We start from the raw sequence: 51828 nt of genomic DNA, 5'->3' as shown, positions 1-51828 counted from the left end.
TTACCCGCAGCTATGTAATCTCGCTGTTGGTCGCCGAAAGCGATATCGCTGCCTGCTTCACCTAATACTGTGTCGTCTCCGTTGAGGGAGATTAACAGTTGGTTAGCTTCGTTCCCTGTTAAGGAATCGTTTCCGGGAGTGCCTCTCATCGTGTTTTGGATGTCGATGAGTTGGGCGGCGTTGGAGTCGAAGTTGAGTATTTGTGAAGGCTGGGGTGGGATAAATCTGATCAGAGGCTGCTGGGGCAGTGGGTCGCAACCGCAACTGGTATCGGGTTCGGGTACTCGGTTGAATATCGGGCTTGGTTCTGGCGCTGGTGTTGGTGTTGGTCTTGCAGTTGGAGTTGCAATTGGTTCGGGTTGCGGGACTGGTTTTGGTTCCGGGGCTGGCGCGGGTGTTGCAGTTGGTGTTGGAGTTGGAGTTGGTTCCGGCGTCGGCGCGGGTATCGGCGTCGGGGCTGGTGTTGGTATCGGTATCGGGGCTGGTATCGGTATCGGCGCGGGTATCGGTATCGGCGCGGGTATCGGCGTCGGCGCGGGTATCGGTATCGGCGCGGGTATCGGTATCGGCGTCGGGGCTGGTGTTGGAGTTGGAGTTGGTGTCGCCGTCGGCACGGGTATCGGCGTCGGGGCTGGTGTTGGAGTTGGAGTTGGTATCGGCGTCGGCACGGGTATAGGCGTCGGCACGGGTATCGGCGTCGGCACGGGTATCGGCGCGGGTGTCGGTGTTGGTATCGATTCCTTAAGGGGAATGAGAGAGACAGTGGCAACTGCCGCACTGATGGCACCGAGGTTATCTGTAGCGCTGTAGGTGAAGTTTGCCCCTATGAAATTGCCCGATGCCTGGAAGAACAACTGGGTAATTTGCTCGGCTGTAAGGGTTTGACCTGCCGTGACCCGCACTCCTTGGCTGGGTTCGCCTAAGAACAGCGTGCCTTCATTGGCTGGCGGCAAGGTGTTTACGGTAAAGGAAACCACCGTCCCGTCTGGGTCGGTTCCTCCGAGTCCGGGGATGTTCACGGTTGTTTCCAGCAACAAAGCGACGCTGGAGTTGTTGGCGACGGGTGGCTGGTCGATGGGAGGTAATAGTGCTAGCAGGGAGGCTGTAGCGGGGGCTGGACTGATGGCGCCGCGGCGGTCTGTGGCGCTGTAGGTAAAGTTGGTGGCGGCGAATTCGCTGGTTGCTTGGAAGAATAACTGGCTGATTTGAGTTGTGCTAAGTCTTTGGCCTGCCGTGACCCGGATTCCCTGACTGGGGTCGCCCAAGAACAGGACGCCTTGATTGGTCGCCGGTAGGGTGTTGATAGTGAAGAATTCGATCGAGTCGTCGGGGTCTTTGGCCGTCAGCCCTGTGAGGTTGACGGTGCTGTCTGGCGCCAGGGTCTTGCTGAAGTTTGTGGGTACCGGCGGGTAGTTGAACGCCAGCGACAGCAGAGAAACTGTGGCGGCAGGACTGCTGCCACCGAGATTGTCCTGGCTGCTGTAGGTAAAATTAGCTCCTGTGAAATTGCCGGCCGACTGGAAGAATAACTGTGTCATTTGCTCGGCTGTCAGGATTTGACCTGCTGTGATAGCGATTCCCCCCGTTGCGGGGTCGCCCAAGAACAGGACGCCCTGATTTGTCGGTGGCAGGGTGCTGATGGTGAATGTAACCACTGTGCCGTCAGAGTCTCCGCCTCCGAGTCCGCTAATTTGGACAACGCTGTTTGGCGCTAGCGCAGCGTTGCTGCTGTTGGCTGATGGAGGTTGGTTGGGTGTGGGCTGGGCGAGTAAAATGGCGGTGGTGACGGTGGCTCTGGACTCGGAACCGTTGTTATTGCTGGGTTCGGGGTCAAAAGTGGTCGATCGACTCTGGGAAGTATTGCTAATAGTGCCCGTCGCTGGAACGACTAATGTTACCTCGCGGTTGATGTTGCTGCCGCTAGTCAAACTGGGAATTGTTGGGAAGGTGACAACCCCTGTCACCGGGTCGTAAGTGCCGTTATCGGATGCGCTGACTCCCGTTAAACCGGGAATGATGCTGTCTGTAATCACTACGTTTTCAGCAGCATTCGGCCCATTGTTGGCGGTATTTATAGTATAAGTCACGGAACTACCAGCAGGAGCAGATGTGAGACCGCTCTTGGACGTAACCAGGTCGGCCACAGGCTCGATCGAGGTAATGACTTGACCCCCCGCTTCACCCGGCACTGCGACTGTCGAGCCGTTGTTGTTTGTTAAGTCCGGGTCAAAAGTGGACGATCGACTTAATACAATGTTGGTGATGCTCGTCAGGGTAGGCGGGGGTACAAAAATTAGGCGGCGGGTGACACTGCTGCCGCTGGCTAAAGTCGCGATCGCTGGGAACTCGATCACTCCTGTGGCAGCATTGTAGGTTCCGCCATCGAACACGCTGACATTCGTTAAGCCGGGAATCAGGCTGTCGGTGATGACTACGTTGGTCGCAGGACTCGGCCCGTTGTTGGTAGTAGTGATTGTATAAAGGAGGGTGTCGCCCACCTTAATGCTGGGCAAAGCAGTTTTTTGGGTGACAACATCGGCCACAGCCTGGATCGAGGTAGTGACGGTGGCGTTGGGGTTTGTACCGTTGTTGTTGGCAGGAGTGGAGTCGGGAGTGATGGAGGTACTTCTTGCCGTGTTGCTGATGGAAGTTAGGGTGGGCGGTACTGTGAAGTCGATCGTCCGGGTGACAGTCTCCGCGTTGGCGATTGCCACGGGCGCGAAGGTGACAATGCCGGTTAGTGGATCGTAAACGCCGCCGTTCGATGCCGTGACTCCGGTTAACCCAGGAACTATGCTGTCGGTGATGGTTACAGCTTCTGCAGGACTCGGCCCTAAGTTGACTGTGGCGATCGTATAACTGACCGAACTACCAGCAGTAGCACTCGTAGAGCCCGTTTTTGTGGTTGCGAGGTCGGCGTTGGGCGCAATACTTGTCGTAACCGTAGAGTTAGTGGGAGTGCCGTCTTTGTTGGTTGTCGAACCGTTGTTGTTAGTGACGATCGGATCGAAAGTCGCCGCGCTACTCCGGGCCGTGTTGCTGATGGCAGTAACGGTGGCTGGGGCACTGAAACTGACAGTGCGGGTCGCAGTAGCCGCATTTGCCAGCGCCGTCAGTGCTGGAAAGGTGACAATGCCCGAAACACGGTCGTAAGTCCCGCCGTCCGATACGCTGACTCCTGTTAAACCCGGAATAATGCTGTCAGTGATGGTCACATCGGCAGCCGGGTCTGGGCCTATGTTAGTGGTAGTCAATGTGTAGGTGACGCTTGACCCGGCTGAGGTAGTCACAGGGCCACTTTTGGTAGTAACTAAATCCGCGACTGTATCAACAACTGTGGTAGAGACTACACCAGGCCCCTCGATTTGCCCTGGCGCAAGTACACCGCTGTTGTTACTGAGGTCGGGGTCGAAAGTCGAGCTAGTGCTGAATGCAACGTTGGCAAAACTGCTACCGCTGGTTAAACCGGGGGGCAAATCAATTGTCAGGGTGTAAGTCACAGTCTCGCCGGCATTGAGAACCGGAATTAACGGCCAGGTGACTGCCTTGGTTTGGTTCACGTAAGTGCCGTTGTTGGAGGCACTGAGAATTGGTGGCAATCCGCCCGGACGCAGCAGTTCTAAAGGTATTTCGTCTTGAATCAGAACATTTGTAGCAGGCGCTGGCCCCTTGTTTACTGTAGTAATCGTGTAGGTAATGCTGCCTTCGGATTTGACGAACTGCGGACCGGTCTTGATAGTGGCAACCTCAGCGGCGATACTCGGAGGATTGATAGTTTCAACTACCAGGTTTTGAAGTTCGTGAATGTTGTTGGCGGCTCCTGTGGAACTGCCAAAACCAAATTTGAAAATTGGCGGTACTGGGCCGTTTTCAGTTGCTAAGTTGCGGATGTCGATCAATGTAGTTTCGTAGATGTCGTCGAAATTTTCATCGAAGGCAACGGTGAGGCGAGAGGGTTCCACCGGATCGTTAGATGGATTCAGCGTAATTTGAACGGATCTTTTGGCTAAATTGCGATCGCTCGTGAACGTATTGCTGAAGTTAAAAGTGGTGCCGGGAGGGCCGATAAAGTTAATACTCGTAGGAATGTTATCGATGCCGAAGGGAACGATCGCATTTGTTAAAAACCGATAACCGTTTGCTTGATTTCCTCTAACAGTTACTGAATCAGGTCTGAAAGAACCAATAGAGGAGCCGGGAATCGGAGGTGGCTGTGGGCCAGAGCGCCCTTCTGTAGACGTTGAAAAATTGCCAAACTCGTCGAGCCCAATGCCTAAATAACCTCCCTCAATACCGGGTATACCCGTTCGTGGAGCGTAAGCCACAGAACCGCCATAACCCCCAGTCCTGGTTGGGCTAACAGTGCCGTCAATCAGGAAGAAACCCAGCCCGTCCCCAGGCTGAGGGGTAATAAATGGTTGCGGAGTATTAGATTGCTGGTTTGAACCGTAAGAATAAAAATCAAACTGAACTCTGATACCGTCGGTTGAAGGAATGGGGTTGTTGTAGATGACGAAGGCTTCTCGAAGGTTTACTGCTGGAGTTAATAGCAGAGCGCCATCGCCGGGACTTGCACCGCCCAAAGCCGGAAGTACGCCGGATACAGTGCCTCCGGTAATGCCGGGGATACGTTGATTGGCTGCTGCAACCCCGTTGCTGGGATCAAACAGTGCCCCGTCGTTTCCCCCGTAAATCCAAGGCCCCCTAACTGTGGAGTTTTTGAAAGTTTCGTTAACTAATGTGCCGAGGGCGTAAGGGTAGGCTGCGAGCACTTCTTTTTCAATGGCGATTCTCGCTTTTATTTCCCCGGTCGCAAATTTTAATTCCCAGTCGCCACCGAGTGCCGCACTCCCCGTCAAGTTGTCGGAAGCTGCAATATCTGCACCGACTATCAAGCTCAGCCGCCGCACGAAGGCCTCGCCGCTTTCCCCTGCTGCGACGCTGCACCCGAATAACAAAATACCTCCTCTCTCGCTGAGGGCTTTTCCCCACTGCTGTAGGAAATGGCTGTAAGTTTCTAAGTTGTCGCTGCAGAGTTCGATCGACCCTAGCTGCACCCCCGCTTCTCGACCGTGAGAAACTATCTGAAGGCTGTCTAAATCGCTGTAATTAGCCAAAACTCTAGTAATTTGCTCGACTCCATCCCCCGTCGAGTCCAATACAAATACCTCTGTATCGGCTGTTCCTCCTCTTGCCAAGCTGTCGCAGTTCTCTACTCTGGCATCGAGGAACAGTACATTTTTTAGAGTCTGGACACCCAGAGACTCGGTGGCTCGCAAAAATTCTCTGTGGGGATGCCCAATTCCCCTGTCGCCACGCAGTTTCTGGGACAGGAAATACTCCTCTGTTTTTACTTGTTTTATGTTTTTTTTCTGATGATAAGTTGCGGTTGTTCGGGATTTTGCGACCGCATTCCTTGCGGTGGAGTCACATATTTTGGGGGTGATAAAAATTGGTTTGTTGCAGATGCTGTGCATGGTCAAATTGGCTCACGAATTGTAGATGATGTACCCATTTCCAGATGATCATTATCACTTCTTGAAAAGGTTTAATTGCAGAGTAAGAGGCGGTGCAGCTTGACTTGAATCAAGAGCAAAAAGCGAATTTTACTCAGCACAAAGCCCTGCTATCTTGATATTTAATAGCATTGCCAAGATCGCCGGCAGAAGCGCTGAGGATTTGGGGTTTAAATCCCCAGAATCTCTGTACCGGGTGATATTTGGCTTTCGACTTTTTTCTTTTCTGTTAGCGAGTGTATCTGTTACACGCTTATCTCTTACATCGCGCAGTAGATAATAACACCAGTTCTCAAAAATTTACTTAATGAGGTTTTCTGTAAATCGTCTAATGCACTTTATTTGCAGATAAAATTCACTATTTCTAGACGTATAAACCTGGTTTGAGGGACGAAAAGACTTCTTTGCAGCCCTCGCTCCCGGTAAAAAAACTCGGTTTCTTTGCTTTTGGTGTGCAAGCCCTGTTCACAATAACAACCAGACATTGATTAGGGAGTGATAGCCGTCACATAATTATGCCGACCTTGCCCGAAGTGTCATTCAACTGATATCTTTTACCATTCTCAATAACCTTTCTATGGGTAGTTCTCCTGCCCAGCCCATAAGAAAATTCACTTATTGTGGAACAGGCCACAAAGCCTATTCTTGAAAATGGTGCAACATATGAGATTCAATTGAAATTGGCATACCCTGTATCGACGAAGCGTCTTAAAAATTCATGACTTGCAGTCTGGAGATAGCAATCTAGGTTTGAGATTGTTTCGCGACGATCGCAAAAACAGATTAGTGCTGCCCACAAGCAACTTCTCAAACTATCAACACGCTAGTCTTCGAGCTGGTTTCTGTTTAAAATAAAAGCTCGGAACAATGTTTCGTGCAGAATTTTTCATGATGTTTGGGAGAAACTGATTTAGAGACTGGCCCCTCAGCTACTTACGATTTTTGTTGGCTAATTTTTTTAACTGCAGGAGTTACGCGCAGGAGACTAGAAACCCAATTTATTTCTAGATTTCTCGCCACCCAACCAAAATTTATTATCTAAACTTCGTTTCTGATCGTAAATCCTCAACTAAAAAAACACCGATCGCAATTCCCCTGTTATGGCAACTTTAACCACCAACTGTAACCAAGCAATAATGCTCGAATAGGTTTTAACTGCTGAGTTTGGGCGGGGTTCGTCCAAAACAAGCTTCAACCATAATCCTTACACGTAAGTACATATTAACTCATTGATTATTACATCCGCAAATAGGCGTAGATACAAGCACCAATATAAGCTATATCTTTTCACCACGAGCGTCAAGAGCTCTGGCTTGGTAGTACCGACAATCTTGACAGGGCCCAGAAGGATTGACCGCGCAGCGAATGTAATTAGAGCGGGCGTTATACTCGCAAGTGATATCGCCGATCGCATAACCGAGGCTTTGTATGTAAGTGCGATCGGCAGTTTGTAGTTGAGTTCGCATGGATCTATTCGCTACCGCCTGTCTGGCCGCAGCAATTCTATCGCGGGCTTGGCTTTGGGCAGAGCGCATCACCCACAAAGACAGCACCGACGGAGCTAAACCTATGAAAATAATCAGGAGAGCAGTTAGCACTTTTTCAGAGCTTATGTGGAGAATATTTGTTTTAATTTAGGCGATCGGCAACAAAAAATCCTCCTCGACAAGACGGTTTTAAATAAGAAAAGTTCCCGATCAAGTCTCAAACTATGCCGCCCCTGGGTTAACCGTTAGGTGACGGCTGAGGAAGGCGAATTAAATAACTTACAATTTTAATTGTTATTGTGGGACGGGCGGGACGCCCATCCCACAAACTTTTTGAGAAACCGGGTTGCTCTTCAAAACCAAAACGGTTAAATCTTAGCAACATCCCCCGCTAAATCCATCAACGAACCCGCGCCTTCCACCTTAGCAACATCCAACAAAGTCTTCAAAACCGAATCGGGATTCAAACTAATCGAATCAATTCCCAACTCAACCAAGAAACGAGCAAACTCAGGATAATCGCTGGGCGCTTGACCGCAAATCCCAATTTTGCGATCGTACTTCTTGGCGGCTTTAATGGCAATTGCTACCATGCGCTTGACAGCTTCATTCCGTTCGTCAAAAATGTGTGCGACCAAAGCAGAATCCCGGTCTAATCCTAATGTTAACTGAGTTAAATCGTTAGAGCCGATCGAGAATCCGTCAAAAACTTGGGCAAATTCGTCAGCAAATATAACATTGCTCGGCAATTCGCACATCACATACACTTGCAAGCCGTTCTCGCCCTTAACTAAACCGTGTTTTGCCATCTCGGCTAACACTTTTCGCCCTTCCTCCGGGGTGCGACAAAATGGAATCATCGGAATCACATTTGTCAAGCCCATTTCGTCGCGAACTCGCTTTAATGCTTTGCATTCCAAAGCGTAAGCTTCGCGGTAATTTGGGTCGTAATAGCGAGAGGCGCCACGCCACCCGATCATCGGGTTTTCTTCCTTGGGTTCAAACTGCCGCCCTCCCAAAAGATTAGCATATTCGTTGCTCTTGAAATCGCTCATCCGCACGATAACTGGATTTGGATAAAATGCGGCGGCAATTGTGGCAATTCCGTGGGAGAGTTTGTCGGTGAAGAAATCGGGTTTGTGTTGGTAAAGTGCAGTCAGTTCTGCAATTTCTTCTTTGACTGATTCATCCACCAATTCGTCAAAGTGAATCAGTGCGAGCGGGTGTGCTTTAATGTGATTGGCAATGATGAATTCCAACCGCGCTAAGCCTACGCCGTCGCAAGGAATTGCGGATAAACCAAAGGCTTCTTCTGGGTTCCCGACATTCATTAAAATTTGAGTGCGGGTGCGGGGTAAATTCTCGATCGCAGTTTCTTGAATTTCAAAAGGAAGCAAACCGGCATAAACTTTGCCTTCGTCTCCTTCGGAACAAGAAACAGTGATTTCTTGCCCGTTTTTCAAGATTTGGGTGGCGTCGCCAGTGCCGACAATGGCGGGAATTCCCATTTCTCTGGCGATGATGGCGGCGTGACAAGTGCGACCACCGGAATTGGTGACGATCGCACTTGCTTTTTTCATAATCGGTTCCCAATCCGGGTCTGTTTTGTTGGTAACTAAAACTTCTCCTGATTGAAATTCAGCAATTCTGTGAACGTCTAAAATCACGCGGGCTTTGCCTTGCCCGATTGATTCGCCAACGGCGCGTCCTTTTGCTAAAACTGCACTGCTACCTTGCAATTTGTAGTTTCGCAAAACTTTAGCAGATTTTTGAGATTGTACTGTTTCGGGTCGTGCTTGGACAATAAACAATTCGCCCGTATTGCCGTCTTTTGCCCACTCAATGTCCATCGGGGTATAAGTCCCGCGCACTTTAGAGTAGTGTTCTTCGATGATGACGGCCCATTTTGCGAGTTGCATAATTTCATCATCTTGGATGGCAAATTTATTTTTTTCGGCTGCGATGACGGAGACGTTTTTGGTGTATTTAGAACCGCCGATATCGTACACCATTTTGAGGGTTTTGCTGCCGAGACGTTTGTCTAAAATCGGACGAAAACCTTGTTTTAAGGTTGGTTTAAAGACGAAGTATTCGTCGGGGTTGACGGTGCCTTGGACGACGTTTTCGCCTAATCCGTAGGCGGCGGTTACTAATACGGCGTTTTTGAATCCGGTTTCGGTGTCGATGCTGAACATGACGCCGGAGGATGCTAAGTCCGATCGCACCATTTTTTGGACGCCGACTGATAGGGCGACTTCAAAGTGGTCGAATCCCCGCTGTTGGCGGTAGGAAATCGCGCGATCTGTGAATATGGAAGCAAAGCATTTGTGACAGCATTCGAGCACGCCAGCGCAAGCTTGGACGTTGAGGTAGGTTTCTTGCTGTCCCGCGAAACTGGCGTCGGGTAAGTCTTCGGCGGTGGCGGAGGAACGGACTGCTACGTCTGTACTGTCGCCGTAGCGATCGCACAATTTTTCGTAAGCATCCGCGATCGCCGCTTGGAGTTCTCGCGGAAATGGTGTGTCGAGAATCAGTGCCCGCGCTTGCTTGCCTTTTTGCCGCAGGTTCTGCAGATCTTCTACATCTAAATCGGCAAAAATTTCGCGCAATTTAGCTTCTAAACCCGCTGACTGGATGAAGTACCGGTAAGCATATGCTGTAGTTGCAAATCCGTTGGGAACTCTAACTCCTTGGGGGCTTAACTGTTGAATCATTTCGCCCAAAGAAGCATTTTTTCCCCCTACTAATGGGATGTCGGCGATGCCGACTTCATCAAACAACAATACTAAGGCTTTTTCTTTGGGAATTAAACCGTTTTTTTTTTCAATTGCTAAATTGTCGAGCATTGCTTTTTTCCTCTCAACTTCAGCTCATTTCGGTCAAAGGACAGTAAACAAAAGACAGTTTATTGGGAATTGTAATTTTGTTACAAAAATTCTCAATTTTTCTCCTAGGCTGTATCAACCGAATTTTCGATTGCCTCTATTTAAAGACTATCACTTTTTGGCTAAATAGCAAGGCCTATGGAGATATTTTATTTGATTGCAAAAAGTAAAGAAATTGCAGTAATGAGTTTATGTAAGGTATTATAAAAGAAGGGGTAAAAATATGAATAGCGAAGATATTTCCCACGGCTTTTTTGGCGTTGAGCGCTCATGGGTGTGGGGAGATAGCTTGGATTGTGTTGGTAGCGGAATCCAATGGCAATAAAGGGTGGGGTTCGATCGCGCGATCGGCTGAACCCGCCAAAAAACCGATGCTTACTTTCCGATAGGAGTCGTGATCGGCCCAAAATTGGAGATTCTAGTTCCACATCCTCAATTCATCTCTGGACTGAATCTAAAATCTAAAATCGTGTCACAGAGGCGATCGCCCAAAAAAATACTAAGCAGCTTAGTTTCATCCTGAAACCCAGCTTCTAAAAACCTTAAAAAATTTCCCCCTGATTGCGTTTGCCTACTTAGAGGAAAAACACAATCGCATAGATATCAGATATTGTACCATTTTCAATAAGCCTTTTAAGGGCTAGTTAGAAGAAACTCTCCTAAGAAAATTTACTTTTTGTGCAATGGGGCGGAAAGCCCGTTCTTGAGAACCGTTCAACATCTGAGATAAAGCGCATTGTAATTGTTGAACCAAAGAGTTTTTAACTGGGAACAGCAGGATTTGTGGCTAGACAATTCTTTATATGCTATAATAGTTGGCTACACTGCCTTCTGACAAAAAATAAGGTATATGATATCAGTTTTGAGCCCACCCGCAAAGCGAAACGGCTTTAAAGTTCTTCTGGTCGAAGACAATCAAGCAGAAGCCGATCTGATCGAAGAATTATTATTAGAAACAAATGTCAGTAGAGCCGAACCCCAAAGGCTATCAGTAAGTTGTACAGACCGTCTCAGCAAAGCGCAGCAACTTTTGGTCAGCGAACATTTTGATGTGATTTTACTAGATCTTTCGCTGCCCGATAGCCAAGACTTAAATACAATTGTCAAAATACAAGAATATAGCCTAAATACTCCGATTGTCGTACTGACTGCCCGCAACGATGAAGAGCTTGCCGTGCAGTCAATCCAAGCCGGAGCTCAAGATTATCTAGTTAAGCGAAAAATCGACAGCGAAGTGTTAATTAGATCGCTTCGTTACGCAGTCGAGCGACAGCACAACCAAGAAGCTTTGCGAAAAAGTGAAGAAAAATATCGCTCGGTAGTCGAGAATTCTCTCGTCGGAATTGCGATTCTTGCTCCTCCGAATTCCCCCTCAGCACCAGAAAAATATGAGTGGTTAGAAGTGAACGATGCTTTGTGCGATTTGCTGGGATACGATCGCCAAGACTTTTTGCACGATAATTGCGAGATGTGGGGTTTTCCTGAAGACTTGCAGGCAAGTTTAGAGCAGTTAAATAAAATTTTGGCAGGGGAGAGTGAAGGCTATGTTTTAGACCAAAGGTGGCGCAGAAAAGACGGAAAAATAGTTTATACTAGAGTTTCCTTGCGCTGTATTCGCGCCCTAGACGGCTCGATCGACCACCTGATTAAAGTAGTCTTGGACGTGAGTGATCGCTACCGTTACGAAGCTCAATTAAAAGCATCAGAAGAGTTTTTAAATCACACAATTAATTCTACTCCTGACCCGATTTTTGTCAAAGATGAGCAGCACAGATGGATCGTATTAAACGATGCTTTTTGCAATTTGATAGGAAAAAGGCGATCGGAACTGATTGGTAAGTCAGGATACGATTTTTTACCCCCAGCACAAGCGGCTTTTTTTGGGCAACGAGACGAGCAAGTATTGCAAAGAAGTCTTGCTGAGGAAACAGAAGAATTGTTTACCAATTGCGGCGGTCAAGAACGCATTATATCTACTAAAAAAACAGTATTTAAAAAAGCCGACGGGACTAAAATGTTGGTCGGAACAATGCGAGATGTGACTGACTACAAACGCCAGCAAATAGCGTTGCAGGAAAGCGAAGCTCGATTTCAAATAATGACGGACAACGTGCCGGGAATGATTTATCAATATCGGCTTTATGGAAATGGTAAAACATCTTTTACTTACGTTTCCTCTGGCAGTTGGCAGCTCTACAATTTAAAGCCAGAACAAATAGAAGAAAATGCCACGTTGGCTTTTGCAACAGTTCACCCCGACGACATCTCAGACTTGCAGCGATCGATCGCAACTTCAGCGGCGACTCAGCAAGCTTGGCAACACCAGTGGCGGCAAGTTATGGGAGATCGAGTGAAATGGCTGCAAGGCGCGTCAAAGCCAGAAAAGCAAGCCAACGGCGATATAGTTTGGGACGGTTTGGTGATGGATGTTACGGAATTGAAACAAACCCAGCAAGATCGCGATCGATTTTTTAATCTCTCGCTGGATTTACTTTGCATTGCAGGTTTTGACGGCTATTTCAAACGATTAAACCCCGCTTGGTCAAATTTATTAGGTTATAGCAGTGATGAAATCTTAGCCAAACCTTTGATAAAATTCGTGCATCCAGAAGACATAGAAATTACTCTAGCGGAATTAGAAAAACTCAAAAAAAGCTACCCCGTTATTAGCTTAGAAAACCGCTATCTTTGCCAAGATGGTACTTATAAATGGCTGTCGTGGACAGCATCCCCGTTTGCAGAAGAAGGTTTGATTTATGCAGTGGCTCGCGACGTTACATTTAGCAAGCAAGCTGAAGCTGAATTGCGTAAGAGCGAAGCCACCAACCGCGCTCTTTTAAATGCGATACCAGACATGATATTTCGCTGTATGGCAGACGGCACTTTTGTAGACTTCAAACCAGCCAAATATTTCGAGAATATCCTACCACAACAAGCATTAATTGGCAAAAAAGCACAAGACATATTACCGCCTGCTTTTGCTGAAAAAATCTTGTCCGGCAATAAACAAGCGATCGACACTGGCGAGATTCAAGTTGTAGAATATCAAATGCCAGTTAATGATGAATTGTACGATTTTGAAGCGAGAATTGTTTTCTGCACGGATGACGAAATTATCGCGATCGTCCGCGACATCACCAATCGCAAACGTTTCGAGTCAAAACTCCACCGGCAAGCAGCAGCAATGGCTGCCGCTTCCGAAGGTATCGCCATATTCAGTGCCGACCAAGAGGTGATTTATTGCAACGCAGCCCGACTCAAAATCTACGGTTACGACTCTCTCGAAGAAATCTTAGGTAACAGTTGGAAAATATTCTACCAAGGTGCAGAGCTGCAAAGGTTCGAGCAAGAAGTCCTGCCGAATTTAGTGCAGAAAGGTTCTTACAGCACCGAAGCAGTAGGATGCCGTCGCGACCGCTCGGAAGTCCCTATAGATGTCTCGCTGACAATGCTGCCCGACGGGGAAATCATTTGCATTGTTCGCGATATTTCCCAAAGAAAAAAAACAGAAGCAGCACTGCGGGAAAGCCAGCGGTTAACTCAACAAATTGCTGGGGCAAGTCCTAATATGTTGTATGTTTATGACTTAATAGAACAAAAAAACATCTATGCGAACGCTTCTATATACCACATTCTCGGCTATACAGTAGAGGAGATTCAGGCAATCGGGCCGTGGATGATGTCAACTTTAATCCACCCCGAAGATTCAATCAAAATGCCTGATTATTTACTGCAAGTAGAAACAGGCAGCGAAGGGGATATCTTTGAAATTGAATACCGAATTAGGCACAAAGATGGTTCTTGGCGCTGGATGGTCAGCCGAGATACTGTATTTGCGAAAACAGGAGACGGTAAGTTAAAACAAATTCTCGGTACGGGAACTGATATTACAGAAAGCAAGCAAGCAGAAGATGAAATAAAGCTGTTGCTGGCAGCAACTCAAGCTATTAGTCAGTCGGCAGATTTTCACAGCGCTCTCCCAGATATTTTGCGGTTGCTGTGCAATGCGATCGGCTGGAATTTTGCGGAAGCTTGGATACCGAATGCTAATGGTACTTTTTTGGAACACAGCGAAACTTGGTACGCTAGCGATCGCGATTTAGATACGTTTGGCCGCGAAAGTAAAAAAATTAGATTCGCCGCCGGTGTGGCAGTACCTGGACGGATTTGGTCAACCAGAAATGTAGAATGGATTGAAGATATTTCTCTAGCCAAAAATCATCTTTTTGCCCGATCGCAAATGGCGAAATCAGTCGGATTGAAAGCTTGTTTCGGAGTGCCAATTCACACTAGCTCAAAGGTGCTAGCAGTTTTAGTATTCTGCAAGCGCGACCGCTCGATTATGGAACCGCGTATAGTAGAGTTGGTCAAGGCTGTCGCGACGCAGTTGGGCGATCATATTCAGCGCAAACAAGCCGAAGAAGAATTGCGTAAAAGTGAAGAACGCTGGCAGTTAGTTCTCAAAGGCAATCAAGACGGAATTTGGGATCTGAATCTTCAAACAAATGAAGCTTTTCGCTCGGCCCGCTGGCAAGAAATTATCGGTTACGCAGAGGGCGAAATCGACAGCACCAACAGCGCATGGATCGAGCGCATCCATCCAGACGATCACTCACGAGTGCAAGCAGCGATCCAAGGTTATCTCGATCGCCAAACCCCCAATTACGCCGCCGAATACCGCTTGCAGTGTAAAGACGGTAGCTATAAGTGGGTTCTCGCCCGCGCTCAAGCAGTGTGGGACGAAGCCGGAAACCCTCTGCGGATGGTGGGTTCAATGACGGATATTAGCGATCGCAAAGCAGCAGAATTAGCTTTACTGCAGGTCACTCAAGCCGTCGAAAGTACCAGCGACGCGATCGTGATCGCCGACTTGAAAGGGCGGTCTATTTACCACAATCAAGCCTTCATTCAGCGCTACGGCTACACGGTGGAAGAACTCAATGATATTGACGATATGACCGCGTTTTATGTCCGGTATAAAAATTACAAACAAATCTATAAAAGCCTTCGCCAAGGTCGCTCTTGGTGTGGCGAAGTTGCGCTGCAAACTAAAAGCTACGAAGCAGTAACTGCTCTGGTGCGAGCCGACAGTATTCAAGATATTAATGGAAATTACATCGGCTTAATTGGAGTAATTACCGACATCACAAAACGCAAAGAAGCTGAACTGATTTTGCGGCAGAAGTTAAAGCGCGAACAGTTGGCAGTAGCCATGCTAGAACGCATTAGATCTTCTCTAAATCTTGAAGATATTCTTACCAAAAGCGTCGAAGAAGTGCGGCATTTTTTGCAAGTAGACCGCACTATTATTTACCAATTCAATCCAGATTGGAGTGGATTTATCGCTGTCGAGTCGGTTGCCGAAAATGTCCGACCAATTGTAGGAATGGAAATTTATGATCCCTGTTTCGGGGCAGCCTACGTTCCTCTTTACCAAGACGGCAGAATTAAAGCCATAGAAGATGTTCACAATGCCGGCCTGGCCGACTGCCACTTGGCTTTGTTGACTCGTCTCGATGTTAGAGCGAATCTGGTAGTGCCGATTTTGCAAGGCGAAAACTTGTGGGGGCTGTTAATTGCCCACCACTGCACGGGCCCGCGTCCCTGGCAGCAATTGGAGGGAGAGTGCCTAAAACAATTGGGGGTGCAGTTGGCGATCGCCATTCAGCAATCAATGCTATTTGAACAAGCACAAAGCGAAATTGCCGATCGCAAACTTGCAGAAGCCGCCCTACAATTAGCTAAAGAAGCCGCCGAATCCGCCAACCGCGCTAAAAGCGACTTTCTTGCCAACATGAGCCACGAATTGCGGACGCCTTTGAACGGCATTTTGGGATACATCCAACTGCTCAAAGTCGATAAAAACTTTACCGGCGATCAGCAGGAAAGCCTTAACAACATTCACCAGTGCGGCAACCACCTGCTGATGCTGATTAATGACGTTTTAGACCTCTCAAAAATCGAAGCTAGTAAAATGGATCTGTCGCTGACAAACGTGCATTTTTCTAGTTTTGTGAAAAGTATTATTGATTTGTTCCAGATGCGCTCTGCTCAAAAAGGAATTGCCTTTAATTACGAGCAGATGTCAGCGCTGCCAGACGGCATTTTGGCAGACGAAAAAAGGTTGCGTCAAGTTTTGATTAATTTGCTCAGCAATGCCGTTAAGTTTACGAACAGCGGCAGCGTTACATTCAAAGTCGGTTATGCAGAAAGTTTCCCCGATAATTATCCTCAAACCAACTGCAAAAATTCTAGTTTGATAGCGGAAATTGCCCCTCCAACAATTAATTTGACCGTGAATATAGACGCGGAGCAAATGTCTAACCCGCCGCTAGGAACAACAGAAGCGCGCGAGGTGACAACAGACAATACTGGCCGTGCCCCTACCCCTAAAATTCGTTTTCAAATCGAAGATACCGGCATTGGCATCGGGCAGAATAAATTAGAAGAAATATTTTTGCCTTTTCATCAAGTTGGCGATCATAAAAATTTTGTCGAAGGTACGGGACTGGGACTTTCCATCAGCCAAAAATTAGTCAAAATGATGGGCAGCCAAATTTGCGTCCAAAGTACCTCTGGCAAAGGCAGCATATTCTGGTTGGATCTAGACTTACCCGCAGTCGCCCAGTCTTCGGAACTCCCCTCCCGGCAAGAAAAAAGGCGGCTTGTAGGTTTTATCGGCCTCCAGCGGAAAGTGCTAATCGTGGACGATCACGAAGTAAACCGCGCCATGTTGCATAGACTGCTTTTTCATTTAGGCTTTGAAATTGCAGAAGCTACAGACGGCGAAGACTGCTTGCACAAAGCACAGGAATTTCTACCGGATATAATTTTAATGGATTTGCTGATGCCCGTAATGAACGGTTGGGAAGCTACCAGGCGGCTACGACAGTTGCCGGAATTAAAAGATACGGTTATCCTTGCTTTGTCCGCTAACGTTTACGAGACTACCAAGCAAGAGAGCATACTTGCAGGTTGCGATAATTTTCTCACCAAGCCGATTCAAACTAATGAGCTTTTAGAATTATTGCGCCTGCATTTGAGACTAGAATGGGTTTACGAAGAAAGAGCACAAACCAAAAAGCGGACAGATCAAACTGCAAAATCATCTTCTGAGATTGCTGCTGCTGACTCAACGATGGTGTCTCCTGCCTCAGAGTCAGTCTTGGCGTTGTTAAGATTGGCTGCAATGGGCGATATTGAAGCTATTCTGGAAGAAACTGCTAAACTCGAACATTCTGACCCGACATTAGTGCCTTTCGTTCATCACCTGCGCCAACTTGCTAAAGGATTTCAGCTCAAGCAAATTCGAGATTTTTTGAAGCAACATTTGTCCTAAAATTGACAGTAGCTAACAGACAACTCAAAATCAGTTAAATCTCGCGCCCAGAGTACCATTCTCAATTAGGTGTTGTGGCCTCCCGCGAAGCGACAACTTAATTTGCTTGGGCGTCCCGGACTCGCCGCCGGCTCCTCAAAGGGTTATTGCAAATAGAAGCATCTAGGAAGCAACCGGGTTTCTAGAGCCGCCAAAAATTCATTGAATCCGATTTAACGTCACAACCCACAACTCAAAAATCAAAAATTTGAATGTTTCCCTTGAATATGAACGATAAGAATTCCGAAAGAAGCATCATACTAATTGTCGATGACAACCAAACAAATCTTGACGTGCTTTTCGAGTTGTTAAGGAATTACGGGTTTAAAGTATTAGTGGCTCTAGACGGCGAAAGTGCGATCGAGCAAATTGACTACATCCATCCCGACTTGATTCTTTTGGATATCATGATGCCAGGAATTGACGGTTTTGAAACTTGCCGACGGTTGAAAGCAGACCCGTCAACGCAAGATATTCCCATCATATTTATGAGCGCCCTTTCCGATACGCCTGATAAAGTAAAAGGCTTTCAGACAGGAGCAGTTGACTACATCACTAAGCCTTTCCAGCACGAAGAAGTTTTGAGCCGGATTCAAACCCACTTGACAATCCGCAGCTTGCAAAAAAAACTCGAAGAAAAAAACCTCGAACTTGCCCACCTCAACCAAAACCTTGAAAGACTTGTTGAACAAAAAACCAAGCAATTAATAAACCAGGAAAAAACAGCCATCATCGGACGTTTGACTCAGGGCATGGTTCACAACCTCAAAAGTCCCCTGCAAGTGATCCAGACTAGCGTCGATTTGATTGAAACAAAAGCCACACAAATTCAAGAAGACTCTCTGTTTAATTATACTAAGTATATTTTTCAAGCAGTCACAAAAATCAATCAGATCATGGATACCCTGATGATGAAAAGCCGAAACGAGCAAAAGCAAGATTTGCATCCGGTGAATATCAACGATTTAGTGCAGCGAGAAATTCAGCTATTGGAAGGCAACCTGTATTTTAAAAATAAAATTAGAAAAAAATACTTTTATGACGAAGAAATTGCCAGTATTCCATTAATTTATTCCTATCTTTCTCAAGTATTTTATAATTTAATCAATAATGCAATGGATGCTATGTGGGAAAAGAAAAGCAGAGAAATAACTATCGTGACTCGGCAAGACGACTCGAACATATACATGGATATTGCAGATACGGGATGCGGCATATCATCTGAAGATTTGCCAAAAGTTTTTGACCCTTTTTACACATCCAAGCCGCCTAAAGGCGAGGAAAAAACCGCAGGCGAACCGACAGGAACAGGTCTAGGACTTTATACTTGTATTGAACTTTTAAAGCCTTTTAACGGTGAGATTGCTATTAGCAGCAATGTCGGTCAAGGCAGCGTATTTACAGTTGTGCTGCCCAAACCGCAGACAAATTGAGCGACTCAACTGAGTTAAATTATGTCCGGTTAGACAACCATAATTAAGTTTGTAATTAAATTTGTAGCAAGGAATGCAAGTCTTGGTTACTCGATCAAGAGAGGACTTGCATTGCTCAATACAAGCGCTAATGGCGGGCAATTAACCGGACACAATCTCAGAGCGTATTTTGTAAATCAACGGTAATTCTCGTAGCTTAGTAGTAATACCATTTCACAAAGAAATAATTTAACTTTAGGCAAGCTTTAAGCGGCAATTTAAAATCTAAAATTTCAAAGGCTATCAGCAATGCCAATCCTGATTACTCCGCGCTCTTTTGACTTGCCTCTTGCTATTCCCCTGCCAAAGGTTGTAAATTAAAATAGAGTAAAGTTGCAATATTTGTAAGACTATGATAATTTTGGCCCACTAGGTTTGGGGCCAGGCGGAAAACTTGCAGCGAACAACTCAATTCTACAAATAAATCTGGGTGGTCGGCAAGCACACAGCGCACTCTAAAGCGTGTGCTTCAAGTTCCCCAATCATGAGCTAGGTAGCTGCATCCGTTGCTGAGATTTTATAATTACTAAAAAATAGCAAAAGGATAGCAGTAAAAAAATGCTACTGTACGCAATAACCCAACTGCGATAGTCATCAGTCATTCCAAATCTCAAATCAAAAATATAAAATATAAAATGGTATGACATCTGTTTTTGAGTCAACTTTAACGCCTGGTTTAAAAATTCTTTTAGTAGAAGATTGTGCAGAAGATGCAGAATTCATTCAAGAACTGCTGTCTGAACCCCAACTAAGACAATCAATTGATGTCACCAATGTAGTTCGCCTCCGGCAAGCGATAGAAATTTTAAGCGACAAAATTTTTGATGTAATTTTATTAGATCTTTCACTTCCTGACAGCCTAAAATTTAATACTTTTTTCCGACTTCAAGGTTGCCGTATCAATACTCCGATCGTCATTCTGACAGCGGCCGATGACGAAGAACTGGCTGTGGAGTTAATTGCCGCCGGCGCCCAAGATTATCTGGTGAAAAGACAGGTAGACAGCCGGCTGCTGGTGCGGACGCTTAGGTGCGCGATCGCCCGCCAGAAACGGCAAGCAGAATGGCAAAAAAGTCAAGAAAAATACCAGCAGGTTGTTGGCAATATCAAAGAAGTCGTTTTTGAAACAAATACTGCTGGCAATTGGACTTTTCTCAATCCGGCTTGGACAGAAATTACCGGATTTACCGTTGATGAAAGCTTAGGTACTTCCTGTTTGAATTACATTCATTCTGAAGATCAATACCAATATTTAAATGCGTTTAGATGTCAAAGACCAAATCAAGAAATATCCTGTTGTTACCAAAGTCGATATGTTACCAAAAATGGGGAAATTCGGTGGGTGGAAGTGCAAGAATTTTTTATGTTTGGCGGGAACGGCGAGGCGCAAGGGACGACAGGAACTATCAATGATATTACAGATAAGATTTTAGCGCTGTCCGAACTAGAAGCTAGTAAAAAGTTTTTAAATTATACAATCGCTGCAGTTGCCGACCCACTTTTTGTCAAAGATGAACAGCACCGCTGGATACTGTTAAATGATGCTTTTTGCAAGCTGATAGGTAAGCAGCGCGAGGAACTGCTGGGCAAATCTGATTATGACTTTTTCCCAAAACAAGAAGCTGAATTTTTTTGGCATACTGACCAACAAGTGTTTAGGACGGGGAAAGAAAACGAGAGTGAGGAAATATTTACGGACGCCAACGGTACAAAGCACATTCTGTCTACTAAAAAAACTGTCTTTGAAAATACCGACGGCAGTAAAATTCTCGTGGGGATAATTCGAGATATCACTGAGGATAGGCGCAAACAATTAGCGCAGCAAGAAAGCGAAGCTAGACTTCGGCAACTTGCAGCCAATTTACCTGGAATAATTTATCAATTTCGTCTCTCAACCGACGGCCAAAAAAGTTTTCCTTATATTTCTTCTGGCAGCCGCTATTTATTTGAATTGGAACCAGAAAATATTCAGCAGAATCCTCAACTACTTTTTGATTTTATTCATCCAGATGATCGTCAAAAATTTGAAGAATCTATTGCTGTTTCTGCAGCAGATATGCAGCCCTGGCAGCAGGAATGGCGGGCGATTGTACCGTCTGGAAAACTTAAGTGGATGCAAGGGGTTTCGAGACCGGAACGAGTTGATCGTACGACGGAAATAGGACAGGAAGGGGATATAGTTTGGGAAGGCATGGTGCTGGACATTACTGATTTAAAACAGGCTGAAGCAGCTTTGCGGGAGAGCGAAGCGAGATTTCGATCGCTCGTTGAGAATATCCCAGGCGCTATCTGCCGCAGCTTGTACGATGCTGAGTGGACGATGGTATTTATTAGCGATGAAATTGAGGTAATTAGTGGGTATCCTGCTGGGGATTTTATTCGCAACAACGGCTTGAGTTTTGCGACCATTGTCCACGAGGCAGACAAGGAAATGGTCGATCGACAAATCAGCGCAGCAGTAGAGTCGAAACAGCCGTACAATCTAGAATACCGCATTGTTCGCGATGACGGGGCGGTGCGGTGGATGTCGGAAAGAGGTAGGCCAACTTACAATCTGGAAGGGCTGGTTTTGTGGCTCGACAGAGCGATTTTTGATATTACCGATCGCAAACAAGCCGAACTGACTCTGTGCCTAGTAACTCAAGCTGTAGACAGCGCTAGTGATGCGATCGCGATCGCAGATTTGGATGGTTATTCCGTTTATCACAATCAAGCATTTATTCAGCGCTACGGCTATACAGTTGATGAACTAAATAATGCCGGAGGCCCAGCAGTAATGTACCCCAAATCTCAAGATTTGAGAAAGTTATTTAAGGTGCTACGGAAAGGTTTTTCCTGGGAAAGTGAAATTGAAATTAAGAGTAAAAAGGGCGATATTATAGAAACTTTCTTGCGAGCTAACTGCATTAAAGATAGCGCTATGCAACCGATAGGAATGATAGCTATCATTGCCGATTTCACAGAAATAAAACGCACCGAATCGGCATTAAAACTCAGTCAAGAGCGATTACAGTTGGCGGTTTCAGGCAGCTCTTTAGGGCTGTGGGATTGGAATATAGCTACTGGCGAAACTTATTTCGACTTTTATTGGAAATCAATGCTAGGCTATGCAGAAACCGAAATTGAAAATAACCTCAAATGCTGGGAAAGTTTGGTGCATCCAGAAGACCGAGTGAAGGTAATGGAATGTTTAAATTCCTATATAGAAGGTGAGACTGATATCTATGAATTTGAATTTCGGATGCTCAACAAAGCGGGCAATTGGCAGTGGATTCTGGCTATGGGCAAGGTGGTCGAGTACGACGAATGGGGTGCGCCGTTGCGGATAACAGGCACTCATAAAGATATCAGCACCCGCGTTGCAGCCGAAGCCGAAAAAACTCAGTTGATTGCATCTTTGCAACAACTTGCCGAACAGTTGCAAGAAGCACAAAAAATTGCCCGCATCGGCAATTGGGAATTGGAGATTGAGGCAGGAATTATTACTTGGTCGGAAGAACTGTTTCGAGTTTACGGCCGAGGAGTGAATCAGCCGCCAACAATGGAAGAACTTTTAGAGCAAATTCATCCCGATGACAAAGAAAGGTTTTCAGAAGTTGTGCAAAACGCAGTGACTAAAGGGACAGCTTACGACATCGACCACCGCATCTATGTTCCATCAGGAGAAATCAGGCACGTTAACGCTAAAGGACAATCTGTTAAAAATGAGTTGGGTCAAGTGGTGCGGCTGTTTGGCACGGCAATGGACATTAGCCATCGCAAAAAAGCAGAAATTGCTTTACAAGAAAGCGAACAGCGATTTCGCGCTGTATTTGAACAAGCGGCGATTGGCATTGTCAAAGTGTGGCGCGACGGTCAATTTTTGAATGCAAATCAAGGGTTTTGCAATATTGTCGGCTACTCAGAATTAGAGCTAAAATCGCGAAATGTTGGGGAGATTTCTCACCCCGAAGATGTAGCAGCAGATGTTGAGTCGCGCGACCGACTGTTAGCTGGGGAAATTTTTAATTATTCGATTGAAAAACGCTTTATTCGCAAAGACGGTTCATTTGTTTGGACTAATATGACGGTATCTTTAGTGCGGGATGGGTTTGGGGAACCTAGCTATGTAATTGCTGTGATTGAAGATATTAGCGCTCGCAAACTTGCCGAGGCTATCTTGCGCCAGCAATTAAAGCGAGAACGCCTGGTGGTAAAAATGCTGGAACGCATTCGCTCTTCTCTCAATTTAGAAGAAATTTTGACAAAAACTGTTGCTGAAGTACGGCAATTTTTGCAAACAGACCGGACAGTTATTTATCAGTTTAATCCCGATTGGAGCGGTTTTGTAAATGTCGAGTCTGTGGGCAAAAATTGGCTGGCTATTCAGGGAATAACTATTGACGATTCCTGCTTTGAAGACCGCTATGCTTCTGCTTATGAACACGGTCGTACTGTAGCTGTGGATGATATTTACCAAGCTGATCTTTCCGAGTGCTACATTAATTTATTAACTCAATTTCAGGTGCGAGCTAATTTGGTAGTGCCGATTTTGCAAGGCGAGAAGTTGTGGGGGCTATTGATTGCTCACGAGTGCGCGGGCCCCCGCCACTGGCTGGAAATTGAGGTCGAGTGTCTCAAACAAATTAGCGTGCAGTTGGCGATCGCGATCCAGCAATCAATGCTGTTTGAGCAAGCACAAAGTGAAATTGCCGATCGCAAACAAGCCGAGTCAGCTTTGCAGGAATCGGAAGCGCGAGAACGTTCAAAAGCGCTAGAGTTAGAAGCAGCTATTAACAAACTCCGAACGACTCAAGCTCAGCTCGTTCAAAATGAAAAAATGGTGAGTTTGGGTCAGTTAGTTGCTGGTGTTGCTCACGAAATTAATAACCCTGTTAGCTTTATTCACGGCAATCTCAGTCCGGCTCGCAATTACACTTTAGATTTGCTGGAATTGATTCAAGTTTACCAGCATTACTGTCCTCATCCTCCCGCCCAAGTTTTGGAGAAAATTGATGAAATAGACTTGGATTATATTGCTGAGGATTTCCCGAACTTGTTTAATTCGATGCAAGTAGGAACCGAGCGAATTGTTGAGATTGTGAAATCGTTGCGTAATTTTTCCCGATTGGACGAGTCCGCTGGGAAGTCGGTTAACATTCACGAGGGAATTGATAGCACTTTGATGATTTTGCAAAATCGGTTAAAATCTCACAGCAGCTATGGAGAAATTCAGATATTTAAAGATTACCAACTATTGCCACCAATTGAATGTTTTCCGGGCGAGTTGAATCAGGTATTTATGAATATCTTAATTAATGCGATCGATGCTTTGGAAGAACGGGACAAGCAGCGTTCCATTGAGGAGTGCGATCGGCATCCCAGCACGATCGCTATTCGCAGTTATCAGGCTGGTGCGGGCTTCGTAGCAGTATCGATTGCGGACAACGGGCGAGGGATACCGGATTCCGTGCGATCGAGGCTGTTTGACCCGTTTTTCACGACTAAACCTGTGGGCAAGGGCACGGGTTTGGGATTGTCGATTTCTCACTCGATTATCGTCGATCGCCACGGCGGCAGATTGAGCTGTATTTCGACACCGGGAGAGGGAGCGGAGTTTTTGATTGAAATTCCAGTGCGATCGAATTTAACAGCTACAAATTCAAATTTGGGGCAATAAATTAGCTATTGGTGATTGGAAATTGGGAAGCGGAAATGGGTAATATCAAATACCGTAACATAGGAATTATACCCTGCCAGCGAGCATTATCCTTGCTCCGGGTCACTCGATTGCATTCCGCTGGCAGTGCACTCATAAAATTATTATTCTGATGCAAAGGTCAACAATATGAGCTGCGAGTTGTGAGTTGTGAGTGAAAAATAAAACACGATATTACAAATTACCAATTATATCAAATCCGTTAACATCGGAATAGTAAATTCGAGTTCACGGTTGACAGTGAACAGTCACCCGTTAACCGTCAACATCATAAGGAGTGTAACCGGAAATGATATTACCTTCAACTTTTACATAAAAATCGGGGAAGATTCCGAGTTACTGGTGGCGTGACAAATGCGATTTTTGCCTTCGGTTTTGGCTTGAAAAAGGGCGCTGTCAGCGCTGCGAATTAGGGTGTTGGGAGATTCCTGGGCAGAAGGAATCGCTGTCGCAATGCCGCAACTGAGGGTAAGGTAGGGGCCGATCGACGATCGCGCGTGGGGCAGTTTCAAGCTGCCGATGCCGTCGCAAATTTTCTGGGCGACAGCGTTTGCCCCTTCGGCGCTAGTGTTGGGCAGCACTAGCGCAAATTCTTCGCCACCGTAGCGGGCAGTCAAATCCCCAGCCCGGTTGGTGGCGCTGGCGATCGCCCCCGCCACTTGGCGCAAACAATCGTCCCCGCCGAGGTGCCCATAAAACTCGTTGTAAAGTTTAAAAAAGTCGATGTCAAACATAATTAAAGACAGCGGCAGTTCCTCTCTTCCCAATCTGCGCCACTCTAAGCTCAAAACGCGATCGAACTGGCGACGATTGGCAATGCCAGTCAGTCCGTCAGTAGTTGCCAGTTGCTGCAATTTTTGATTGGCTATTGCTAGCTTGCGGTAGAGTTGAGATTGTTCGATCGCGATCGCCACTTGATTTGCCAAGTGCTGTAAAAAATCTATTTCCCACTGCTGCCATTCCCTGACACCGCTGCAATTGTATGCTGTCAGCATTCCCCACAAACTATTGCCATTTTCTGCGATCGAATCCGGCAAATTTTTACCCTGCGCCTGGGCTTTGCCACTCGCGTGGTGCCAGATATAATTTTCCGCTGCATCTTGATTGTTCTCGACTTCCCAAACAGTTGCTTCTTGTGTTTCTTTTGCCGTTTCCCAGTCACCTGATTGCCAAATTGGCACGCTGATAACTGCTGCAATTTCACAATCTGTCAACAATTCTTTGCAACTGCCAGCCAAGGGGGCAGTGTTGACATCTGCTATTGCTTGTACCGACTGGGATTCGACTAAAACAAAGCATGACACCGCCAAAGCAGCACTAATATTTTGGTTTTCAATATAACCTTCTGGCAAACCGTCACCTGCGACGATCGCACCTTTTTGCTCTTCCCCGTCCAATTGAGACACCCAATCCTGACAGCGATAAATTAAAACGCGGTCTGTTTGGAGAAATTGGCGCACTTCTGCAACGGTACTTTGGAGAATGCTTGCCGGATCTATTGACGATCGAATATGTTCGATCATTTTGCCCAACAAGCGCTCTCGGAGAGCCTGCTGCCGCAATTGTTCTTCGATTTGCTGGCGTTCGATCGCGTAATGGATTGCCCGCACCAGCAGAGTTCGGTGAAATCTTCCCTTTACCAAACAATCTTGAGCGCCCCAGCGCAATACTGACCGGGCAATATTTTCATCGTTGATATCTGTCAGCACCACAATTGGCAATGTGGGCCATCGCCCTTTCAAAACCGCGATCGCCTCGCTTCCCCTCAAGCTGTCTGACACTGACAAATCTAATAGTACGGCGTCAAACTTGTCTACTTCCAGACGCCCAACTCCTATCTCCAGAGACTTAACAGTTTGGAGAAGAAATAGAGACTCGCTGAATGACCCTAGAAGGTCTTCGATCATTGTCGGATCTCCGAGGTCATCCTCAACCAACAAAATTTTCAGACATTGGTTACGTGTTAACACAACTATAGCGTTCGGAGCGAGTCGAAGGCAACTTTTTTGTTTTGAGAGCGATACTTGCGATCGGCAAATATTTCAGCTTATCAAATTCACTATACACTCAAACTAGGCATTTAGCGCTCCATTAAAGCTTACATATCTGATGGGAGTGAAACGATCTCAAACCAATACTCACATAAAGTCTTCATGACTTCCAGCAATCCTTCAAAAGTTACTGGTTTGGATATGAAAGAATTGGCTCCCAAGCGGTAGCAAAGTAAGACATCTCCTCTGCGGTGGGAAGTTGTGAGCATTACAACCGGAATTTGTTGCAAATGGGGGTCAGCTCTGATCAAAGTTAGTGTTTCTCGCCCGTCCAGCCTCGGCATATTCAGATCCAAAAGTATCAAGTCTGGCTGATGCCAATTGCTGCTACCAAGATATTGACCGCGACGGTACAAGTAGTCTAACACTTGTTCTCCATGTTCCACAAATTCGCTCGTAATTGCTAATGAAACTTCTCGCAGTGCTTCCTTTACCAAAAAGCGCGTGTCCTCGTCATCGTTTGCTATTAAAAGAGTAAATTTTTTCTTTTGATAATTCACGGCTTTGTCTCACTACGAACGTCTTTTGTGAGGTTGCGGGACTTGGAGCCGTGTCTGAGTACCTGCAAAGAATCTCTTACCATCATCCGGTAAATCTGGCTGAGAACACTGAAATTGTGTTGCAGTAATTTACCGTTTTTCTCTATTTGCAAAGGTTTGCGAATCATGCTTGTTTCACTTGGCAGTCTTTCCGAGAACCTGCAAACTGCCAACACATCACAAATCCTTCTCCGCGAACTACTAGGGAAACTATTGCATCCCAAAGCAAGATGCTCTGGATACACTTGAAAAAAATTAACAAGACTTGCGCGCACCGCTGATTTATAAGTTGTGTAAGGATAGAGCTAATAGATTTATATTGATAGATTTATAGCTCGATGTCATCAGTGAATATGCTACACTTTATAAGCATTTTTGTAAAGAACAGATAAAGATATTTAAAGCTTAAGTAAAGGACGGGTGGCAATCAAGCAATTTGCTCACAAGCCCCCGGATTCATCCGTGGGGTCGCTTTCTTAAAATCTAAAATCTAAAATCTAAAATCTAAAATCGATTGACTGCTTCAGGCGGACTGCTGACTTCACTTTGGTATAGGAATAGAAAAATAAAAAGTCGAGCCTCGATTGGGTTCTGATTCTACCCACAGGTTGCCGCCATGCCGATCGACAATTCTTTGACAAATCGCTAAACCGATACCGGTTCCCGAATACTGTTTTTGGGTGTGCAAGCGCTGAAAAATCTGAAAAATTCGCGGATGGTACTGTGAGGCAATCCCAATACCATTATCCTGCACGGAAAACACCCAGCTATCCCCCTGACGCGAAGCGTCCACCTGCACCACCGGTGCCTCACTGCTGCGGTACTTAATGGCGTTACCAATTAAATTTTGAAACAGTTGTAGCAGTTGAAAACAGTCACCTGTTACCCTTGGCAAATCCCCCCTAGTAACTGAAGCTTGATTCTCGCGGATGGCCAAATGCAAATTAGCACAAACATCCTCAAAAACCCGATTGCAATCTATCATCTCAAAAGGTTTCTGACTGCGACCGACCCGCGAATACTCCAGCAAGTCATCAATCAGCGCCTGCATCCGCTCGCAAGAAGTAACAATATTGCGGATAAATTTATTCCCTTGGGCATCAAGTTGGTTGGGAAAGCGTTTTTCTAATAGTTGAGCGTAGCCGGCAATCGTGCTCAACGGCGCTTGCAAATCGTGAGAAGCCACGTAAGCAAACTGTTCTAGTTCGGCATTAGAACGAGTTAATTCTTGAGCGTAGCGGGTTTGAGTGTCTAAACTCGTTTGCAGTAGTTCTTGTACCAGCTTGCGTTCGGAAATATCCTCGATCGCACAAATCAAATACTGCAGCGTCCCCTTGACATCGCGCATTGCCGAAACAGTAACATTTGCCCAGCGCACAGCTTCATCTTTGCATAGCAAACGCTTTTCCACAGAAAAAGTTTGAATCTTCCCGGATAACAGCGAGCGCAGGTATTCTCGGTCCGCTTCTCTGTCATCTGGGTGAGTAATTGCCTCCCAATTTTGCTGTAACAATTCGGATTGTGCATAGCGGACAATTTGACAAAAGCCAGGATTTACCCGCATAAATTTACCACAAAGTGCGGTTTTAGCTATGCCTACCGCAGCTTGCTCGAATATCGCGCGGAAGCGTTCTTCGCTGTCTCGTAGGGCAATTTCTGCTCGTTTGCGATCGGTAATATTGCGAAATGTTACTGCCAGACCGTCGTTTAATTTGACCGCCACAATGTGCAGCCAAATAATTGGCTCCTGCTCCTGTTCGTAATAAAATTCTTGGTCTACAGTTTCTCCTGTTTCTACTACAGAAACATACAAATCAAATAACCCATTATTGCTAACATGGGAAATTTTGGCTAACAAATTCTTGCCAAGGATCTCATTTAATAGCAGACCATAAAATTTTTCGGCAGCCGGGTTGATCAAGAGCCACTGGAAATCTACAATATTTCCCTCACTGTTGCGGACAGCAGAATAAGCCACCACACAGTCTAATGAACTATTTAATATGCTAGCAAGCAGCGACTGTGACTGTTGAAGTTGATAATTTTGTTCTTTTAATTGCTGTTGCAGCTTTTGCAAGCGGACTTGCTTGTCTATTCGTGCTAAAACTTCTTCAACTTGAAAGGGTTTAGTAATATAGTCGGAACCTCCTACTCGAAAAGCTTGTAATTTATCGTTCATTTCATCTAATACGCTTAAAAAAATTACCGGAATTTGTTCAGTTTCTGGTGTCGCTTTCAGTCTCCGACAAACTTCATAACCGTTCATTTCTGGCATTCTAATGTCGAGCAAAATTAAATCCGGGTAATGGGCGATCGCAACATTCAACGCCAGTTGACCGCTAATAGCTCGGTAAACTTGATAGCCCTGGGATGTTAGCAGTTTGGATAAGAACCGCAAATTGCTTGGTTGGTCATCAACCACCAATACTTTAATTTCGCTATTATCCATTTATTTTAAACTCGATTGAGTTAAATCCATTATCTTGTCGAGTCGGTAATCGGCAAGCAAATCTTTTAAAGCCTCAGCTAAGGTTGGATGACTTTCCCAGATGCGATCGACAAGTTGAATCGCCAGCTCTTCATTAACATCATTAGCTGCGTCATGGAGTTCCTTCACCCAGCTTTGAGGCATCTGAGCCAGCAGCCCTCCGAAAAATGAATCGGGTTTTTCGTTCACACAATAACGCCGTAAAGCCCCGACTGGGAGTCGGGGCAACTCTTGATAAAGATAGCGCACTCCCAAGTAGCAAGCCATCTTATCAAAGAGGATTTGTTCTTGAAAAGGTTTCCGCACAAAATCGTCGCAACCTGCGGCAATAATTTCGCCTTTTCTTTCCTCAAAAGTGCTAGCAGTCAGAGCAATAATTACAGTTCGTCGCTGAGTTTGTTTCTCTTTAGCTCTAATTTGTCTGACAGTTTCAAAACCGTCCATTACTGGCATTCGCGTATCCAGCCAAATTAAATGAGGCTGCCAAATTTCCCAAATTTCAACCGCTTGGTAGCCATTTTCCGCTTCTCGGACTTCAAAACCAATTGGTTGCAACATTTTAACCAGCAGGAGCCGATTGTCTTGATTATCGTCAACTGCTAAAATCCGATAAACCGGTTGATCTGCTTCTAGTGCGATCGCGCGCTGGAATGTCGCCACGGTTATTTCCGACGAAATAGCGGCAAATACTCGGATATTAAATTTAAAACTGGTTCCCTCACCTAAAACACTTTTTACCCAAATATCCCCACCCATTATCTGCACGTATTTTTTAGTGATTGTCAAACCCAATCCCGTACCATCAGCCGCTTTTCTCCCCGCTTGTGTTTGCACGAAAGCATCAAATAAAGTATCAATTTCTGCTGCTGCTATGCCAATTCCCGTGTCTTCAACTTCAAACAAAATTAACAATGGATCGACGAAGGTATAGTTAAGATGACTTTCCGATTCTGCAGGCTTTTGCTGGTTATTTTCCACGCTCACGCGCAGCCAAATACGGCCCCCGTCGTTAGTAAATTTCATGGCATTTGCCAGCAGGTTAATTAAGCAAACGCGCAGCTTTTTTTCGTCAGTTTTTATATATTGGGGAACATTAGCCTCGACGGAAAATCTCAGTTGCATTTTTTTTGTTTCAGCTTTAATTTGAAACATTTCTTCGAGAGTGTCGAGGAGTTGATAAAGGTCAAAGCTGCGTTGATCTAAGCCAATTATCCCTGCTTCTATTTTCGACAAGTCTAAAACATCGTTAATTAGTTCCAGCAAATGTTGACCGCTGCGGTTAATAATTCGGAGATTTTCGAGATTTTCGTGGCTGAGCAAAGAGTCGCGGCTCATGACTTGGGTAAAACCAAGGATGGCGTTCAGGGGAGTCCGCAATTCGTGGCTCATGTTGGCAACAAATTGACTTTTTGCGAGCGATGCAGCGGCCGCTGCTTCTTCGGCTTTTTTGCGTTCTATTATTTCTTCTTGCAGTTCTTTATTGCGATCGAGCAATTGTTTTTTCAGTCTCTGAATAGTCAGTTGGTGTTCGATTCGTGCTAAAACTTCTGCTACATGAAACGGTTTTGTTACATAATCAACCCCTCCCACTTGAAAGGCGGTTAGTTTGTCCAATACTTCATCTAAAGCGCTGATAAAAATAACTGGAATTTCGGATGTCTTCGGATCTTCCTTGAGCTGGCTGCAGACTTCGTAGCCGTCCATATCCGGCATTTTGATGTCGAGCAAAATCAAATCGGGACAACCAGAGCGCGCGGCCCTGATTGCCATTTTGCCGTTAATTACGCCGCGGACTTTGTAGCCCCGATCGCACAGCGTTGCTGATAAAACTTGTAAATTTTCTGGAGTATCGTCAACAATTAATATGTTGCCTTTATTTTCTTCTATTTGATTGTTGGTCATTGCTGGCTATTTTTTGTTAATTTAAGAAGTGTTGAAATTAGGAAAACTTGTTAAATAGTCACTATAGCACTCCCTCTTCAATCAACTGCTTTGATATTTACATAACTTATCGTAGTTGAGATTTTAGATTTGATATGTGAGATTAAAGAATTGGGAATGACGGATGATTAGCAGGGTGTGGAGCTTGGCTACAGGTAAATTAGTCTATCGCCCGCAAGCGAGTTTACAAATAGGCGATCGACCTACACGATCAATAATCCTGAACCTGCCCCTATTATCCCTTCTTCTTTCATCCTTCAACAATTTCTAAACTCGTCAATCAAATCGATAATCCGATCGCACCGGAAGTTATTCGCCAAATCGGCGATCGCGCTGCGGAAACTAGCATTAATAGGAGGAATCGACAACAACAGCCGAAAAATCTCCTCGTTATCAACCGCATCCGCCGCAGAATACAATTCATCAACCCATTCAGCAGGCATAGCTCGCAAAAATGAAGTATTCAGCGTAAAAGCCAAATCAGCCGTTTCAGTTGCCGTGGAAACCTCGGCGGACACCGCAGCATCAGAACTTAGCGAAGCTTCTCGATCATAAACATAGCGGACTCCCAGATACTTAGCCATCTTTTCCAGAATCACTTGCTCCCGAAAAGGCTTCGCTACAAAATCATCGCAACCAGCAGACAAAATCAGCGATCGCTCCTCATCAAAAGCACTTGCAGTCAGAGCAATGATTACAGTTGCTTGACCTTTCAAATGCGCTTTAATCTGTTTAGTAGCTTCGTAACCATCCATCACCGGCATCCGCATATCCATCCAAATCAAATGAGGTTCCCAACTCGACCACATTTCCACAGCTTGAACGCCATTTTCAGCTTCCTGCACCGCAAACCCAAGGGATGTCAGCATTCTGACCAACAGCAAGCGGCTTTCCAGGCGATCGTCAACAGCTAAAATCCGGTATTCTGGCTGTCCGGGTTCCAGACCCACCACTCGGCGAGCTGTTTGAGCCACCTGAATTTCCACTGCATTAGGGAGCGAAACTTTAACATCAAATCTAAAAATGCTGCCGCGACCGAGGGTGCTTGTTACCGTCATCTTCCCTCCCATTAACTTAACGAACTGCTTGCTGATTGGCAAGCCCAAACCGGTTCCTTCTTGAGCTTTTTTACCGCTTTCTGTTTGCGCGAAAGGTTTAAACAAATTGTCCATTTCTTCCGCAGAAATTCCTGAACCAGTGTCTTCCACTTCAAATAGCAACGAACAATTCTCACTTGGCGAAATTTCTGGAAAGTTTTGAATTTTTAGCAGCTCATGTTTGAGTCTCAAATTAACACCCCCTTCCGCCGTAAATTTAATAGCATTTCCGACGACATTAATCAATACTTGTCGCAACTTGCTTTCGTCAGTTTCTATGTATTGAGGTAGGTCTGGTGGGCAATCAAAAATTAACTGCAACCCTTTTTTATCGGCTTGCAGCTTCAGCATATTTTCAGTATTTTTTAGCATTTTATGCAAGTCAAAGGTACTGTTATTAAGTGTCACCAGCCCGACTTCAATTTTTGACATTTGCAGAATATTGTTAATCAGAACAAGCAAATGTTCCCCGCTCTGGGTAATAATTCCTAAGTATTGCTGTTGGTCGGCATCGAGGTCTGGGTCGCGGGCTAGCAGTTGACTGAAACCGAGAATTGCGTTGAGGGGAGTTCGCAATTCGTGGCTCATATTCGAGAGAAATTCGCTTTTTGCCCTGTTCGCTCTGTCGGCTTCTTCTTTGGCTTTTTGCAGGACTATTTCAGCTTGTTTGCGTTCGGTGATATCGCTAGCAGTGCCTGTTGTGCCGATGATATTTCCTTCAGCGTCCATGCGCGCGATCGCCTTCGTATTTACATCAATCTTTCTGCCGTCTTTTCCTAATACTATGTTTTCGTACTGAAACACAGTTTTGCCCGTCAGCAAGCGCTGCTGAAGTTCCCATTTCCAGTCTATTTCTCCTGGGGCTAAGAAATCGCTAAAAGAACAGCCTAGCATTTCTTCAGGCTCGTAACCGTAGATTTGTTTAACTGCTTGGTTCACAAAAGTAAGGTGTCCTTCAGCATCGCAAGACCAGATAATATCTTGGGAAGTTTCAACTAAATGACGGTATTTTTCTTCGCTCTCTGCTAGGGCTATTTCTGCCCGCTTGCGGGGGGTAATGTCCATCAAAGTTGTGAATAGTTTTGTCACTTTACCTTGTTGATTAACAACTGCTTCTCCTCTGGCTTCGATGTAGCGGATGAAGCCGGCTTCACTTGTTTGTGACTGGCAATTATCCGCACCCATTGTTGGTGCCAGTCGCAGGATTCGATATTCCAAACTGTAGGATTGCCCCTTAGCAATAGCAGCGTCGATCGTTGTTTGCCACTTTTGTCGATCGTCGGGATGCACGTATTGCGAAAACTCAGTTAGTGTTGGCGCAGCCTGGGTTGGCTCGATCCCAAAAATCCGAGATAACTCTTCCGACCAAGTAGTTGTGTTGGCAGAGAAATCGCATTCCCAATTACCAACACGGGCGATTCTTTGCGCTGCTGCTAAAGAAGCCGCTACAGCTCGGAGTTTTTCTTCTGCTAATTTGCGATCGCTAATATCTTGAATCACAGAAATCACGCAGGTTTCGCCATGAATGTCAATGATTTCTGCTGACAGCAGCCCGGTTCTGAGTCCCCCTGTTTTAGTGCGAAAATCAAATTCATAGTTGAGAACAATTTTTTTTTCGTCTAACATTTTAAACAACTCAGCGCGGGCTTGTATATTTTGCCACAGATTCAAATCAAGCGCCGTGCGATCGAGAATTTCTGCGGCCGAATAACCGATTGTCTGGCAAAAAGCCTCATTAATTTCTAAATAACGACCGTCATTAAGTCGGGTAATAGTAATCGGGTTGGGAGAAGAACGAAAAGCTTTAGCAAACTTTTCCTCAGACAAGCGCAGTTGTGCAGTCCGCTCCTCGACTAAAGTTTCCAATTCTTGATTTAGCTTTTGGAGTTGAGCATTTTGTTGCGCTAATTGCTTCTCCATAAAATAGCTATTAATCGCTTCTTTTACCGTCAACTTCAAATCTTCTGACTGCCAAGGTTTCGATATGTATCGGTACAATTTAGCATATTTAATAGTATTCGCCACTGCTTCTAGATCTGCTTGCCCTGTCAGCATAATTTTGATAGTTTTTGGCGAGATTCTGTGAATCTGCTTCAGTAATTCGTCCCCTTTGATATTCGGCATCAGATAGTCGGAAATCACTGCTACGATTTCGCAGCCCTCTGACAGTAATTCCTCGATTAACTCTAAAGCATCTTCACCGCCTTCAGCGGTTTCTAATAAGTGTTCTTCCCCCAAGGTTTTTTTTAACTCAATTTTCAAACTTTCAAGAATTATCGGTTCGTCATCAACACAAATAATCACAGGTTTATTGTTCATATTTTTGTCCAACCAGATTTTATAGTTTCTACTAATTCTTTGCGTTCCCACGGCTTGTACAAACAACGGTGCAAGTTTGCTTGCTCTTTCACCCGTGCTATTGCTACTTCGTCTGCTTGCCCGGTCAGCATAACTTTCACAATTTTAGGATATTTTTGGTGAACCATAATCAAAAAATCATCTCCTTTAATCCCTGGCATTAACCAGTCAGATACTATGACTAAAATATCAGTTTCATCTTCTTTTTGAATTTCCTCCATAATTTCCAGAGCTTCATCTGCATTTTCTGCTACTTCATAGAGGTAAGCATCCCCAAATTCTTTTTTAAGTTGAATTTTTAAACTATTTAAGACTACAACTTCATCGTCAACGCACAAAATTACTGGTTTAGACATAAAACTTTACTTCTATTAAATTTTAACGATTGGGGCATTTCCCTCTTTTTTTATTGCTATCAAGGGATTCCGACGGGCAAGAATATAGTAAATTTTGTTTGACCAGGCACGCTTTCTACTTGCAGTTCACCTTCGTGTTTTTCTAGAATTTTTTGAACTATATCTAATCCCAAACCACTACCTTCCCCTGGAGGTTTAGTTGTGAAAAACGGCTCAAAAATTCTCGGCATAATCTCTGGAGGAATCCCGGGACCACTGTCAGTAATACTGACTGATATTGCGTTCGCTTGGTGTTTGACATCAATTTTTAACACGCCTTTATTGCCCATCGCTTGTAAAGCATTGTGAACTAAATTTGTCCAAACTTGACTGAGTTCATCAGGATAGCATAGCACAGAGGGCAAATTAGTACCATAGTTTCTGACTACTTCCACACCGTGTTTGATTTGGTAGTGGTAAAGCGTTAAAACAGTATCAATACCGTCGGTGATATTAGCGATTACTTTGGTACCCGACTGGTCGTAACGAGAGTAGCTTTTCAAAGCAAAAACGATTTTGGCTGCCCTATCCGTGGCGGTAGCAATATTTTTAGTGCTTTTTTGTACCGTAGCAAATTGGTAGGCGGTTTGTACAATATTTCGACTTTGGCTGTCTTTCAACAAAGGTAAAAAAGGTTCTACATTATTGCCGATGCCGATATCTAATAAAGTACAGGCAAGACTGGCGGCGTCGTCAATCTTTTCTGATTCTAATTGCCCCTGCAAAAGTTTTTTTAACTGACGTTTTTCTTTACTAGATAATGTATCTGTTTCTTGGCTGGACTTGTGTAGCAAAGCCAAGAAATCGTGCCGCCTTTCCGGGGATAGTTGTTGAAAAAATATCGGCAACTGCTGCAATTGTTCCGTCCAAAAGTCGGCGATGTTCTGCACAGAAGAGCGAATCGCCCCTAAAGGAGAATTTATTTCATGAGCAACTCCGGCAATTAACTGTCCGAGGGCTGCCATTTTTTCTGATTGAATGAGTTCTTTTTGAGTCCGCTTCAGTTCTTCTAAGGTATGAGATAACTCTGCATTTTTTTTGCACAGCGCTGACTCGGCTATTTTGCGGGCGTTGATGTTGCGGGCAACCCAAATGACTGCATCTTTTGAGAACAGAGAGATGCAGGCGGAAAACCAAATTTCGCGGTCACAAACTGTTAAACTGTAGTCAAAATTGAGAGTTTGTTGTGTTTCTAACACTTGCTGAACTAACACCCACCAATCATCCGGGTTGTCGTCGTCAAAAAAATGTTCTATGGTCAAGCTGACTATATCACAATCTGGCTCAGAAGCCGCTGCCACATTGGTTGGCAAAACTTCTATGTTCCGCTGAATGTCTAGCACGAGAACGATGTCGGTCATCGCTTCAAAAACGGCGCGCACTTTCCTTTCAGAAAAGTGCAATTTTTCTTCAAGCAATTTTCTACCACTAATTTGTTGCTGCAATTCTTCGTTACTGGCTGCTAGTTGAACCGTGCGGTCTAGAACTCGCTGTTCGAGTTCGGTGTTCAGGCGGCGAACTTCAGCTTCAGCGGTAGTGCGGTCTTGTATTTCCTTTTTTAACTGACTGTTGGCATTAATTAATTCTAAAGTTCGCTGTTTGATTTGTTCTTCCAAGTTATCATTTAATATTCGCAATTTTTCTTCTATTTCTGTTCTCCGCAACGCTTCTTTTTGCAATTCTTCGTTCATTTTGTTCAACTCCTGAATTTTGTCGGCAACTGTTTCCTGCAAAAGCTCGACATTTGCGTGCATTTCTACCGGATCTAAGGCCTGCAGCAGGCTAATTTCAGTTACAATTCCAGCTAAATATCCTTCCTCGTCCACCACCACCAAGCGCCGGATGCGGTGCTGCTGCATTAACTGGTGAGCCTGCCACAAGGTGGCTTTTACCTGCAACGGTATCAGCGGAAAACTCATCGCGGCGGTGACGGGAGTACCTGCGAAATCTAGTCCAGAAGCTTGGAATTTAACAATGTCGCGTTCTGTAATTATGCCCACAGGTTTCTGATTTTTGTTGTCGCTGTCAGTGCAAATGACTATGCAGCTTTTTCGCTGGGTTCTCATCTGTTTTGCGACTTCTAAAACTGAGGCGCTGCTTGAGGTAACTATTAATTGTCTAGTCATAATTTCTTCGGCACGCCACATTTTCAGCAAGTCTGCCGGTTTGAGGATTTTACGGATGCTTTCGCAGGTGATAGCGCCTAGTAAGTTCCCACCTTCGTCTAGGAGGGGTAAATGACGGATTCTTTTCGATCGCAATATACTCAATACCTTGAAGATATTCCCCGCTTTATCGACGGAAATGGCGATCGGGTTTTCAGTCATCACCTCAGAAATTGCTACCCCTGCTAGCGGTATTTCGCTAGCAGTTATTTTCACAACATCGCGTTCTGTAAAAATTCCGAGCAATTGCTGCTCAAACGCGATTAAAATACAACTGGCACTCGCCTCAGTCATGGCAGCAATTGCGACTTTCACAGGTGTGTCTGGAGACAGCACCGGTGGTTTAGGGTCGATCGCCTGTTCTAGCAAGCTTTGGGTATCAGAAACTGTTGTTGACATGGGCAAATCAAGGGGGATAGATGCAGGCGGAACCGGCACTTAATACCATTTTAGATTTCCGATTTTACAGTCGCGGTAGGCTAACCGCCATCCTGGTTTGACATCGGTCTAGAGGTGCATTTTTAGTCACGCCTTGGTATAATTTTTAGTGCGATCGCGCTAAACGGCGATCGGAATTGACACAATACACGTCCTTTGACCGATAACTGATGTTACTTCTATTTTACCCGAATACTTTTCCACACTTTTTTTAATAATCTCCAGTCCCAACCCGCTGCCTTCGTCGGCGGGTTTTGTGGTAAAGAAGGGAGCAGATATTCGTGGCAAAATTCCCGGCTAATTCAGTTGCCACTGACGAGCAGGCTCGGATTTTCGGCTCTCACCTCTACTTTTAAAACTAGGCAATTCTCTATAGCTTGTAAAGCATTGTGCATCAGATTTATCGAAACTTGTTTTAGTTGGTCTGGCTCAGACAACAATTTAGGCAGGGGCGCTTGAGAATTTATGACAACTTCTACTCTGTCTTTTAGTTATTTTAATCAAAATTTAATAGAGTTTTAATGGATCAGTAATATTGGCTATTACTTTTCTCTTACACAGTTATATCGAGATTATTTAAAACTAACAATTAAATTTGTGGATATCTGTAGCAAATTCTCTTTCTCTTCTTGGGAAGCTGTGAATAAACGGCAGAGACTATCTGCCTGACTCAGCAAGTTAAGCACCCTTTAATAAAATATTTGATTGCAGTGCAAGTTTATGGATTCCTTCAGTTGACCAAGCAGGTTGCTAGAGTCAGCAATTTCGCGTTTTATTTCTCTAAATTATTGACCTACAAAATAGGAATATTGAGATTTTGGGTACAATAACCGACCACTTCAAACTCAGCATTTTTGAGAACACTTTAATAGCTTTCTCGGAATATTAGCCGGGTTTGCCTGACATGATATTTGCTGTGAGCGATACAAGCTGGTACTAAATCTAATATCTTGCCTCTGAGGCTTTTGGCATTGAACATCGATAACTGTAGCTACCTGTTGCAGTAACTAGCAGCCAAAAAAATAACCGTGCCCGCAATTGTAAATAATAACCCTGCCTTTGCGCGCAAGCATTCAAGGCAGGGTTATTATTGAGTATTCCGAATTCTCAAGGGTGAAGCGAGGACGCTGCTGCCGACTTCGGCTGCCCAGCAGTGCACTACTCGCCCAATCGAGTTATTTTAGCGCTGCGTTCGGCCAACATCAGCACTACATAAATAGTCATTACATAGCCGGCGGCCAGAATGGGAATAATTAGAGGAATATCGCGATAAATCATAATTAGAACCAAAAGTCAAGGACGAGGAGGAGCAGGACAAGTTCAATACCTACTACATTAAGTCAGCACGCAAGACCATGCCTTGGTTCTGAAGGCTGTTTTTCCATATCAAGCCTGCGGGAACATTTAGGCGTTCCCGGTCATCAATAATGATTTACTGCTTTACAGATGCTTAAACAGCCTAAAACCATCCACTTTAGCTGCTTTGAGCTACCGTGCACATAAGATGCGCTAATCTTAACTTCTGATAACTTTTAGCCGCGAGGAACTAAAAATCTGTCCCAGAAATTTTGGCTGCGATCGACTAACAAGGCTGGCTCTACGAAACTTTTACAGGCACCTAAAAGCTACCTGCCAGTCTGGCTGTACTTAATGTATAGAATTGTTTAAATCCTTAATACCCATAATAACACAGGGTTTTTGGGATTTAGAGATTTTTTGGCAGTGTCCTTAACAATTCGATACAATAGGGGCAACCCCTCTGAGAGTAGGCAACTCGCCGATGGCAGTCGGGTGACTCCCATCGGGCAGCAGATGACAAATAACTGCCGATCGCCTAGATTTTTCTTTTCTATTGCAGAGAATTACCTTAAAATAAAGATATGATATGTAAAATTTTGTTACTTTACGGCTTGAGTCGGCGTATCCATGATCTCTAGCACTCTCCTATTTTCCTCGGTTGAAGAAGACCTGCGACTGTTGACAGAAAACTTAAAACAGTTAGTGGGTGCCCGTCATCCCATCTTGTACGCGGCTGCAGAATACTTATTCGGCACAAAGGGAAAACGAGTGAGACCCGCGATCGTTCTGTTGATGGCCAAGGCGACTATGCCCGATCGGGAAATCACGGAAAAACACCGTCGCCTCGCTGAAATTACGGAAATGATCCACACAGCTAGTCTAGTCCACGACGACGTGGTGGACGAGTCGGATCTGCGGCGGGGAGTGCCGACGGTTCACAGTCGGTTTAACAACCGAGTGGCAGTATTGGCGGGAGACTTTCTGTTTGCTCAATCTTCCTGGCATTTGGCCAATCTCGACAACCTGCCAGTAGTCAAACTGCTTTCAGAAGTGATTATGGATTTAGCTGAGGGGGAAATTCAACAGGGACTCAATGGATTTGACACTAGCTTGTCGATCGAAGCGTACCTCGAAAAAAGTTATTACAAAACAGCGTCTTTAATTGCCAACAGTTCCAAAGCAGCGGGCTGTTTGAGCGAGGTGTCAGCGGAAATAGCAGACGATTTGTACAACTACGGTCGGAACATTGGTTTGGCATTCCAAATAGTAGATGATATATTAGATTTCACCGCTTCAACGGAAACTTTGGGGAAACCGGCAGGCTCGGATCTCAGAAGCGGTAATCTGACAGCACCCGCACTATTTGCCCTAGAAGAAAAACCTTACTTGGAAGTTCTCATAGAACGCGAATTTGCCCAAGAAGGAGATATAGAGCAGGCCCTGGCACTGGTAGAAGATTCTAGAGGCATAGAGCGATCGCTAGAACTAGCCACAAATCACGCACAGAAAGCCGTCGAATACTTAGCTGCGCTGCCGCATTCAGAGTCCCGTCAAGCTTTGATTGATTTGGCTGAATACGTTTTGAGTAGACTTTATTAGAGGTTAAAAAGTTACACTTTATTGGTAATGGGGAATTGGTAATGGGGAATTCCCAATGCCTAATGCCCTGTTACCAATTAATAGAAAATTGAGTTGTTTAGGCAATATCCGGCGGTGGAGCCGATCGATACTGTTGCAAGTAAACGTTAATTAAACTCTGTACTTGCTCGCGAGGGATTTCCGTCCCGACTTCCTGATTTCCGGGACTTTCAAAAAAAACAATGCTGTCAAGACCTTCCAGAGCTATCATCTGAAATAAAATGTGAGTAACAGGCAAAAGCACCGGTCTGAGGCGATCGCCCCCAGCAGCCGCAGCCTGCGACGCATCTTTAATACTTGTCCAAGCATAAATCACCTTCTTCTCCCGTCCCGGTTGCTTGAGATTGCTCAAAACCACGATCGCCCAACTTTGGTCTACCGCTTGCAGGATCGAGTATTCGAGGTGCTGTAGCTGTTGGGCAATTAACACCAGGGCCGGGGCGATCGCCTTTAAGATTTGTGGCGTCGAACCGTCGGGCGGAGCTTTTTCGATCAATGCTTGAATCTGTTGGTCTAAATCCATCAGTCAGTTCTTTGATATCTAAAATTAAAAATTTCAGGTTAGCAAGTCCGCCTCCAAGTATATATTACCCAGCACTGCCCTATTTAAAGATAAGCTGACACCCCTCTAAATTTAAGATTTGGCAGCCTAGAATCCCTGTAGCGAGCATTGGGGCAAAAAAATTAAGTGCGTAACACCTTACACAATGTCATCCAAAAAGTCTAACCATAGGGTGCTGAGCGCTAGCGCTGTCCAGGGGTGTTAAATCTGAGCCCGATCAAAAGCCGAAAACTGCTATTTCACCTTCGGATTTTTCACACTTAAAGCAATAAAAACTGCTTGGGGGAGTTTGGTTTCAAAATCAAAGCGCCCAAAGTTAGTAACTTCGTTGTGTACTGAGTCCACCGGCGCTTACGGCGCACTCATGAGCGGGCTGGGTGCTGATGGCGCACCTTACCCCAGATGGCGACTCAAAGAATTTGTTGGCCCCACTCCTATATATCTATTGTCCATATTTATAGTTGGTTGATCGTCCTTGACACTACCCATACCTGCCGCTGCACCTCTGCCTCATCAGCTACACCCCTAACTTTTTCGTTGTTAACTGCCCCAGAGTCACATCCAATGTAACGAAATATTACAAGATGACGCTAAAGCAGCATAGAGGCTTGACAGCAAAGAATTAAGTGGCTAATCTGATATACATACCCGGGTAAGTCAATTCACTGTCATATGCAAGAAAAGCAAAAAGTTACATTGTATCTTCCACCAGAACTGCATCGCCAGCTCAAAATCCGAGCCGCAGTCGAAACTGAACCGATGTCATCAATTGCAGAAAGGGCAATTGTCTTCTACCTAGGAAATCCCGAACTGGTTGACGAAGTAGAAGCCTCCTACGGACAAACCCATCGGGTATACAACTGTCCAGAATGCACGGGTTCAGTAGTAATGCGAGATGGAGAACTGGCATCCGTAACAAGTCAGCCGAGCGTATTGGCTGAACAGGATCTTCCAGTAAAGCAAGTGTCGGGCGTCAGTGCCAGCACGGCCAAACCGGGAGAGGAAGAATTGGTTCCCTGCTAAGAATGCCTTGCTTCCCCAAAAAGCTAAAACTGAAATTTTCAGTAAGAGGGCTAAGGGCAGCATTGAGATTCAGCAAAGATAGCACCGTCTCTAGTGGGTCGAGGACTATGCAAGAAGAGATCAGTATTCTAATCCAAGCTCAATATCCTCTGATCTACCTCGTGACATCCGAGGAAGAGCGGTGTGAGCAAGCAATTTCGACAATAGCTCAAGCCAAACCACAGCGACGAGTATTTATCTGGACTGTAACTCACGGCATTGTGGAGTATGGTCAACCCCGCACCACCACCCAACACAACACCGTCTCGCCAGAGGCAGCAATTGAATGGGTGATCAGGCAGCGAGAACCCAACAGTAACGCTAGCATCTACATTTTCAAAGATCTGCATCCTTTTATAGATTCTCCTCCGGTAACGAGGTGGTTGCGCGATGCGATCGCCAACTTCAAAGGAACGCAAAAGACAATTATACTGATGTCTCCTTTGCAGCAAATTCCGATCGAGCTAGAAAAGGAAGTAGTGGTATTAGACTTCGCGTTGCCAGACATGAAGGAACTAAACCAAGTATTGTCTGGTCAGTTGGAGCAAACGCAATCGCGACGCATTACCACAGAAGCGCGAGAAAAACTTTTAAAAGCAGCCTTGGGATTGACCAAGGACGAAGCTGAAAAAGTTTATCGCAAAGCCCAAGTTTCGACTGGGCGCCTCACAGAAGAAGAAGTAGACATAGTTCTTTCGGAGAAAAAGCAATTAATTCGGCGCAACGGCATTCTAGAGTTTATTGAAGAAGACGAAACCCTGGATGCAGTCGGCGGTTTAGAAGAGCTGAAGCGGTGGCTGAGACAGCGTTCCAACGCCTTTACAGAAAGGGCGAGAGAATACGGCCTGCCCCAACCAAAAGGGATGTTAATTCTCGGCGTACCGGGATGCGGAAAATCGCTGATTGCCAAGACCACCTCCCGCCTCTGGGGACTGCCCCTGCTGAGGCTAGATATGGGTAGAGTCTACGACGGCTCGATGGTGGGTCGATCGGAAGCCAACCTCCGCAATGCCCTCAAAACCGCAGAATCCATCTCTCCAGCCCTCCTCTTCATCGACGAACTAGACAAAGCCTTTGCAGGAGGCACTGGTTCTGCCGACTCAGACGGAGGCACCTCCAGCCGGATTTTCGGTTCCTTCCTCACTTGGATGCAAGAAAAGACTTCCCCAGTCTTCGTAATGGCAACAGCCAACCGAATCGAGCGGTTGCCGGGAGAATTCTTGAGGAAAGGCCGATTCGACGAACTCTTCTTTGTTGATCTGCCTACCAAAGAAGAACGCCAAGATATATTTAAGATTCACCTGTCAAAGCGCCGTCGGGAAATTACTCGCTTCGATTTAGAGCAACTTTCCAATGTTTCCGAGGGCTTTTCAGGTGCAGAGATTGAGCAAGCGCTAGTAGCCGCAATGTACGAAGCCTTCGCTCAAGATCGAGAGTTTACGCAGCTAGACATCATCGCGGCCATTAAATCTACAATGCCACTGTCTAAAACAATGACCGAACAGGTCACCGCCCTTCGAGATTGGGCTAGACAGCGTGCACGGCCCGCTGCGTCTTCCGTCGCTGAATACCAGCGAATGGAATTCTAAAAGCTTTCTCCTGGTCCAAACAGGAGCAAAGGCTAGCAAAAGCTAGCAGTTCGATTCAAGAGCCGCCCAGCGGCACCGTTAAATCCAGACCGTTGTTGTTTCTCTCTCAGTTTTATTAGGAGGAAATCCAATGTCTCACTTTAGCACTCTGCGTACCAAAATCACCGATGCCGAAATCCTGAAAGCTTCCCTGCGCGACTTGGGCATTTCAGTCAAGTCAGAAGCTGATGTTCGTGGCTATAACGGTCAGCGCGTTCGCTCCGACATCGTGGCGATTCTCGAAGGCGAATATGACCTGGGTTGGTCTCGCAATAGCGATGGTTCTTTTGACCTGATTGCCGACCTCTGGGGCGTCGCCAAAAAGCACAATCAAACTGAGTTAATCAACTCCATCAACCAGAAGTACGCAGTCAACAAGACCTTGGCAGCAGTCAAGCAGCGCGGTTTGCAAAATGCCAACGTTAAGCTGGTAGTGCAAAACTAATTGAACTGCATGTTTCCAAGCTCGCGGGTTAACCAAACAAACGGGTTAACCCGTTTTTAGCTAGCTAGGATGTAGAGCGCGGTCTTTGGGCCACCACATACTTTTTTAGCACGCCAAAGCAGCAGCTTTCAGGTTGAAAGCTGCTGCTTTATGCTTTAATGGTCGGCTACCTAATGCTTCGGGCAATCGTCGATCGTTTGTTGATAAATATCAAGTATTCGATCGACTTTGCGTTCCCAATCAAAATGCTGCTGGACTCGTTCCCGTCCCGCAGAACCCATACTCTGTCGCAATTCTGGTGAATGAGCCAGCTTGAGCATCGCATCTGTCAGTCCCTGGACAAATCCTTCTTTAGAAGTCGGTTCTACTAAAATACCGCAAGTGGAATTCAGATAATCTGCCGGGCCACCCCAGTTCGTTGCTATGACAGGCAAGCCCACTGCCATTGCCTCCATCACCACTGCCCCCCCGCATTCCCGCAAACTGGGAAAAACCATTGCATCAGCTTGTTGCATTTTGAGAGCGCAGTCTTCCTGAGACAGCCAGCGACTAAATACAACGTTGCTGTCGATGCCTAAACGAGCTGTTTGAGCTTCGAGTTCCCCTCGGATGTGCCCATCACCGATGATTTCCAAGACTGCATCAGTTTGAGCGACGACGGGTGCGAAGGCTTCCAACAGCAAATCTACAGCTTTCCAGCCGATCAGCCTCCCTAAAAATATAAAATGAACCTGCCCGGTCGCTGCTCTTGATAAGCTAGAGTCCGATCGCCACACCGAGAAATCCACGCCGTTTTCCACAAGTTCAATAACTTTACCCTGCACTCCAGATGCCAGTGCCTGCTTCGTCCGATCGTTTGCCACTAACAGCGTCTCCGCTTTGATTTTACCGGGAAAAAGACGATTGAAGAAATCGACGCACTGGTAACCGATCTCGATTAAAATATCAATGATAGGACTTTGGCGCGATCGAAAAGCCAGAGGAAATTTAACCGACGTGTTCATCGGCCCGATAACTACCGGAACTCCCAACCCGAACATCAACGAAGGAACTGTTGCCGAGACTGGTGTCGGTTCGTGTACAATATCAATCTCGTGTTTGCTCACCAGCCACCGGACAATACGACGCTGTAGCACTTGGGTGTACAGGTGAGATAGCAGCCCAAAAGTAAACTCATTAACTCTTTCAGGGATAAATCGCCCGCAATTGTGAAGCAGTCGGTGCAGCCAAGTGTCCGGTACAAAGTGCATTCGATCGCAGTCTTCTGGAAACAGCCCTGTGAGTTCTGCCTGGGTGCGGGCGTGCGCCACTAACCATGTCTCTATGTGGCGCGATCGAAGTATCCGGAAATAGTTGACCGGCAGCAATGACTCGCCACCGAATTTAGTTGAAGCGTTCTGAGCAACAATTAAAATTCGCATAACTTGTTTGGACTCAACTGGATTTATGTAATCTGAGATTAAATTTGTTCTTTGGAATAACTAAGACGGGTTAGTTATTCCAAGTTTTTCCAAACACTGAGCTAAAGTTTCTGCACTGCGGCCGTGGCTAAATTTCGCCATGATTTTTTTCCGGGATTCCTGACTGAGGCTCAAAGCAAGTTCGGGATTTTGCAGTATATTGACGATCGAATCGGCCATTTCTTCGGGTTTTTCTGATTGGACTAATACAGCATCCACGCCGTCATCTACTAGCTCAGAAGTTCCGCCTACATTAGTAACAACCGACGGCACTTCCATCGCCATTGCTTCCATCACAGCAACCGGAACTCCTTCATTCAAACTTGCCAAAGCGAAAATGTGAGCTGCTTCTAGACCTTGGCGAATTCGCTGTTCCGAAACAGCCCCAAGTAGCTCCACGCATTCGGACATCGATTTATCTTCAATGATTTTTTGTAGCTCTTGGTGATATCCGCTGCCCCCTTGTTCATCCTCGCCTGCAATTTGCAGCCTCACGTCAAATCCCCGATTTCGCAGCAATTCTACAGTCTCAATCAAGTATTTATGACCTTTCACCGGGTTGAGGCGGCCGCAAGCAAAAATCTTGCACGGACTTCCTTCTTGCCAAGGCTTGTAAGGGCTGCTGCGTTTAATTTCTGCAATATTAACTCCCATGGGAGCAACAGCTAATTGTTTGGGAAGAAAGTTCGCTAATTTATTTTTGACATCATTGAGAAGCAGTTGAGATATGACGATCGCAAAAGCAGCATTTTTCCACTTTTGTTCCTGATTTGACCCGTACACTTCTAGAGTAGGCCCGTGAAGAGTGATACTGTAAGTACAGCCTGTAAGAATTGAGTTAAATAAGGCTATATTGGCGGAATTGGCACAGGAATGAACGTGGATGTGAGACCAACCTTTTGTTTTTGTTAACCCTGCTAGTTTCCCAGCAACCAAAACCAGTGCTAAGAGTTTAACTTTTTCAAATAACGATGTATCTGTCGCTTTGGCAATAACTGCTAAGCATTGCCACCATGCAGCGGGACCTGCTTTGAGAACCTCTAGGAATGAGTTAATAAAATCTTTCGCAGCCAAGGGAAATAGATAAATAGTATTTTTTTGAGCTTCTTCTGCCCATACGTGAGAAGCGATCGCTCTGGGTGGCGGTTGAGTTGATACTAAATCTGTTTCAATTCCAAGTTGTGCAAGAAATTGTCGCTCCCGCCACAAAAAAATGTGTGTTTGTCCGGGAAATTGGGGAATAAAGTATCCGATTTTTGCCTTCATTTCTTACCTACTTTCTAATTTTTAATTCAAGGATATTTATCTGCTGCTATGCCGATGCACCAACACCTTTCTCACCGAGCATTCTTTCGTAAATTTCGACGATTTTGATGCCCTTGTTCTCCCAGGCAAATTCTCTGGCTTTTTCGATCGCCTTAGCTGACATACTTTCCCGCAGCCGATCATCTTCGACTAACAGCTTAATTTTACTTGTCAACTCCTGTGTTAGATACTCTCTAGAAATCGGCTCGATCTTAAAACCAGTTTCTTCATTCACGTATTCACCAATACCGCCGTTATTGGCAACTATGCAGGGGAGTCCGCAAGCCATAGCTTCCATTACCACTGCGCCCCCGAACTCTCGGATTGAAGGGAAGCAAAAAATATCTGCTTTCCTGTAATAATCCAGAGTTTCTTGTTGATTTACCCATCCGGCAAAACTAACTATTTCCCCTAGATTAAGCTCCTTTACTCGGTTTTCCAAGTTATTTTTTTCTGCCCCGTCTCCTACTATAGTTAAGCGGATTTTACTTTTAATTCCCTGCTCTAATTTCCCAATAGACTCAATGACAATATCGGCACATTTGTAAGGCACTAATCGACCCACAAAAAGCAGATTGATATGGCTAACATCTTTAATTGGGATACTTGTATGGTTTAAGAAATCCTCCGAAATGCCATTTTCGTAAAACAAATCAATTTTTTGGTCCGGTATTGCAAACAAATCTTTTAGCATATTTAAAGTATATGTTGAACCTGCTAAAATTTTGTCGGCTTTTTTGTAAGTTTCTACATAACCTGGAATTAATGCTCGACCAACTGCTCTCAAAAAGTTGAATTGAGCAAATTCTTGTTTTGCCGTTTCTTGAAAACCTGGTGGAAAGGGAATGCCCCCATTCACAGGGCCTAGAATAAAAGGAGTCTGCTGGCAAACACTGACTACCTTAAACGGATACCGCGGCATCATCGGGGTAATTGCATGAACTATGTCATAATCTCCGTTGAGGATTTGTCCTTTGAATTTTTCATATACTTGCTGATTAAATTCTTCATAAATTGGGTAGCTCAAGGTATTATAAAGAGGCCAATTGACTCGCCCGTTTGCGGTGAGTTTTTCGACTATTTTATAATATTGTTTGGTTAACTTTCCTTCTTCAAGGTAGACAACTTTTTCGTATTCTGGGTGTTTTTCGAGAGCTGGTTTATTTCTAATATGGGTGACGAGGGTTACATCAGCTAAATTATTGATTTCTTGAAAAAAATTGTACCCCACCAAAGGTACTGATGCCCAGTCAGGATTACACTGCTCTACAATTAGTAAAACTTTTAATTGTTGATCGCTCATTTGTTTGCTACTCAGGGGTTGACTTTCTGGGACGTTAGCTGTAATTCTAGCTGGCTGAATGAATAGAGTTGGCTGTTTTGTATTCGATCAACTTGCTCTGCTGCCCCAGCAATCGGCACTGGTGAAACTGGATTTGACCTTGTAGCTGGGGAAATTTGGCTAATACGCAAGACCAAGCGTAGATGGCTGAGTCTTTAGTGGTGAAAGCCCGATGCTTTAGATAATAGTTATAGGTGCGATAGGTTGCTAAGGGGTAGCCACTCAATAGTAACAAGCTCCAGCCTTTTGTCGGCCATATCATTGCCAAGGCTAGGGCTGGCAAGACTAAGCCCCAAAACCAGGTGCTGCGGGTTTCTTTGACCCAATGGCGCTCTGGTTCGCTTCCGTGCATCCAGGAACCCTCGGCGTAGGCGTAACCAGCTCTTTGGGCGCGCTTCCACCACTGAACAAAACTGGTCATTTGCGCGTCGTGCAGGGTCATTTCTGCGTCTAAGCGGAGGATTTTCCAACCTTTTTGGCGAAGTCGCAAGCACAGTTCGGGTTCTTCGCCGGCTATTAGTGCGGGATTGAAACCTTCGACTTGCTGAAATGCTGTGGCGCGCATCATGGAGTCGCCACCGCAGGCTTTGGTTTCGCCGATGGGGGTATCCCACTCGATGTCGCACAATTGGTTGTAGATGCTTGCTTTGGGGTATCGTTCGCGCCTCCGCCCGCATACTGCTGCTAAGTCGGGTTTGGCTGCGAGTTCGCTGTAGGCTCGATCGATCCATCCATCAACTACTTCGCAGTCACCGTCCACAAATTGGACAAATTCGATGTCTGGCGCTAGTTCCAGCAAGCGGGCAAAGCCTTCATTTCTGGCGCGGGCTGCGGTAAACGGTATAGATAAGTCTAGTTCTACTGTATCGGCTCCCAGCGATCGGGCTAACTCTAGGCTACCGTCTGTTGAGCCGGAATCGACGTAGACGACGCGGGCAACTTTGTCTGTGGCTGAGACTAGGCACTGGCGGAGGCGCTGCCCTTCATTTCGTCCGATCGCCACTAATCCAATTTGTTTCAAGTTTTACCTTTTGAATGCGACTACTGAGCAGTTCCTTTTATATTTTAATAAAAGTCCAGCTAATTTCATAATTTTTCTGCGACTTTTAGAAATTATTTGTCAGACTTCCTGGTTTTTTTTTCGATTATTTTTGCCGGTATTCCCACTGCGGTTGCACCGGGTGGCACATCACAAATCACCACAGCATTGGCACCAATCAAAGCATGATCGCCGATCGTTACGGAGCGAATAATTTTAGCTCCGGCACCAATATCGACATGACCGCCGATTTTGACATCAGCAACAATTGTCACCTGCTGAAGAATCAGACAGTTAGGGCCAATGGAAGCACTGGGATGAATGACAACGCCATTAGGATGAGTCAGCAGCAGTCCTCCTTGTATTTGGCAGTTCAAAGGGATGTCTGTTGCAGTGACAACGCTCCAAAATCGATGCTGGAGCACGTTCCAACGGCATAAAATATATCCTCCAATTCCACCCTGCTGCTGCCACTTTTGATAGTTGCGGATAGATTTGAGCAGTTGGCGACTGGGTTCCCACCACTTGCTAAGTTTTTCGCGGCTCCAGTCTGGTTCTGTAGCAGAAATGATTGACTTAGTGATTGACTCAACCATTGTTTGTCCAAATTTTTGATGATGTAGACAATTGTGCCTATTTGTGTGGTTTACCTTAAAAGTAATTTCTAACTTGACTAGGGAGATTTATTTAATCTCCGCAGAGTGATAGCAGAATCTATAAGGAAGAAAATGATTTAAGCATTGTTTTCAGCAGGCCGGGATTTGATAATTTTGGCAGGGATACCAACGGCAGTTTGACCTGCAGGAATATCTGATAAAACTACAGCATTGGCACCGATATTTACGTCGTCTCCTAGGTTGACCTTGCCGAGGATTTTTGCACCAGCGCCGACGTTAACCCGATCGCCCAATTGAGGGGATTCTAGCGGTTTGTCCAAATAGCGGTTTCCCAACGTTACACCTTGACGGAGAATACAGTCGTCGCCGATCGTACAATATCCGTGAATAATAATAGCATTTTGATGTTCAATCACCACCCGACGACCGAGCTTCACAGTGTAAGGCAAGTCTATCCCGTAACTATTGCGGACTTTTCGGTAGAGTGCTCGATAAATAATGCTCAAAGGAGCTCGCAGTAATTTCGGTTCTACCTGCATTCTCCAGACGCCAAAACGCTGCACTGCTACGGCGCGAAATCCCGGTTTTGTCCAATCTCGACCATGAGCAATCCAGTCTTCTTTAATTTGCTGCCACAATCCCAGGCCGGGGCTTTCTACTTGATTTTCACTGGTGATTAAGTTTTGCTCAGTTACCATAAGCTCTAATTCACGCTATTTCTTGTTTACTCTATTGCTAGATGCCGACGATATTAATGGGTCTGTCAGGTTTCTGAGGAAGGAGCAATCCGGTTTTATCGATCGAGAATACTAATTTCTCGGCTGCATCCTAAAATATTTTGCTTGCCTAGGTTAACCTGGTTTAGTTAGCTTTTACCGATTTACCAACTCCCTTTAAAAGTTTTTGGATTTTTCAATCTTACCCCCCTTAAAAAATACACTATTTAATACAAAATCCCTCAGCAATTCTGGTGGATCGCCATCGGGTTTGCCTTGAAGTACGCGGCGAACCCTCCACGCTGCAAAACCGGAAGCCCAGGATATATCAGTTAATGCTGTGTAAACCAAGCCGTAGTTTTTGATAAAGTACCTACGTCGGGAATCAAACCAATAGGTGGGCAGCCGCTTGGCGGGCTTTTTGGTGTCAGTGACGCCTGAGCTTTGGCCGACTAAGTGGACAACACGACTTTCGGGTACGTACCAGCAACTCCAGCCAGCTTTGTTCGCTTGCAGACAAAAGTCCATTTCTTCGCAGTACATGAAATAAGCTTCATCCATCAAGCCAATCTTTTCAAATACTTCGCGACGCACGATCATGCTGGCTCCAGCTACCCAATCAGTTTGACAGGTTTTTTGAGAAATGGGAGGCGCTGCGGCCCAGTTGGCTAATAACTTGGATATAAAGCCTGTCCGCCAACCAAAATCGAGTTCGGTAAAGAGGTTGTGAAACCGAAAAGCTGACTCTTGGGGCGTGCCGTCGGGGTCTTCCAAGCGGCTGCCGGCGATGCCGGCTTCGGGGTGGGA

Annotated in this window: 27 protein-coding genes (1 of these 27 cut by a window edge); 7 read left to right on the top strand and 20 right to left on the bottom strand. The window is 45.5% G+C overall.

Features of this window, described 5'->3' with window-relative positions:
• From QUA24_RS10060 to ppsA, 3 genes are all read right to left on the bottom strand, one after another.
• Nucleotides 1-5279: DUF4347 domain-containing protein (locus QUA24_RS10060; protein WP_333229287.1), on the bottom strand; the 5279-nt coding region annotated here is incomplete at its 3' end.
• A gap of 1514 nt (nucleotides 5280-6793) precedes the next feature.
• Nucleotides 6794-7114: a DUF6464 family protein gene (locus tag QUA24_RS10055; protein ID WP_333209883.1), complete on the bottom strand. Its 321-nt coding sequence runs from the start codon at nucleotides 7112-7114 to the stop codon at nucleotides 6794-6796.
• A 257-nt stretch (nucleotides 7115-7371) separates the two neighbouring features.
• Nucleotides 7372-9849: a phosphoenolpyruvate synthase gene (gene ppsA, locus QUA24_RS10050; protein ID WP_333229285.1), complete on the bottom strand. Its 2478-nt coding sequence runs from the start codon at nucleotides 9847-9849 to the stop codon at nucleotides 7372-7374.
• A gap of 889 nt (nucleotides 9850-10738) precedes the next feature.
• Between ppsA and QUA24_RS10045 the strand changes: the two genes are divergently transcribed.
• The 3 genes from QUA24_RS10045 (at nucleotide 10739) to QUA24_RS10035 (ending at nucleotide 24397) form a co-directional block, all read left to right on the top strand.
• Nucleotides 10739-17227, top strand: coding sequence for a PAS domain S-box protein (locus QUA24_RS10045; protein WP_333229284.1), 6489 nt, complete (start codon nucleotides 10739-10741; stop codon nucleotides 17225-17227).
• Nucleotides 17228-17478: 251 nt separating this feature from the next.
• A complete protein-coding gene (locus tag QUA24_RS10040; protein ID WP_333229282.1) occupies nucleotides 17479-18699 on the top strand; it encodes a hybrid sensor histidine kinase/response regulator in 1221 nt (406 codons plus the stop codon).
• A gap of 679 nt (nucleotides 18700-19378) precedes the next feature.
• The gene (locus tag QUA24_RS10035) at nucleotides 19379-24397 is read left to right on the top strand and encodes a PAS domain S-box protein (protein WP_333229280.1); all 5019 of its coding nucleotides are present in this window, start codon (nucleotides 19379-19381) and stop codon (nucleotides 24395-24397) included.
• 347 nt (nucleotides 24398-24744) lie between these two features.
• On the opposite strand, the gene QUA24_RS10030 is transcribed toward QUA24_RS10035, so the two are convergent.
• From QUA24_RS10030 to QUA24_RS09990, 9 genes are all read right to left on the bottom strand, one after another.
• Complete coding sequence (locus tag QUA24_RS10030; protein ID WP_333229277.1) at nucleotides 24745-26406, bottom strand: diguanylate cyclase domain-containing protein; 1662 nt, start codon at nucleotides 26404-26406, stop codon at nucleotides 24745-24747.
• A gap of 128 nt (nucleotides 26407-26534) precedes the next feature.
• Entirely contained in the window at nucleotides 26535-26987 is a 453-nt protein-coding gene (locus QUA24_RS10025; protein WP_333229275.1) for a response regulator, read from the bottom strand.
• Nucleotides 26984-27154, bottom strand: a complete 171-nt coding sequence (locus QUA24_RS10020; RefSeq protein WP_333209868.1) for a hypothetical protein — start codon at nucleotides 27152-27154, stop codon at nucleotides 26984-26986. Before QUA24_RS10020 ends, QUA24_RS10025 begins: the two co-directional genes overlap by 4 nt.
• A gap of 413 nt (nucleotides 27155-27567) precedes the next feature.
• A complete protein-coding gene (locus QUA24_RS10015; protein ID WP_333229273.1) occupies nucleotides 27568-29475 on the bottom strand; it encodes a PAS domain S-box protein in 1908 nt (635 codons plus the stop codon).
• The gene (locus tag QUA24_RS10010) at nucleotides 29476-31416 is read right to left on the bottom strand and encodes a response regulator (protein ID WP_333229271.1); all 1941 of its coding nucleotides are present in this window, start codon (nucleotides 31414-31416) and stop codon (nucleotides 29476-29478) included.
• A 296-nt stretch (nucleotides 31417-31712) separates the two neighbouring features.
• On the bottom strand, nucleotides 31713-34871 hold the full coding sequence (locus QUA24_RS10005; RefSeq protein WP_333229269.1) for a PAS domain S-box protein: 3159 nt from the start codon (nucleotides 34869-34871) through the stop codon (nucleotides 31713-31715).
• Complete coding sequence (locus QUA24_RS10000) at nucleotides 34868-35266, bottom strand: response regulator (protein WP_333209857.1); 399 nt, start codon at nucleotides 35264-35266, stop codon at nucleotides 34868-34870. The genes QUA24_RS10005 and QUA24_RS10000 overlap by 4 nt, the downstream gene beginning before the upstream one ends.
• A gap of 59 nt (nucleotides 35267-35325) precedes the next feature.
• Nucleotides 35326-37869: a CBS domain-containing protein gene (locus tag QUA24_RS09995; RefSeq protein WP_333229266.1), complete on the bottom strand. Its 2544-nt coding sequence runs from the start codon at nucleotides 37867-37869 to the stop codon at nucleotides 35326-35328.
• A gap of 159 nt (nucleotides 37870-38028) precedes the next feature.
• Nucleotides 38029-38196 carry an ATP-binding protein gene (locus QUA24_RS09990; RefSeq protein ID WP_333229264.1) on the bottom strand — a complete coding sequence of 56 codons (168 nt, stop codon included), beginning with the start codon at nucleotides 38194-38196 and terminating at the stop codon, nucleotides 38029-38031.
• 1638 nt (nucleotides 38197-39834) lie between these two features.
• Between QUA24_RS09990 and sds the strand changes: the two genes are divergently transcribed.
• Nucleotides 39835-40806 (top strand): solanesyl diphosphate synthase, encoded by a 972-nt coding sequence (sds, locus tag QUA24_RS09985; protein WP_333229262.1) that lies wholly within the window; start codon nucleotides 39835-39837, stop codon nucleotides 40804-40806.
• Between the two features lie 97 nt (nucleotides 40807-40903).
• Here the strand turns inward: sds and QUA24_RS09980 are convergent, their stop codons facing one another.
• The gene (locus tag QUA24_RS09980) at nucleotides 40904-41368 is read right to left on the bottom strand and encodes a hypothetical protein (protein WP_333229260.1); all 465 of its coding nucleotides are present in this window, start codon (nucleotides 41366-41368) and stop codon (nucleotides 40904-40906) included.
• A gap of 711 nt (nucleotides 41369-42079) precedes the next feature.
• Here QUA24_RS09980 and QUA24_RS09975 point away from each other — a divergent pair.
• The 3 genes from QUA24_RS09975 to QUA24_RS09965 all read left to right on the top strand — a co-directional run bounded on the left by QUA24_RS09975 (nucleotide 42080) and on the right by QUA24_RS09965 (nucleotide 44542).
• Nucleotides 42080-42430 (top strand): hypothetical protein, encoded by a 351-nt coding sequence (locus tag QUA24_RS09975; RefSeq protein ID WP_006635783.1) that lies wholly within the window; start codon nucleotides 42080-42082, stop codon nucleotides 42428-42430.
• Nucleotides 42431-42537: 107 nt separating this feature from the next.
• Nucleotides 42538-44058: a stress-responsive protein Ycf46 gene (gene ycf46 / locus QUA24_RS09970; protein ID WP_333209848.1), complete on the top strand. Its 1521-nt coding sequence runs from the start codon at nucleotides 42538-42540 to the stop codon at nucleotides 44056-44058.
• A 130-nt stretch (nucleotides 44059-44188) separates the two neighbouring features.
• Nucleotides 44189-44542: a DUF1257 domain-containing protein gene (locus tag QUA24_RS09965; protein ID WP_006635781.1), complete on the top strand. Its 354-nt coding sequence runs from the start codon at nucleotides 44189-44191 to the stop codon at nucleotides 44540-44542.
• 170 nt (nucleotides 44543-44712) lie between these two features.
• Here the strand turns inward: QUA24_RS09965 and QUA24_RS09960 are convergent, their stop codons facing one another.
• The 7 genes from QUA24_RS09960 to QUA24_RS09930 all read right to left on the bottom strand — a co-directional run.
• Nucleotides 44713-45963: a glycosyltransferase family 4 protein gene (locus QUA24_RS09960; protein WP_333229258.1), complete on the bottom strand. Its 1251-nt coding sequence runs from the start codon at nucleotides 45961-45963 to the stop codon at nucleotides 44713-44715.
• Between the two features lie 60 nt (nucleotides 45964-46023).
• A complete protein-coding gene (gene epsE, locus QUA24_RS09955; RefSeq protein WP_333229256.1) occupies nucleotides 46024-47268 on the bottom strand; it encodes an exopolysaccharide biosynthesis GT4 family glycosyltransferase EpsE in 1245 nt (414 codons plus the stop codon).
• A gap of 46 nt (nucleotides 47269-47314) precedes the next feature.
• Nucleotides 47315-48610 (bottom strand): glycosyltransferase family 4 protein, encoded by a 1296-nt coding sequence (locus tag QUA24_RS09950; protein WP_333229254.1) that lies wholly within the window; start codon nucleotides 48608-48610, stop codon nucleotides 47315-47317.
• A 46-nt stretch (nucleotides 48611-48656) separates the two neighbouring features.
• Nucleotides 48657-49670 carry a glycosyltransferase gene (locus QUA24_RS09945; RefSeq protein WP_333229251.1) on the bottom strand — a complete coding sequence of 338 codons (1014 nt, stop codon included), beginning with the start codon at nucleotides 49668-49670 and terminating at the stop codon, nucleotides 48657-48659.
• Nucleotides 49671-49762: 92 nt separating this feature from the next.
• Complete coding sequence (locus tag QUA24_RS09940; RefSeq protein WP_333229249.1) at nucleotides 49763-50284, bottom strand: serine acetyltransferase; 522 nt, start codon at nucleotides 50282-50284, stop codon at nucleotides 49763-49765.
• Nucleotides 50285-50421: 137 nt separating this feature from the next.
• Nucleotides 50422-51003: a serine acetyltransferase gene (locus QUA24_RS09935; RefSeq protein ID WP_333229247.1), complete on the bottom strand. Its 582-nt coding sequence runs from the start codon at nucleotides 51001-51003 to the stop codon at nucleotides 50422-50424.
• A gap of 195 nt (nucleotides 51004-51198) precedes the next feature.
• Nucleotides 51199-51828 carry the 3' portion of a glycosyltransferase family 2 protein gene (locus QUA24_RS09930; protein ID WP_333229245.1) on the bottom strand. Its footprint extends 381 nt past the window's final position, so the window shows 630 of its 1011 coding nt (coding positions 382-1011); the start codon falls outside the window, past its right edge; it ends in the stop codon at nucleotides 51199-51201.

Origin of the sequence: Microcoleus sp. Pol12B5 (assembly GCF_036701335.1) — a bacterium.
In the GTDB taxonomy this organism is placed as follows: domain Bacteria; phylum Cyanobacteriota; class Cyanobacteriia; order Cyanobacteriales; family Microcoleaceae; genus Microcoleus.
Note: the sequence above shows the minus strand (reverse complement) of the source record. Positions and strands in the feature narration are given on the sequence as shown.

Excerpts from the sequence above, each read along its gene's own strand:
- ppsA (WP_333229285.1), bottom strand. The coding sequence starts at position 9,849 with ATGCTCGACAATTTAGCAATTGAAAAAAAAAACGGTTTAATTCCCAAA.
- QUA24_RS10045 (WP_333229284.1), top strand. The coding sequence starts at position 10,739 with ATGATATCAGTTTTGAGCCCACCCGCAAAGCGAAACGGCTTTAAAGTT.
- QUA24_RS10040 (WP_333229282.1), top strand. The coding sequence starts at position 17,479 with ATGTTTCCCTTGAATATGAACGATAAGAATTCCGAAAGAAGCATCATA.
- QUA24_RS10035 (WP_333229280.1), top strand. The coding sequence starts at position 19,379 with ATGACATCTGTTTTTGAGTCAACTTTAACGCCTGGTTTAAAAATTCTT.
- QUA24_RS10020 (WP_333209868.1), bottom strand. The coding sequence starts at position 27,154 with ATGATTCGCAAACCTTTGCAAATAGAGAAAAACGGTAAATTACTGCAA.
- QUA24_RS10015 (WP_333229273.1), bottom strand. The coding sequence starts at position 29,475 with ATGGATAATAGCGAAATTAAAGTATTGGTGGTTGATGACCAACCAAGC.
- QUA24_RS10010 (WP_333229271.1), bottom strand. The coding sequence starts at position 31,416 with ATGACCAACAATCAAATAGAAGAAAATAAAGGCAACATATTAATTGTT.
- QUA24_RS10005 (WP_333229269.1), bottom strand. The coding sequence starts at position 34,871 with ATGAACAATAAACCTGTGATTATTTGTGTTGATGACGAACCGATAATT.
- QUA24_RS10000 (WP_333209857.1), bottom strand. The coding sequence starts at position 35,266 with ATGTCTAAACCAGTAATTTTGTGCGTTGACGATGAAGTTGTAGTCTTA.
- QUA24_RS09995 (WP_333229266.1), bottom strand. The coding sequence starts at position 37,869 with ATGTCAACAACAGTTTCTGATACCCAAAGCTTGCTAGAACAGGCGATC.
- sds (WP_333229262.1), top strand. The coding sequence starts at position 39,835 with ATGATCTCTAGCACTCTCCTATTTTCCTCGGTTGAAGAAGACCTGCGA.
- QUA24_RS09980 (WP_333229260.1), bottom strand. The coding sequence starts at position 41,368 with ATGGATTTAGACCAACAGATTCAAGCATTGATCGAAAAAGCTCCGCCC.
- QUA24_RS09975 (WP_006635783.1), top strand. The coding sequence starts at position 42,080 with ATGCAAGAAAAGCAAAAAGTTACATTGTATCTTCCACCAGAACTGCAT.
- ycf46 (WP_333209848.1), top strand. The coding sequence starts at position 42,538 with ATGCAAGAAGAGATCAGTATTCTAATCCAAGCTCAATATCCTCTGATC.
- QUA24_RS09965 (WP_006635781.1), top strand. The coding sequence starts at position 44,189 with ATGTCTCACTTTAGCACTCTGCGTACCAAAATCACCGATGCCGAAATC.
- QUA24_RS09960 (WP_333229258.1), bottom strand. The coding sequence starts at position 45,963 with ATGCGAATTTTAATTGTTGCTCAGAACGCTTCAACTAAATTCGGTGGC.
- epsE (WP_333229256.1), bottom strand. The coding sequence starts at position 47,268 with ATGAAGGCAAAAATCGGATACTTTATTCCCCAATTTCCCGGACAAACA.
- QUA24_RS09950 (WP_333229254.1), bottom strand. The coding sequence starts at position 48,610 with ATGAGCGATCAACAATTAAAAGTTTTACTAATTGTAGAGCAGTGTAAT.
- QUA24_RS09940 (WP_333229249.1), bottom strand. The coding sequence starts at position 50,284 with ATGGTTGAGTCAATCACTAAGTCAATCATTTCTGCTACAGAACCAGAC.
- QUA24_RS09935 (WP_333229247.1), bottom strand. The coding sequence starts at position 51,003 with ATGGTAACTGAGCAAAACTTAATCACCAGTGAAAATCAAGTAGAAAGC.